The organism is Alteromonas sp. LMIT006, from assembly GCF_024300645.1.
In the GTDB taxonomy this organism is placed as follows: domain Bacteria; phylum Pseudomonadota; class Gammaproteobacteria; order Enterobacterales; family Alteromonadaceae; genus Opacimonas; species Opacimonas immobilis.
Genome location: NZ_CP101291.1, coordinates 1903160 through 1960830 on the forward strand (window position 1 = coordinate 1903160; position 57671 = coordinate 1960830).

47 protein-coding genes (2 of these 47 running past the window's edge) are annotated in these 57671 nt (G+C 43.2%); 16 read left to right on the forward strand and 31 right to left on the reverse strand.

Annotated features, from left to right (window positions below):
• The 23 genes from NLG07_RS08900 to NLG07_RS09010 form a co-directional block, all read right to left on the reverse strand.
• Positions 1-183, reverse strand: the 5' portion of a protein-coding gene (locus NLG07_RS08900; protein WP_254855110.1) for a glutaredoxin family protein. Its footprint begins 72 nt before the window's first position; 183 of the gene's 255 nt are visible here — the first part of the coding sequence; its start codon is at positions 181-183; its stop codon lies off the left edge, out of view.
• Positions 173-2317 carry a bifunctional 23S rRNA (guanine(2069)-N(7))-methyltransferase RlmK/23S rRNA (guanine(2445)-N(2))-methyltransferase RlmL gene (gene rlmKL / locus NLG07_RS08905; protein WP_254855111.1) on the reverse strand — a complete coding sequence of 715 codons (2145 nt, stop codon included), beginning with the start codon at positions 2315-2317 and terminating at the stop codon, positions 173-175. Before rlmKL ends, NLG07_RS08900 begins: the two co-directional genes overlap by 11 nt.
• The gene (gene pyrD, locus NLG07_RS08910; RefSeq protein ID WP_254856846.1) at positions 2317-3327 is read right to left on the reverse strand and encodes a quinone-dependent dihydroorotate dehydrogenase; all 1011 of its coding nucleotides are present in this window, start codon (positions 3325-3327) and stop codon (positions 2317-2319) included. The genes rlmKL and pyrD overlap by 1 nt, the downstream gene beginning before the upstream one ends.
• 80 nt (positions 3328-3407) lie before the next feature.
• A complete protein-coding gene (locus NLG07_RS08915; protein ID WP_254855112.1) occupies positions 3408-8258 on the reverse strand; it encodes an NAD-glutamate dehydrogenase in 4851 nt (1616 codons plus the stop codon).
• Positions 8259-8472: 214 nt separating this feature from the next.
• Positions 8473-10815, reverse strand: a complete 2343-nt coding sequence (locus NLG07_RS08920; protein WP_254855113.1) for an RND family transporter — start codon at positions 10813-10815, stop codon at positions 8473-8475.
• A 5-nt stretch (positions 10816-10820) separates the two neighbouring features.
• Complete coding sequence (locus NLG07_RS08925) at positions 10821-11825, reverse strand: YCF48-related protein (protein WP_254855114.1); 1005 nt, start codon at positions 11823-11825, stop codon at positions 10821-10823.
• Positions 11826-11874: 49 nt separating this feature from the next.
• Entirely contained in the window at positions 11875-13242 is a 1368-nt protein-coding gene (locus tag NLG07_RS08930) for a DUF1329 domain-containing protein (protein ID WP_254855115.1), read from the reverse strand.
• 12 nt (positions 13243-13254) lie between these two features.
• Positions 13255-15351 (reverse strand): DUF1302 domain-containing protein, encoded by a 2097-nt coding sequence (locus NLG07_RS08935; RefSeq protein ID WP_254855116.1) that lies wholly within the window; start codon positions 15349-15351, stop codon positions 13255-13257.
• Positions 15352-15636: 285 nt separating this feature from the next.
• Positions 15637-18243 carry an aminopeptidase N gene (gene pepN, locus NLG07_RS08940; RefSeq protein ID WP_254855117.1) on the reverse strand — a complete coding sequence of 869 codons (2607 nt, stop codon included), beginning with the start codon at positions 18241-18243 and terminating at the stop codon, positions 15637-15639.
• Between the two features lie 8 nt (positions 18244-18251).
• Positions 18252-19718 carry a Na+/H+ antiporter NhaC gene (gene nhaC / locus NLG07_RS08945; RefSeq protein ID WP_254855118.1) on the reverse strand — a complete coding sequence of 489 codons (1467 nt, stop codon included), beginning with the start codon at positions 19716-19718 and terminating at the stop codon, positions 18252-18254.
• Positions 19719-19731: 13 nt separating this feature from the next.
• Positions 19732-21066, reverse strand: a complete 1335-nt coding sequence (locus tag NLG07_RS08950) for a sodium-dependent transporter (protein ID WP_254855119.1) — start codon at positions 21064-21066, stop codon at positions 19732-19734.
• Positions 21067-21105: 39 nt separating this feature from the next.
• Positions 21106-23169 (reverse strand): carboxy terminal-processing peptidase, encoded by a 2064-nt coding sequence (prc, locus tag NLG07_RS08955; RefSeq protein WP_254855120.1) that lies wholly within the window; start codon positions 23167-23169, stop codon positions 21106-21108.
• 3 nt (positions 23170-23172) lie between these two features.
• Positions 23173-23790: an RNA chaperone ProQ gene (gene proQ, locus NLG07_RS08960; protein ID WP_254855121.1), complete on the reverse strand. Its 618-nt coding sequence runs from the start codon at positions 23788-23790 to the stop codon at positions 23173-23175.
• A 28-nt stretch (positions 23791-23818) separates the two neighbouring features.
• Positions 23819-24091 (reverse strand): hypothetical protein, encoded by a 273-nt coding sequence (locus NLG07_RS08965; RefSeq protein ID WP_254855122.1) that lies wholly within the window; start codon positions 24089-24091, stop codon positions 23819-23821.
• An 8-nt stretch (positions 24092-24099) separates the two neighbouring features.
• Positions 24100-24549: a GAF domain-containing protein gene (locus NLG07_RS08970; protein ID WP_254855123.1), complete on the reverse strand. Its 450-nt coding sequence runs from the start codon at positions 24547-24549 to the stop codon at positions 24100-24102.
• 130 nt (positions 24550-24679) lie between these two features.
• The gene (locus NLG07_RS08975) at positions 24680-25909 is read right to left on the reverse strand and encodes a nucleoside recognition domain-containing protein (protein WP_254855124.1); all 1230 of its coding nucleotides are present in this window, start codon (positions 25907-25909) and stop codon (positions 24680-24682) included.
• A gap of 117 nt (positions 25910-26026) precedes the next feature.
• Positions 26027-27148 carry an alanine--glyoxylate aminotransferase family protein gene (locus NLG07_RS08980; protein ID WP_254855125.1) on the reverse strand — a complete coding sequence of 374 codons (1122 nt, stop codon included), beginning with the start codon at positions 27146-27148 and terminating at the stop codon, positions 26027-26029.
• A gap of 89 nt (positions 27149-27237) precedes the next feature.
• Entirely contained in the window at positions 27238-28101 is an 864-nt protein-coding gene (locus NLG07_RS08985) for an acyl-CoA thioesterase II (protein ID WP_254855126.1), read from the reverse strand.
• A gap of 14 nt (positions 28102-28115) precedes the next feature.
• Positions 28116-29930, reverse strand: a complete 1815-nt coding sequence (locus NLG07_RS08990) for a phosphotransferase (protein WP_254855127.1) — start codon at positions 29928-29930, stop codon at positions 28116-28118.
• 12 nt (positions 29931-29942) lie between these two features.
• Positions 29943-30803 carry a 23S rRNA (adenine(2030)-N(6))-methyltransferase RlmJ gene (locus NLG07_RS08995; protein WP_254855128.1) on the reverse strand — a complete coding sequence of 287 codons (861 nt, stop codon included), beginning with the start codon at positions 30801-30803 and terminating at the stop codon, positions 29943-29945.
• Between the two features lie 30 nt (positions 30804-30833).
• Positions 30834-32102: a 2-oxo acid dehydrogenase subunit E2 gene (locus tag NLG07_RS09000; protein ID WP_254855129.1), complete on the reverse strand. Its 1269-nt coding sequence runs from the start codon at positions 32100-32102 to the stop codon at positions 30834-30836.
• Between the two features lie 11 nt (positions 32103-32113).
• The gene (locus NLG07_RS09005) at positions 32114-33091 is read right to left on the reverse strand and encodes an alpha-ketoacid dehydrogenase subunit beta (protein WP_254855130.1); all 978 of its coding nucleotides are present in this window, start codon (positions 33089-33091) and stop codon (positions 32114-32116) included.
• A gap of 11 nt (positions 33092-33102) precedes the next feature.
• Entirely contained in the window at positions 33103-34350 is a 1248-nt protein-coding gene (locus NLG07_RS09010; protein ID WP_254855131.1) for a thiamine pyrophosphate-dependent dehydrogenase E1 component subunit alpha, read from the reverse strand.
• A 154-nt stretch (positions 34351-34504) separates the two neighbouring features.
• On the opposite strand from NLG07_RS09010, the gene NLG07_RS09015 reads away from it, so the two are divergent.
• Positions 34505-35851, forward strand: coding sequence for an MATE family efflux transporter (locus tag NLG07_RS09015; RefSeq protein WP_254855132.1), 1347 nt, complete (start codon positions 34505-34507; stop codon positions 35849-35851).
• 103 nt (positions 35852-35954) lie between these two features.
• Entirely contained in the window at positions 35955-36581 is a 627-nt protein-coding gene (locus tag NLG07_RS09020) for an isoprenylcysteine carboxylmethyltransferase family protein (RefSeq protein ID WP_254855133.1), read from the forward strand.
• A 62-nt stretch (positions 36582-36643) separates the two neighbouring features.
• Here the strand turns inward: NLG07_RS09020 and purC are convergent, their stop codons facing one another.
• Genes purC through dapA form a run of 3 tightly spaced genes read right to left on the reverse strand, consistent with a single transcriptional unit; the run spans position 36644 to position 39386 of the window.
• The gene (gene purC / locus NLG07_RS09025) at positions 36644-37357 is read right to left on the reverse strand and encodes a phosphoribosylaminoimidazolesuccinocarboxamide synthase (RefSeq protein ID WP_254855134.1); all 714 of its coding nucleotides are present in this window, start codon (positions 37355-37357) and stop codon (positions 36644-36646) included.
• An 11-nt stretch (positions 37358-37368) separates the two neighbouring features.
• Positions 37369-38478: an outer membrane protein assembly factor BamC gene (bamC, locus tag NLG07_RS09030; RefSeq protein ID WP_254855135.1), complete on the reverse strand. Its 1110-nt coding sequence runs from the start codon at positions 38476-38478 to the stop codon at positions 37369-37371.
• Positions 38479-38504: 26 nt separating this feature from the next.
• Positions 38505-39386: a 4-hydroxy-tetrahydrodipicolinate synthase gene (gene dapA, locus NLG07_RS09035; protein WP_254855136.1), complete on the reverse strand. Its 882-nt coding sequence runs from the start codon at positions 39384-39386 to the stop codon at positions 38505-38507.
• Positions 39387-39524: 138 nt separating this feature from the next.
• Between dapA and bcp the strand changes: the two genes are divergently transcribed.
• Positions 39525-39989, forward strand: coding sequence for a thioredoxin-dependent thiol peroxidase (gene bcp, locus NLG07_RS09040; protein ID WP_254855137.1), 465 nt, complete (start codon positions 39525-39527; stop codon positions 39987-39989).
• On the opposite strand, the gene NLG07_RS09045 is transcribed toward bcp, so the two are convergent.
• Complete coding sequence (locus NLG07_RS09045; protein ID WP_254855138.1) at positions 39986-41080, reverse strand: AI-2E family transporter; 1095 nt, start codon at positions 41078-41080, stop codon at positions 39986-39988. The two genes, bcp and NLG07_RS09045, sit on opposite strands and share 4 nt — an antisense overlap.
• Before the next feature lie 132 nt (positions 41081-41212).
• Between NLG07_RS09045 and NLG07_RS09050 the strand changes: the two genes are divergently transcribed.
• Complete coding sequence (locus tag NLG07_RS09050; protein WP_254855139.1) at positions 41213-42694, forward strand: M48 family metalloprotease; 1482 nt, start codon at positions 41213-41215, stop codon at positions 42692-42694.
• A gap of 5 nt (positions 42695-42699) precedes the next feature.
• On the opposite strand, the gene NLG07_RS09055 is transcribed toward NLG07_RS09050, so the two are convergent.
• Positions 42700-43179, reverse strand: a complete 480-nt coding sequence (locus tag NLG07_RS09055) for a TlpA disulfide reductase family protein (protein ID WP_254855140.1) — start codon at positions 43177-43179, stop codon at positions 42700-42702.
• 57 nt (positions 43180-43236) lie between these two features.
• Between NLG07_RS09055 and arsC the strand changes: the two genes are divergently transcribed.
• From arsC to NLG07_RS09075, 4 genes are read left to right on the forward strand one after another with little or no spacing between them, the layout of a single operon-like run.
• Positions 43237-43590 (forward strand): arsenate reductase (glutaredoxin), encoded by a 354-nt coding sequence (gene arsC / locus NLG07_RS09060; RefSeq protein WP_254855141.1) that lies wholly within the window; start codon positions 43237-43239, stop codon positions 43588-43590.
• On the forward strand, positions 43587-44180 hold the full coding sequence (gene wrbA / locus NLG07_RS09065) for an NAD(P)H:quinone oxidoreductase (protein ID WP_254855142.1): 594 nt from the start codon (positions 43587-43589) through the stop codon (positions 44178-44180). Before arsC ends, wrbA begins: the two co-directional genes overlap by 4 nt.
• Positions 44180-44659 carry a DUF2069 domain-containing protein gene (locus tag NLG07_RS09070; RefSeq protein ID WP_368501246.1) on the forward strand — a complete coding sequence of 160 codons (480 nt, stop codon included), beginning with the start codon at positions 44180-44182 and terminating at the stop codon, positions 44657-44659. Before wrbA ends, NLG07_RS09070 begins: the two co-directional genes overlap by 1 nt.
• Positions 44637-46598, forward strand: coding sequence for a hypothetical protein (locus NLG07_RS09075; RefSeq protein ID WP_254855143.1), 1962 nt, complete (start codon positions 44637-44639; stop codon positions 46596-46598). The genes NLG07_RS09070 and NLG07_RS09075 overlap by 23 nt, the downstream gene beginning before the upstream one ends.
• Here NLG07_RS09075 and hda read toward each other — a convergent pair.
• Both hda and NLG07_RS09085 read right to left on the reverse strand, forming a co-directional pair.
• A complete protein-coding gene (gene hda, locus NLG07_RS09080) occupies positions 46579-47319 on the reverse strand; it encodes a DnaA regulatory inactivator Hda (protein WP_254855144.1) in 741 nt (246 codons plus the stop codon). The two genes, NLG07_RS09075 and hda, sit on opposite strands and share 20 nt — an antisense overlap.
• A complete protein-coding gene (locus tag NLG07_RS09085; protein WP_368501248.1) occupies positions 47319-48413 on the reverse strand; it encodes a DUF2066 domain-containing protein in 1095 nt (364 codons plus the stop codon). Before NLG07_RS09085 ends, hda begins: the two co-directional genes overlap by 1 nt.
• A 118-nt stretch (positions 48414-48531) precedes the next feature.
• On the opposite strand from NLG07_RS09085, the gene purM reads away from it, so the two are divergent.
• The 4 genes from purM (at position 48532) to fadE (ending at position 53602) form a co-directional block, all read left to right on the forward strand.
• Complete coding sequence (gene purM, locus NLG07_RS09090; protein WP_254855146.1) at positions 48532-49566, forward strand: phosphoribosylformylglycinamidine cyclo-ligase; 1035 nt, start codon at positions 48532-48534, stop codon at positions 49564-49566.
• Between the two features lies 1 nt (position 49567).
• A complete protein-coding gene (purN, locus tag NLG07_RS09095) occupies positions 49568-50218 on the forward strand; it encodes a phosphoribosylglycinamide formyltransferase (protein ID WP_254855147.1) in 651 nt (216 codons plus the stop codon).
• Positions 50205-50963, forward strand: coding sequence for a DUF3108 domain-containing protein (locus NLG07_RS09100; RefSeq protein ID WP_254855148.1), 759 nt, complete (start codon positions 50205-50207; stop codon positions 50961-50963). The genes purN and NLG07_RS09100 overlap by 14 nt, the downstream gene beginning before the upstream one ends.
• An 83-nt stretch (positions 50964-51046) precedes the next feature.
• Positions 51047-53602 carry an acyl-CoA dehydrogenase FadE gene (fadE, locus tag NLG07_RS09105; protein WP_254855149.1) on the forward strand — a complete coding sequence of 852 codons (2556 nt, stop codon included), beginning with the start codon at positions 51047-51049 and terminating at the stop codon, positions 53600-53602.
• A 61-nt stretch (positions 53603-53663) separates the two neighbouring features.
• Here fadE and NLG07_RS09110 read toward each other — a convergent pair whose 3' ends face one another.
• A complete protein-coding gene (locus NLG07_RS09110) occupies positions 53664-54305 on the reverse strand; it encodes a response regulator transcription factor (protein WP_254855150.1) in 642 nt (213 codons plus the stop codon).
• A gap of 101 nt (positions 54306-54406) precedes the next feature.
• Here NLG07_RS09110 and cmoA point away from each other — a divergent pair, with 101 nt between their 5' ends.
• The 4 genes from cmoA to NLG07_RS09130 form a co-directional block, all read left to right on the forward strand.
• On the forward strand, positions 54407-55135 hold the full coding sequence (cmoA, locus tag NLG07_RS09115) for a carboxy-S-adenosyl-L-methionine synthase CmoA (RefSeq protein WP_254855151.1): 729 nt from the start codon (positions 54407-54409) through the stop codon (positions 55133-55135).
• Between the two features lie 11 nt (positions 55136-55146).
• Positions 55147-56115, forward strand: coding sequence for a tRNA 5-methoxyuridine(34)/uridine 5-oxyacetic acid(34) synthase CmoB (cmoB, locus tag NLG07_RS09120; protein WP_254855152.1), 969 nt, complete (start codon positions 55147-55149; stop codon positions 56113-56115).
• 95 nt (positions 56116-56210) lie between these two features.
• Positions 56211-57062, forward strand: coding sequence for a kinase (locus tag NLG07_RS09125; RefSeq protein ID WP_254855153.1), 852 nt, complete (start codon positions 56211-56213; stop codon positions 57060-57062).
• A gap of 15 nt (positions 57063-57077) precedes the next feature.
• Positions 57078-57671 carry the 5' portion of a mannosyl-3-phosphoglycerate phosphatase gene (locus NLG07_RS09130; protein ID WP_254855154.1) on the forward strand. 225 nt of this gene lie beyond the right edge of the window, so only the first 594 of its 819 coding nucleotides appear in the window; the start codon lies at positions 57078-57080; its stop codon lies off the right edge, out of view.

The following is a 57671-nucleotide window of genomic DNA, read 5'->3' on the forward strand; positions in this document are numbered from 1 at the left end:
ATAAATGACTGGGATTTTGACTGCAAAATGATGATACAACTCCGTGCTGGATTTGACATCTACATACGCAATTTCATTCATAATATCTGCGGGTAAACTCGTTTCCAGCAACACTGAGGCATCATCGCATAAATGGCAGTCCTCCCCTCCTATCAACCAATATCGCTGTGAATTAAACTGCATACACTAATCGCCAACATTGGTGAATTTTGGGATTGCGAGCAAAGTCTTTAGGCAATGTTCGCTCAGAAATATTCTCTATGGTGTAACCGAGTTGCTCAAGCGCGTTATGGTCTAATTTAAATCCCCGCAAATTATTCGAAAAGTACACGACGCCTTTAGGAGCGAGACTCTGTGCAGCTGACGTCAGTAAGATCACATGGTCGCGCTGCACATCCCAAGTACCTTCCATGCGTTTGGAATTGGAAAACGATGGCGGATCAATGAACATCAGGTCAAATTGCTGCGAGTTGTCTTTGAGCCATGCTACGCAATCCCCTTGCACGAAACCATAGCCACCTTGCAGACGGTTGAGGCGAAAATTATCCTTCGCCCATTGCAAATAAGTGTTCGACATATCAACGGACATCACTGTTTGAGCGCCACCTTTGGCAGCGTGGACCGAGACAGAGCCTGTGTAACAAAACAAATTTAACACCCGCTTGCCCTTCGCTTCGGCTTTAAACAATTGCCTCGTCGTGCGATGGTCAAGGAATAACCCCACATCCAGATAATCCGTTGGATTGACATAAAACATGGCTTCGTGCTCATGTACAATAAATCGGTTATTGTGTGTCTCTAATCGCTCATATTGAGCTTTGCCCTTTTGTTGCTCTCTGACTTTTAGCGCAATCTTATCGGGTGTTACGCCGGTTGCAATGGGAAGTTGCATAATAATGTCGTGAAGACGTGCTTTGGCTTTTGCCTCGGGAATGTCTTTTGGCGCGGCATACTCTTGAACAATTAACCAGTCGCCATAGCGGTCGATTGCACAGTTGTATTCTGGTAAATCCGCATCGTACATGCGATAACAATCCGTCTGGTTCTGTTTGAGCCAGGGCTTGAGTTTTTTTAGGTTTTTTGCAATGCGATTGGCAAAAGCGTCTTGACCATCACGCTGGGCTTGATGAGCGCAGTTATTGGCATCCAATACGTAATTCACAATTTCACATTCAAGCTTACCATTCATGACCTTGTAGGATTTTTTGGCTCTCAAGCGCAGCTGGCGTAATATATCGCGATTACTGCTCAATAAACTGACTTGCCACCCGGCATATTCTTGCTTGAGGTGCGTTCCCCAACGTTGGAACAAGCCCAGTAGCTGAGGCAGTTCACCTAAACGCTCACCGTATGGCGGGTTGGCGATTAACCAGTGCGGCGTCAGTGCCAAGCCATCATCATCCAGTTCAGGTGATACAGGTGCTTTTAACGTGCTGGCATCTTGTTGAGAAAAACGAATATAGCGCATAACTTGAGCGTTGCCGGCATTGTCTTTGGCAATACGAATTGTATTTGCATCAACATCATTGGCATAAAACTGATGCGGGATTTCGTCTCGTTGCGCCTCAATAAAGGTTTGCACAATATCATTGAAGACCGATTGTTGATGCCCGAACCAGGCGTCAAAACCCCATTTGGTTCGAGTTAAACCTGGAGCAATGCGGCGGGCCATGTTAACAGCTTCAATGATGAGAGTTCCTGAGCCGCACATTGGATCTAATAAAACCAGCGGCGCATCTTTGGTTAAGACATCAGCAATCCCTGCTCGATGTAACATGGCTGCGGCTATGTGTTCTTTGACCGGTGCTTCGCCCGTTGCAACTCGGTAATCACGCTGGTGCAACGACCGACCTGACAAATCGATACACAAAGTTACTTCGTCTTTATGTAACCGAGCGTTGATGGTAATTTGCGGTTGTTGTTTTGCTACATCAGGACGTCTGAGACCGGCTTCAACAAAACTATCTACAATACCGTCTTTGACTTTTAGCGCACCAAATTGCGTGTTTTTGAGCCAGCGATTAGTGCCATTGAACTGCACCATAAAAGTCGATGACGAGGCAAATTGTTCAGGCCATTGCACGGTTTGAGTTAATTGATATAAGTCATCTTGATTTTTGACTACACCTGAGGTCAATACCGCTAACACACGGTTGGCTAGACGTGAACCCAAACAAATTCGATAGGCGTCAGCTAGTGTGCCATCAAGTAATACTCTTCCAGGGGCGAGTTTGAGTTGAGCATCAGTCAATAACTGGCGACATTCATCCATTAACAACTGGTCTAAACCACTGGATGTGGTAACGATAAACTGCATTAGCGCAGCCCTAATACAAGATCTTTGACCAACTGAGGCCCTTGATAAATCAACGCAGAATATACCTGCACCAAATCTGCTCCGGCATCAAGACGAGCTTGCGCAGCGGCTGGGCTATCAATACCTCCAACACTGATTAAAGGCATCGCCCCATCAAGGTATTTGACAAGATCTTGGGTGACCTCAAGGCTGCGCTCTGTCAGCACTGAGCCACTTAATCCTCCCATTTCATCGGCATGCGGTAGACCCTGTACGGCATCACGACTCAACGTTGTGTTCGTGGCAATGACCCCATCCATGTTGGCATTTACTAATGATTGAGCGATGCTTTGTAATTCTTCATCGCTCAAATCTGGTGCAATTTTGACGACGATTGGTGTATACACACCGTGTATGTCCGCTAATTCAGTTTGACGCTCTTTTAGGCCGGATAATAAATTATCAAGCGCCTCACCATATTGAAGATTGCGTAGACCTGGAGTATTGGGTGATGAAATATTCACCGTCACATAATCGGCATGCGCATATACTTTGTCTAAGCAAATCAAATAATCAGATAATGCCGCTTCTTCAGGTGTCGCTTTGTTTTTGCCAATATTGATCCCAGTAATCCCTCTATTATTGGCTTTGCTTACTTGTTCGAGTAAATAGTCCACCCCGTGATTGTTAAAGCCCATGCGGTTGATAATAGCGTGCTTTTGCGGGATGCGAAACAGTCTTGGCTTGGGGTTACCCGGCTGACCAACTGGGGTGACAGTACCAATTTCAACAAAACCAAACCCCATCGCGTGAAACGCATCAACGCATTCGCCGTTTTTGTCCAGACCTGCTGCTAAACCGACTGGGTTGGGAAACGTTTTGCCCCATACTGTTACTGGCTTGTGTGGTAAAGTTTGACGGTAAGTTGCCTCAAGAAAACCGCGCTGTGACCGCTTTAACCAACCTATAGTGAGGTCGTGAGCGGTTTCGGGTTCTAATTTGAGAAGTGCGCTTTGTGCTAGAGACATCATAAAATCTTTCGGAGCCATGTAATAAAAAACCGCTATATTATGCCATATAGCGGTTTCATCTGCCTATGTAATGTGCTTAATTAATGTTGGATTTTGTTACTCAACAATAAAAGCTCTCGTAAGGCGACGGAAAACTTAGCAAACTCGTGGTGTTTACTGGTTTTGAACTCACTCATCATGCCACACCAGCGACTGATCAAGTCGGTATTTTCAGCCATCCAATTGTCTAATAAAGCATCAGCATCTTGGCACGAAAGTAGTTTTTTGGAACGCTTAATAAGGCTCTGTGTAATAGCGCGTTGCTGATGATCTAACTCTTCTCGATAGGAAGAACGTGCCAGTGCTTGCCAATGATTATCCACCGCCTGACGATTGATTTGATTTAGGAACCAATGCAGTTGCAATTGAGATCCTAATTGGAAATATAGCCTCGCTGTGACTGCTTTTGGGGTTTGAGCATCTGCAACAATATGTGCTAAATCAAATGTACTGAATGCATTACTGAGCATGGCAAGTCGGTACGCAAGCTTAACTGGAACTCCCTGTGCTACTAATTCATCACGGGCTTTGAGTAATGAAGAAACTTCATCATCAACCAGGTAATCATTAATATTGTCCAGCAGATCCATATAGATAGGACGATAAAAATCAATTGCCTCCGCAATTGAGGTAAAAGATGTGGACTGACGCACAAACCATCTAGCGCCACGACGCAATGCTCTGCGAATTTGATCGAACAAAGATAATTGCACATCAGCACTGATTTGGTTGTCCAGTTGCTCAATCTCATCGCTCACATCATCCATACCAAAAACAGCTTTGACGATTGAGTAGGCTTTCGCAATCTCAGATACCGAACTACCCGTTTCTTCTTGCAAACGAAACACAAAATTAAAGCCCATATCATTGATCATAACATTGGCTAATTTGGTTGCAATGATCTCACTGCGTAGCGGGTGGCCTTGCATCTGGGATTGATATCGGTCCTGTAATTGCTTGGGAAACGCATTCACTAGCAACTGGTTGTAATGCTCAGCTTCTGTGATATCGGATACATTTAAATCATCTTTTAAGACCATTTTGCTATACGAGATCAACACAGATAATTCAGGACGAGTAAAGCCAATATTATCGACAATGCGCTCGTTTAATTCTTCATCACTTGGTAAAAATTCAAGCTCTCGATTGAGATCTCCGGCTTTTTCTAAACCGTGAATAAAGCGAATTTGTTCTTTTAGTGACTTGGCGCCGCCTAATTGTGAAATAGAAATTGATTGAGTTTGGCGATAACAATCATCTAACACCAAATCCGCCACATTATCAGTCATATCATATAACAATTCATTGCGCTGTTTCAGCGTGAGATCACCTGCTTTAACTAACGAATTGAGTAGAATTTTGATATTGACCTCATTATCAGAACAATCCACACCACCCACATTATCAATAAAGTCGGTATTGATGCGACCACCATGCTTGGCATATTCAATGCGACCAAGCTGAGTTGCCCCCAAGTTACCTCCTTCACCAACAATTTTAGCTTTGATTTGCTTGCCGTTTACTCTGACCTCATCATTGGCGCGGTCACCGACTTCAGCATGTGACTCATTTGTTGCTTTAATATAGGTGCCAATCCCACCATTCCACAGAAGATCCACAGGCATTTGAAGCAACTCATGAATGAGCTCATTTGGGGTCATGCTTGCACGTTTTGTATTGAGCATCTTTTTCATTTGCGCAGTCAAGGTAATACTCTTGGCTTTGCGGTCAAAAATCCCACCACCATCACTCATAAGGGAAGTATTATAGTTGGACCAATTTAAACTTGGATCAGCAAATAAACGTTCTCGTTCGCGATAACTCGCAGCAGCATCCGGATTCGGATCAATAAAAATATGCATATGGTTAAACGCTGCGACCAAACGAGTGTGTTGAGATAACAACATGCCATTACCAAACACATCTCCAGCCATATCACCGATACCGACACACGTAAAATCCGTAGTCTGACAATTAATCCCAATTTCTCTAAAGTGACGTTTAACTGACTCCCAAGCACCACGTGCTGTGATCCCCATCTTTTTGTGGTCATAACCCACAGAGCCACCTGAGGCAAAGGCATCACCTAACCAAAAATCAAATTCGGCAGAAATTTCATTAGCGATATCCGAGAAGGTCGCTGTACCTTTATCTGCCGCAACCACCAAATAAGGGTCGTCTTCATCGTGTCGTACCACTTGTCTTGGCGGCACAATAGCGCCATCGATAATATTGTCAGTCAAATCCAACAAACTGCGAATAAAGATCCGATAACACGCCTGACCTTCTGCGATAAAAGCATCTCGTCCTCCTTGCACAGGTTGCTTACAAACAAAACCACCTTTTGCGCCAACGGGCACAATTACGGTATTTTTCACTTGCTGTGCTTTGACTAGACCAAGTACTTCGGTGCGAAAATCTTCCTGTCGATCAGACCAACGCAACCCACCGCGAGCCACTTTACCACCGCGCAGATGCACCCCTTCTACTCGAGGTGAATACACAAATATTTCAAATTTAGGCAATGGCAAAGGCATGTCTGGGATCAGCTCAGGACGCAATTTAAAGGAAACGTAAGCTTTTTCAATGCCTTGTTGTGTAGGCTGGTAAAAATTAGTACGCACCGTCGCCAAAATCATGTCCAAATAGCGACGAATAATACGGTCATCATCTAAGTTGGAAACGGAATCTAATTTGCTAATAATTTCTTGTGCACGTTTATCTTGCTCTTTAGCTGTAAATTTTTTGTCGGGTGTAAAACGATACTCAAACAAATCGATTAACAATGCTGAAATATCAGGATATGCAGCCACCGTATTGGCAATGTAGTCAATACTAAACAAGCTACCAGTCTGACGCATATATTTGGCATATGCGCGTAAAATTGTGACTTTACGCCCACTAATATTGGCAGACAAAATCAATCGATTAAACGCATCATCTTCAAGGTGACGATCCCATACTTTGGCAAAGGCAGATTGAAATAGCTCTTGAGATAGGGCCATATCTGTCGGTGGGAAAGCATCATGCAGCATCGAAAAATCCATGACCCAATAGTTGCGAGACCCGCCGTCATGCGAGGCTTTAACTTGATACGGTGTTTCATCAATCACACGTAAACCAAAATTTTCCAACATGGGCAGAACATCGGATAGATGAATGGGTTCATCGCTATGGTATAATTTTAAGCGAACGGCTTTAGATTGTTTGTCGATCTCTTGTGGACGATAAAACAACATAGTTAAAGGCAAATCGTCACTTAACTCACAAATCTTGTTAATGTCGGCAAGCGCTGCAGAAGGCAAATGGTTATCCATATAAGACTGTGAAAAAGCATTACTAAATTGTTTGATGAGGCTAACGCTTTTTGCTTCACCAAAAGCTGACTTAATCGTACTAATTAAACGATCATCCCATGACTTGCTTAGCTCACTCACATTTTGTTCGATATCACTCACGGCAAAATCCACATTGTTGTCGGCTACGCGTACGATATAGTGGGTGCGCGCATACACAGATTCAGAAAAATACGTTGTAAATTCAACAGGTTGCTCACTATTAAACGCTTTTTGCAGGTACTGTTGTGTCGCAATCCGTAACGCGGTGTTGTAACGTTCGCGAGGTACGTATACCAAGCACGATATAAATCGCCCGTAGGCGTCTTTGCGAGTAAACATGCGCGAAAAACCACGCTCTTGCATCTGCAAAATACCTTTAACAATACGCGCTAGCTCTTTGCTTGACGAATGCAGAAGTTCTTCTCGTGGATAAGTCTCCAAAATATTAATCGTAGCTTTGAAAGCATGAGTACCCTGCTCAACATCCATCAACTGGCACACTTGCGCAATCTTTTGTTTTAGAACAGGAATATTAATAACAGACGAGTTATACAATGCCGCTGAGTACAAACCTAAGAAACGATGCTCCCCAACAACCTGCCCCTCAGTATTAAATTCCTTGATGCCGACGTAGTCTAAATACGTTGGGCGATGGACTCTGGCAACCGATGTTGTCTTAGTCAATATTAACGGGTGCTGGCTTAATGTGGCTTTTCGCGCGGAACTAGGTAAATTACTGATTCGGCGGTCGCGATTGCGAGTGGTATTAAGCATAATACCCAGGCTGGTTTCATCTTGAGGTTGCCAAATATAATCGCCTTCTTCAGGGCGTACTTTGTAATAACGATACCCCATTAAGGTGAAATTGTGCTTTGCTAGCCAATCTACAAACTCAATAGCTTCTTGTTGGGCATTAGGATCAATTGCAAATGGAATATCGGATAAAGATGCTCTAGCATTGACGAGTTTATCTTGCATTGGTGTCCAATCTGAAACGACTTGTTCTACCTCACTCAGTACTTGTTGTAACTCTTCTGTTAATTGAGCTAATGCTTTTGAATTGGTTTGACGGTCTATTTCTAGCAAAAACACAGTTTCTTTTATGCACGTTTCGCAAGTTGCTTTGTTTTTTGATACAAAATGCATAATTTCGTTTTGTGCATTGCGTTTAAGTGTAATTGGACTATTTAAAAACAAATGAGCTGTAATGTTTAAACGCGCTAAACACATGCGAATTGAATCCACCAAAAATGGTTTGTCTGGCACAATAATCTCAACAATGCTGTGTTCAGATTGCCAACCATCTTTGGTGATTTTGGGGTTAAACGCTTTGATAAAGGGAGTAGCGCCATCGTATTCACAAAAGTGCTGCCAAAGCGATAACATAGCACCATAGGTATCAGAATCCGAACGTCCTATGAGATCCTCATGCGCTATATTAGAAAATAGTTGTTCTCCAAATTCAGTAATAAGAGAAGCTCGAGTAGAGGGTATTTTTTCTTGTATGAGCTGAAATACTTTGTCGAGTAAGACTGAGTTGTGGGGCACAGTCATTGGTTTGTCCTTTTGTTATGTTCTATCGTTTGTATGATTGCATCTATGCTATCTATATCGACTATTTGAGACGATTTCTCACTATTTTGACCAATAATTTAGGTAGATTAAAGACATTTTTTTGATATTTTTTACGCTGTACATAAGTATGCAAATAAATAATAAAAAAGGGGCATAAAGCCCCTTTTTTATCGCATATTTTTGCCAAATTAATTTAGGCTGCGTCGCGTTGTTGAACACTGTTTTGCGTGTCTTTCCACCATAAAATACGCGCAAGCGCTGGTAACACAATGATCGCACCGAGCATGTTCACGACAAACATGAATGTCAGCAAGATGCCCATATCCATTTGAAATTTTAGACTCGAAAAGACCCAAGTGCTCACGCCGATTGCTAAGGTAATCCCGGTAAACAATACCGCATTACCGCGTTCTTTTAATGCGGTTAAATACGCTACATGTACGCTCTGTCCAGATTGAATACAGCGCATCATCGTTGACAAAATATAAATCCCGTAATCGACACCGATACCAACCCCAAGGGCAATAACTGGCAAGGTCGAAACCGTTAATCCGATTTGCAGATAAGTCATCAGAGCTTGCGCTAATACGGAGACAATATACAGAGGTAAAACCACTGAAATGGTCGCTCTCAAAGACCGGAAGCTCAATAAACACAAGATAATCACAGCGCCAAATACATAAATCAACATTGGCGTTTGCGACGCACTCACCGCTTCATTGGTAGCTGCCATCACCCCAACAGGTCCTGACGCTAAGACAAAACGCAAATCATCACCCTCGTATTCGGTGCGATATTCTTTTACTGCATCGACTATTCGGGTAATGGTTTCGGCTTTGTGATCGGTCATAAATAAAATCACAGGCATCACTGAGCAATTGCCGTTGAGTAAACCACTTGATGATGGAATACGCGCAATTGATTGCACTAAAGTCGGCTCAGTTCTAGGCAAGACATTCCACTTTGGATTGCCTTCGTTGTAACCTGCGTTAATCTTTTTGGCAACATGCGGCAAAGATACAGCAGATTGAACGCCTTCAACATTGCTCATACGCCACTGAAATTCATCTATGCGGTTCATCACATCATGTGAGGTGCAAGCCTGCTCTTCTGCTTCCACTAAGATTGAAATGTAATCGACAGTAATTTCATATTTATCGGTAATTAAAAACGTGTCTTGGTTGTATCGCGAATACTCATGCAAGGCAGGCGCGCCAGCATGTAAATCCCCTATTTTCATTTGTTTGGATTGAATGAACCCAAACGCAAAAAGTATAGCGGTTACTGCGACAATCACCAGTGCGATATTTTTGTCACAACACTTAGAGAAAATGAGCCAAATGCCTTCTGCCCCTGATTGTGCTTTAAACTTCTGCTGATATTGCGCAGAGAAACGAACATAACTCATTAGTACAGGCAATAAAATGAGATTGGTCAGAATAATTACCGCCACCCCCATTGATGCGGTAATTGCCAATTCTTTAATAATACCAATATCAATGACTAATAAGGTCAAGAAGCCCACAGTGTCAGAAAGCAAAGCAATACCACCAGGGATCAATAACGTCGTAAACGCGAGTTTGGATGCGTCTAACGCACTTAATCCTTCGACAACTTTTTTACCCACAGAATTGATCATCTGCACGCCATGGCTGACGCCGATGGCAAAGACCAAAAACGGTACTAATATCGACATCGGATCTAAGCCAAAACCAAATAACGTCAACAACCCTAACTGCCAGATGACCGCAATGATGGAGCAAGCAATCGGCAAAACGGTGAGCATCAAAGATTTGGAAAAGATAAATACCATCACTGTCGTAATTAATATGGCGATGCCAAAGAACATAACCACATCTTTTGCGCCATCAGCAACATCTGCGATCATTTTAGAAAAGCCAATAATGTGCAGGCTAATAGTGTCGTTTTCGTATTTACCGCGCAACTCAGATTCTAAAATGTTGCCGATATTGAGCATATCCACATCTTTACCCGTTTCTGGGTCGACCGATTGCAACTGAGCCGTCACCATGGCACAGCTGTAATCATTGGACACTTGACGCCCGACAATACCGGCTTTTTCGATATTTTGCGCAACTTGCTCTAGTGCTTTAGGATCCTTACTATTGAAGTCTGACGGAATGACTGGCCCACCAGCAAAGCCTCCCTCGACAATTTCGGTAAAACGAGTTGCTGGTGAAAACAAGGAAACAACCAGAGAGCGTTCAACACCATTAATAAAAAATACATCGTCATGAACATTTTTGAGTGTATCAAAAAACGCTGTGTTGAAAATATTACCGTTGCGATCACACACAGAGACTAAAATGTTGTTAGCACCATCAAAGTCTGCTCGGTGTTTGATGTAATTTTGCATATATTCGTGTTGCAATGGAATATTCTTCTCAAAGCCTGCGTCAAGCTTAAGCATGGACGCCATGTACAACAAAAATAGCGTCGCGAAAGCAAACAACGCCATAACGGCTTTGCGGTGATTAAAAATAAATGATTCGGAAAAAGAAATGAAAGAGTTCATAAACCTTACTGTATAGTAATCGATTGAAGACCGTTCGCGGTCACGGAAAGCAACGTTTTAGCATCAGCAATAGCACTGACCACTGAAACCTTCTCAGACGTCTGGAACGTATTAACGGAATCGTCATGACAAGATATATCACTGTTTATTTGGTCGATGAATAACTTGCTCACATAACCATTGTTAGCAACAGTGATCCAAGCATCATCGGTTTCAATGATGGAATTCACAGATGCGCTGTGGCACAAATCGATCGTTAACCATTGGTCGTCCGACAATAAAAACGTGTTTCCTCGCAAACCAGATACCAATAAACCATTGTCGGTGTTGGCTAAACTAAACAATGAGCCCTCGTAATCAATGGCTAGACGTTGCCACGTTTTGCCAAAGTCAAAACTTTGCGCAACCAAGCCGGTCTCACCAACCAGAGTCACTCTATCGCCTGTCACCTCAATTCGGTTAAGATGCGGTAAAATATTAGCAAGTTCTTCATTGTAGAATGCTTCACCATCAAGTTCGCGGATCTCTTCCAAATATTCGAAATCAAATGGATTTAATAAGCTAGCATGAAGTTCTTTTTGCCACGTCTGGCCAGCGTCAAGAGTGCGATAAAATGCCCCATACGCACCAATAGCTACACCGTGATCATCATCAAAAAAAACGATATCCAAGAACGGTTTGTCTGCATCAAAATCTTGCATTTGCAACTGCCACGATAGACCACCATCAACAGAATGCAGAATAGTGAGATCATGGCCTGCCGCCCATATTCGATCACCTGATACTGCAACGGAAGTCAACGTTGCTCGAGATGGCACGATGGCTTGCTGCAAAGAGTCAAACTCGTCACCAACCAATACATGACCTCTTTCACCTACAACGACATAGCCACCAGATAACGGTGCAATATCCAACAGTAAGGAATCCTTGACCAGAGGCACTAGCAAAGAATCATTTGCGTTTACCGTAAACACAAAAAAAGAAAACACAAAAAATAAAAAGTTTTTCATAGTCACTCAAAAAGAAACGGTTGACCTAGGCCAACCGTTGTTATCTAACTTAACGTTTGCCTGAACGTCTCAATGCTTGAGGCGTAAAGTCTCGGTCATTAAGACCTGGTGAGAAGTCATACATTGCATGCTCATTATCTAAACCCAATGCTAGATAACGACCAGAGTTCAGATCATGCAAGACCTCAAGAGTTGACCATGCAGTAGGAACTTCGTAGTAATTCAAGTTATGAGCAACACCGACGCGATATAAACCACCACGGTCGTCATAGAGATCAGCGACCAAAATCTGCCAGCTATCTTCATCGATATAGAAGACACGTTTAGAATACACATGACGGAATTCTGGTTTGATGTTCGCTTCAACTACCCATACGCGGTGCTTTTCATAACGTGTTAATTCTGGATTAATATGCCCCGGTGTTAAAATATCATCATAAGATACTTTATCCGAGTGCAAGTCATAGGAGTTGTAGGCAACGTACAATTCTTGTTTGCCTTTTAATTCCCATGTGTAGCGGTTTGGTGAACCGTTATACATATCAAAATCATCAGTGGTACGTAGGCCATCAGAACCCGTACCCGGAGTATCAAAAGCAACGTTTGGCGCACGACGAACACGACGTTGACCTGTGTTATAAGTCCATGCTTGACGCGGTGTGGCAATCTGGTCCACCGTTTCATGGACTAGTAACGCGGTTCCTGCAAGGCGCGAAGGTTCTGTCACTTCTTGTTTAAACTTGAACAAGATATTGTCTTCCATCACTTCTTGTGTCGTCACACCCGGCTCAGAATACTTGATCTTAAGTTGGTCATTAAAGCCAACATAGGTATAAGCACCTGACTCCGTCATGGCAACCTGACCACCCTCACGAGTGACCTCAGCGCCACGATAACGAAGAATGTGATTCCAGACTGCCTCCAGACCATTTTGAGGAATAGGGAATGGCATACCCATAATGGCGTTTTTAATGCCATTACCGTCGTTTAATAATTCTGCAGTGGTTGCATTAGCGATGGTGGCATCGTAAACAAAATCAGGAAACGATGCAGTTCTACGCGTCTGATAGACTGGCATCTTAAAAGTATCAGGATATTTCTCAAATAACGCCTGTTGACCAGGTGACAAGAACTCTGCGTATTGTTTGTAGTTACTGGCATCAATGGTGAACTGTACTTTATCATCAGGAAATGGGTTCTGATGATGATCTCCAACCTGATATCCTGCAGGCGGAGCAGTAATACCACCCGTCCACTCTGGTATAGAACCATCGGCATTGCCGGCACGGATAGCGCCCATTGGGGTCAATTCATTGCCAAGCTTGGCCGCTTCGGCTTCGGATACATTTGCGTGTAGGCCAACAGAGCCCAAAGAAAGGGCTAACGCTGCGGCTACTAGGCTTATTTTTTTAATCATAATGACACCTAATTAGAATGAATACTTAACGTTGAAAGAAACAAAGTCTCTATCGGCAAGGGCATTTGTCGTACCTACCCCACCCCAAAATGCATTGTATGATGCTGTCGCTGAAAGCTTGCTTAAATAATCAAACGTAAAAGCAACACTTGCAGACTTGCGGTCTTCTAAGAATAAAAATAATGGGTCTGGTGTCGTACCATCCACATCGTGCGCAAAAGTGGCACGTGTGCGGAGATTAACCCCATCAAACACATCGTTGAAATCTGCAACTGCGAGTAAACGATAGCCCCACGAGGTCTGGGTCGCAAACGGGTTGGTTTCAGGTCCGTCTGATAAACCAGTGTGAAGACCAGGTAATGGACGTGGTGTCGATTCTAAATAATTAAATACCGGACCAGAACGACCTGTACCAGGTGCGTTCAAACGAACGACGTCAGCATCTGGCATATCTTTGACATCTACGTAAGCGACTTCACCCAATAGGACTAAATTATCTGTACCGAGCGATGGGCCGAAAATATGAGAAACCGTGACCTGAGCTTGGAAGGTATCAGATAACACATAACCAGCTGCGTATTCACCTGGACCGGTGGTTAAACCAATATTATTGAGCTGTGAAATGCCCGCTAAATCTGGGCGTAATCCGGCGTTAGCTAATTGCTCAGGCATCGCCATGTACAATAATTCCACATCGTCAATTTGTAACGGCTCATCTTGTCGATAAGAGACTTCACCTGCTACCGCAGTTTCACCAATGTTGGTATTAAATGACACACCCCACAGTTTGATGTCTTCAGGATAAATAAACTGAGCTTTAGTAAAAGTCTGTAAATTTGTGACATTATCAGCGGTAATAGTATTTTGTGCCATGTAAGCTAAGTCGCTTAAAATAGCGCTGGTTCTAAAATCAGACGTAACACCAGAGACTAGTGGACGAGTGCTGTGGTAATTAATGTGATAAAAGCCAAATTCAGTTTCGTTGAAATCTTCGGCAAACCAACCTAGCTTAATACCATATTGACCAGAATCACTGGCATCAAAATGCGCTTTATCTCCTAAGTCGCGTACAGCAACCTTAGTTGGGTACGCAAGCATAGCTTGTGCTAATGGAGCAAGGCCAGCTGGATTACCGCCGCTCTGCGCAAGTGCACCAGCAGCCATACCGCCCAACGCATTCAACTCAGACAACAAAAAGTCTAAGTGAATGTCCGGATTACCAGAGAAACCAAGTTGGATAGTTGAATTTTGACCGCCCTCTCCGGCAAAGTCGTTCGTCGCAAAATAAGAGCCAGCTACTGGTAAGCGCGAACGCTCCCACTCGTACTGGTAATACATTGACAGGCTCACCGTATCAGTTAAGCCCAAATCAAGATAGACCATACCAACGGGAATAAATACTTCTTTTAACTCTGCGCCTGGTGAACGTGCACGAGTTACATCCACAGGGTTGGTCGTATTAATACCGTGTTGAATGAAAGTGGATTCACCCCAACTGACTACCTGGTCACCCACACGGAAAGATACAGGCGTGTTGCCCATGTAAAAATCCGCATAGAAAAATGCATCTAACAAACGAAAATCTTGACAAAGTTCTTCTTTGGATTTGTCCGTTGCACATAAATCGATTTTGTCCCCGCCAATTGGACGAGTCCAAGTGTCATTATCATCAGCAACAAACTCTTTGAAGTAGAACACACGACTAAAGAAACCCAAATCCATGTCAGAGTGATTGTATTTGATATCGATCTCATGAGAACCAGAGATCTGGGTAGAGAACGCATCACCAGGGTCATTCATTAGGTTGCCCAAATCACCATTGGTAGAATATGCAGCATCAGCTAATGCCCATACGTCAGCACTGGGATAGATAACATTGCCCAATGCAGTGTAACCTGTCCAATCAAAAACCGGTAGGTTCGGATGACCAATTAAATTCGTATCGCGATCTTCAACACGAATACTGGTTCCCACAGTAACTGTTGAGTCAATATTAACGGTAAAATTACCCACATCAAACTCTGCAGCGCTAGCTCCAGTTGTTGATAATAAGGCAGCTATACCGAGAGCGATGGGAGTTTTGACAAAAGAGGTAGGTCTGAGTTTCATCGTTTTTATTCTCCTGGATCACCTGAGGTCAAAGGTGATGATAGTTGACCAGATTTATTGTGATTAACAAAATCATTACATTATTTATTAGTCTATGCAAGGACTAATCGTACCAGTTTGATACTTTTTTACATTTTTGTTGCAAATTCGTTCAAATATTCGAATAACGCTATTTTAGTAATAAAAATAAAGCTATTGCTTTGAGTCACTGTGATGGCATTGATTTCGCTTCGGTACATGCGCATAGCCCAATCACGATTTTCTGAAATGCAAAATTGAAACATCTTATGTAAGACTTTCATATTGCAAAACACTTTTAGAAACTTTTTCGAAAACGTCTTTACTCAAATCTTTTTTATCTAAAACCCTTCTGCACTCATGGATCATTAATTCACGATATGGTGAACTAACCTGCTGCCACTGTGTTAATGGCGTGACCAACCGCGCAGCCACTTGAGCATTTACACTATCAAAGCGCATGATGAAATTAGCAAAATAGGCATATCCAGAGCCATTTGGATTGTGAAAATGACGATGATTGTAAAAGGCGAAATTACCGATTAAAGCTCGTACTTTATTTGGATTATTGAGCGCAAATAATGGATGTGTTTGCAGCAAATCAAGTTGAGACAAAATATCATCAGAATCCTGGGTAGCCTGTAGTGCAAACCATTTATCCATCACCACAGAGTCAGATTGATAACTATCATTAAAAATAGCTAATAAAGCATGAAACTCTTGCGAGTTAACTCGTTGTGCTGTACGCAAAACACTTAAACGCTCCGTCATGTTTGAAGTGCTTTGATACAAACTGAGCCAATCTAATTGATTTGCATCTGCTAGAGCCAAATAATAATGCAAGGTACTTTTTAGTTTTCTGTTCTGTACTGCTGCGGCGTCATATACATAATCTTCATCCACTTTAATCTCGGCCAGCATTGGTTGCATGAGTGGCCTTAAAGTTCTTGCCAAAGACACTTCAACATTATTTCGAGCCACTAGTAACACTTGTAAATCAACTTGGCCAATCACAGATAACATCGCTTCAATACTAGGGACGCATAATACTTCACTAATAAGCTCGGCGCTGGGCATTCGTTCAAGGAATTGATAAAACATGACAAAATAGTCATGCTTTAATTCACAAGTGGAATCAATCAATAACGCTTCATAATGGGATTGTATAATTTGTTGCAAATACACCTGGCTGGCTTCCCACACAGCATAAGGGCTACGGGTATTAATAAATAGTTGCTGCCAAGTTTCTAAAGAATAATCATTTTTGATTTTAACCGGTGCACTGAATCCCACATTAAACAGTACCTGAGTATCTTTAGGTACATTAACGAATGTTACCTCCATCTTAGAGTCGTTCAACACCACCAAATTATCTCGTGTATTTTGCTCTGCTTGATAGTGATTACATTGCTTGTCAACACATTCATATACCAAAGGAATGACTAATGAAAGTTTATCGACTTGGTCAGCAGTCTGAGGCGTGTGCTGTTCTAATGTAATGGTTAACGTTTTAGACACCTCATCGTAATGGCGCTGGGTCGTGACTACAGGGGTGCCTGACTGTGCATACCACCGTTTAAATAATGTCATGTCATACTGATTGGCATCTGCCATGGCATTGACAAAATCATCGCAAGTCACAGCTTGTCCATCATGTCTGTCGAAGTACAAAGCAAGACCTTTTTTAAATCCTTCTTCACCAAGTAGTATTTGCTGCATTCGAATGACTTCCGCACCCTTGTCATAAACCGTTAAGGTGTAGAAATTGTTCATTTCAATCACTTCATCAGGGCGAATCGGGTGAGCCATGGCAGATGCATCTTCAGCAAATTGCTGAGCGCGCATGAGATTAATTTGTTTGATGCGAGTCGTCAGTGGCGCCATGACATCCGCGCTAAATTGTTGATCGCGAAATACTGTGAGCCCTTCTTTTAGGCTAAGTTGGAACCAATCACGACAAGTCACCCGATTACCTGTCCAATTGTGGAAATATTCGTGAGCAATGACGCTTTCAATATTGTAGTAATCTTCATCAGTAGCCGTTTCAGCATCGGCTAACACAAACTTACTATTAAAAACGTTTAAGCCCTTATTTTCCATTGCTCCCATATTAAAAAAGTCGGTGGCCACAATCATGTAAATATCTAAGTCGTAACACAAACCATAGGTTTGCTCATCCCATTGCATGGACTTAACGAGAGAATCGAGCGCATGTTGTGCTTGGTGTTTACGTCCTTTTTCGACAAACATTTGCAGCACTACATCGCGACCTTCTTGTGTCGTAAACGTTCCTTCTAACAAATCAAAATCGCCAGCAACCAAGGCAAACAAATAACAAGGTTTCAAATGAGGATCGTGCCAAGAAACGGTATGAGTGCCGTCGTGATTGTCGATCGCTTGAGTTTTATTCCCGTTACTAAGTAAATAGGGAAACTCAGATTGGTTAGCAGTAATCGTTACTGAATATTCAGACATTACATCAGGACGATCTAGAAAATACGTAATGCGTCGAAAACCTTCCGCCTCACACTGAGTGCAATACGAGTCTGCCGCAAAATACAGCCCTTCAAGCTCCGTATTTGCTTGTGGATTACATTCAGTCTGAATGGTTAAAGTAAACGCGTCTTTTGTGACCGGTATGGATAAATTGTGTTCGGTCAGGGTGTAATCTGAAATCTGTTCGTCGTCTATTTTAACGCTGATGATAGTTAAACCAACACCGTCTAAATGAATAAATGATGTATCTTTCAAACGTTTCACTTGCATTGTGTTCGTTACTCGAGTTTGTTCCCGGTCGAGCACAAAATCTAAGTGAATTCGAGGTATCAAAAAATACGGAGGTATATAATCCTCACGACGTTTAGCAGTAACCATAAGCTTCCCTAGCGAGTTTCAATAACTGATTCTGGAGGGGTAAGGCGCAAAATCTTAATCCCGACATAAGCATATATAATTGCTAAGACAGGATTAATCAAATTAAAGAACGCATAAAAAATATAACTAAATGGATGCACTAGCAACACCGAATGCATATAGGCACCACAGGTATTCCATGGAATTAAAGGTGATGTTAAGGTGCCACCATCTTCTAAGCTACGCGACAAGTTGAGCTGGTGTAAGCCACGCTCTGCAAAAGCCTCTTTGTACATGCGACCCGGCATTACAATCGATATATATTGATCGGCTGTGATTAAGTTGGTCCCCAAACAAGTAAAAATAGTGCGTGTGATCATAGAACCAGCACTTTGCGCACCTTTGAGTAAGACACTCACGATACGTTTTAAAATGCCAACTTTCTCTAACACGGCTCCAAATGACATAGCACAGATAATTAGCCAAATTGTGTTGAGCATAGAAGACATGCCCCCACGACTGAGAAGACTGTTGAGGTTGTCGTCGACGGTTGAGAAACTTACACCATCGTATAACGCTGTCCAGACAACCATCAGTTTGGCTATTGCAGTACCCTGTTCGGTCATCGAAGCAACTACATCGCCTTGGCATAAGACCGCCCATAAACCACCAAACAAAGCGCCAATGGCTACCGCTGGAAACGCTGGCATTTTACGAATAGCAAGAGTTAACAATAAGATCAAAGGGACAAGGTTGATAATGGATAATGAAAAGGTAGCAGACAATACCGCTTGCATTTGTTCAATGCGTTCTAAAGAGCCAGCGGTATTTTCGCTAAACCCAAGTACAAGAAACAAAAATAAAGCAATGATAAAGCTTGGAATAGTGGTCCATAGCATGTAACGAATGTGAGCAAACAGTTCTGTTCCCGCAATGGCTGGTGCTAAATTTGTGGTTTCGGATAAGGGAGAAATTTTATCCCCAAAATACGCACCAGACACCACCGCACCGGCTGTAATAGCAAGGGACATATCCATGCCAGTTGCCACGCCAATCAGTGCTACACCGACCGTTGCTGCAGTGGTCCATGAACTACCAATACTCATGGCAACCACGGCACAAATCAGACAAGCAGCGGCATAAAAAAAGCTTGGGTTTAATAACTCCAAACCATAATAAATCAATGTGGGTACCGTCCCAGCAAGCATCCATGTACCAATCAAAGAGCCGACTGCCAATAGGATAAGACACGCTCCCAATGACATGCTGATCCCTTTGACGATACCTTGCTCAATTTCGGCCCAAGTATGGCCGTTTTTAAGTCCAATAAGGCTTGCGACACCAACGCCGATCAGCAAGGCAATTTGATTGGGCCCGTAGGAAGAAGAATCGCCATACAAATATACAGCCCCGCCCATCATAATAACCAGCAGAACGAGTGGAATTAAAGCGTCCGTGAAACTCGGCTCACGAGGAGTTGAAGAAGCACAAGTCATATCTTTATCTCCATTACATTACTGAGCGATAGAACATTACGGCGATGATAAGTGGGCAAATAAATTTGACGTACCATGGCCATATTTTCCAAAACACAGAATGTTCTGCCCCGGTAAAGCCCGATTTTACCTCTTCTAACACTTTATCTCGATGCCAAACCCAGCCGACAAACAAGCACATCAATAAGCCCAAAAGCGGTTGTGAATATTCCGTTGTAAACGCAATAACATTGCCGAACAACGCATCAAAATTAAATATGATTAGGCTACTACACACCAGTATAAGCAAAGTCATTAACCATACCGCTCTAGTACGAGGTAATTTGCGATTCTCCACCAAATAAGAAACTGGCACTTCAAGCATTGAAATAGACGAAGTCACCGCGGCAATAGACATAAGCACGAAAAAAACCAAGGCTAAGACGATTCCAATAATACCAATAGAATTGAATAAGCCAGGTAACACTTGAAAAATTAAATCACCACCAGAAATCAGACTGCCATCATCAGCAAAAATAGTTACCCCTGCCAATTGAGCGACATACATAGCAGGGATAATTAGCATCCCTGCAATGACGGCAACGCCAATATCGACTAGTGCAACTGATGCGCCTAAACTAGGTAGGTGCTCTTTTTTGGCTATGTATGAACCATAGACCAACATGGTGCCAACACCCAACGACATCGAAAAGAATGCTTGTCCCATTGCACTGATTAATACTTCGGGTTCCGTTATTAAAGTAAAATCAGGAACAAGGTAAGCCCGCCAACCATCAGCAGCGCCCTCTTGAAACGACACATAAATGATTAATGCAACAATCAACAACACCAGAGTCGGCATCAAACGAACAGACCATTTTTCAATACCTTGTTTGACACCACCGGTCACAATTAGGCCAGTAAATACAAGAAAAATAGTACAAAACAACCAGTTTCTGGGGATTGAAAACTCCGTTAACCAGGTTAGTTCTTCGCTATCTAAAAATAGGTTTAACAACGCCTCTACCGCAAAGGCAATCATCCAACCGGCGACAATGGCATAAAAAGATAGGATCAAGGAAGCGGTCACGGCTCCCCATATACCAACTGCTTTACCGAACACTGAACCAGAAACGCGTTCAAGCGCATCCACAACGTTAGATCGAGTGGCACGGCCAATGACTAATTCCGCCATCAACACTGGATACGCAAGTAAAAAGGCCAAAAAAAGATAAACTAAAACGAAAGCTGCTCCGCCATTTTGAGCAACCTGTGATGGAAATCCCCAAATGTTTCCAAGACCAACAGCCGAACCAGCTGCTGCTAAAATAAATCCGAGACGAGAGGAAAATTCTCCACGTACTGCCATATCCTGCCCTCTTATATTATTGTTATAAGGATATTGTGTTTAATTCGAGTTGTTACTTTGCTCAATACGCTGTGCGACCTTATCCAAACGAATGTAGTCGTTGGTAATGTTGGCGGCCTCATCCAAAAATGGGTCGATATCAAGCAAGTCATCAGGTAAATCATCTAGCTCGCTTAACGCTTGAACTGGATTTTTACCTAGCCGCTGCAGTCGAGCATTAGCACGTTCAAGACGTTTAGCTTTATTGGCTTCATCCTCAGCCTTGCGTTCAGACAGCACTAGACTGATAAATTTGTCGTCTTGCTTGCGTTGATATTCACTAATATCATCAAGAATGTAAGCGAATTCAGGATCTTGCATGATGCGCTTGTTGTGTTTTGCTGCGAGTAAGTCAATGACATTACCACGATTCCCTAATGCAACGTAATTAGCGCGATTTATCTCATCATAAGGTAAGGCGTTCTCCTCTCGAGACTCCCCCCACTCTGCAGGATCAATAGCACTCGGGAATAAAATATCAGGGATCACACCACGATGCTGAGTGGAGCCTCCACTAATGCGATAAAACTTGGAGGTTGTATATTGAATACTGCCTAGCTGAGTATCTTGGACATCATAAAAACGCCCAAGCCCCTTGTGACGCTGTACGGTACCTTTACCAAAGGTTTGTTCGCCTAAAACAATACCGCGCTGGTAATCCTGGATGGCTGCGGCAAATATTTCGGACGCTGACGCACTGAAGCGGTCAACCAGTACCGTTAACGGACCATCGTACAAAGTGATACCATCCACATCTCGCTCAACATCGATCTGACCATTGGACGAGCGCACCTGCACCACGGGCCCTGAATCGATAAACAAACCCGTAAGGGTACGTGATTCGTTTAATGAACCACCGCCATTGCCGCGCAAATCAACAATGATTCCTGCGACCTCTTGCTCTTTTAGCTCAGTAATTAATTTGCGAACGTGTTGCGTTAAACCATTATAAAATGATGGGATTTCAATCACACCTATCGGTAAACCCGACGCCACACCTTCATCCGGCACAACCACTTTTGATTGAGCTTGACGATCTTCTAGTTTGACTTTATCTCGAACTAAAGAGATTACTTCTCTAGACTTACTGTCCGCACTGCCTTTGATGATCTCAAGACGAACGGTAGTGCCTTTGGGGCCTTTAATAAGTTCAACCACGTCATCTAGACGCCAGCCGACCACATCCACCATTTCGTCTTTGTCTTGAGCGACACCAACTATTTTGTCTTCTGGCTTCAACTTACCTGACGCATCCGCGGGTCCCCCGGGAATGATGGCACGAATAACCGTGTAATCGTCTTCGACTTGTAAAGATGCACCAATCCCCTCAAAAGACAAATTCATTTGCATTTGGAAGCGCTCAGCATTACGCGGAGACAAATAACTGGTGTGGGCTTCGATGGAACGGGAAAACGCATTCATAAACGCCTGAAACACGTCTTCTGATTTTGTCTGAGACAAGCGTTTCTGACTGCGCTCGTACCGCTTTTTCAAAAGGGCCTTGGCTTCTTCCACGGACTTGTCAGCAAGGATTAAATTAGATAAGTCGTATTTAACTCGTTGACGCCAAATCTCATTGAGTTCGGCTGTGTTTGCGGCCCATTGGGCATCTTCACGATCGTAAAAAAACTTATCGCCTGCCTTGGTGAAATCAAATTCATTGTTTAGAAGGGATAACGCATAATCTAAGCGTTCATGACGACGCTGCAAATTGATTGCGTAAATGTCATATGCGATTTGAACATTACTGGTCATCAAAGCTTCATCAAACAATTTTGACATGTTCGCAAATGACTCAATGTCTGATGCCAAGAAAAAGTTCTTGTTGTAATCAAGGTTGCGCAAATAGCGTTCGAATATTTTCTGCGATAAGTCATCATCTAGAGAAAATTTTACATAATGATTACGAGCATAGGTGCTAACTAATCTCTTAGCCGCTTTGGCATGGTGAACTTCAGGAACAAGTTGAGGCAATTCACTCGATTCTTTCGCATATAAGGTGGTGACTGATAAGGATAAACCGACTAGTATGGCGCTGACTGAACGAGTGAATTGTTTTGGCATAGGTTACTTCCGTCTGGTATCTAAACGCAATTGCTCGGCTTGAACTTTGACCGCCATCCCTGAATCTAGTTGGACCTGGATACCGTCTTTCTCAACTGCTGTAATTTTGGCTGACATAGGTGCTTTACCTAACTTTACCGTCACTGCAGTGCCTGCAACAAGTTGGTCATCATTTAATTTTGGCGGAGGTGGACGCTTACTAAATGTTGATTTATTGTTAACTTTAGCTTTGAACGCTGGTTTTTTAAAGTTTTTGTTTGGTTTTTTTGGTGAGTTTGCACGTTTTTCAGCCGCTTTTGCTTTGCTCGTGGCCAGCTGCTCAGCTGCGTAATCAGCATGTTCCTGATTTATCTCTTCACCTTCATTACCATCAAGGTCGACTCGCTTAGCACCCGCTGTGACCGATTCAAGATAGCGCCAAGAATTAGTATAGTGGCGCAAGGTTGAGCGCAACGTTGTTTTGGAAACTCGATCGTCATCTGCAAGCCGTTCAGCGAGGTCATTAAAAATCCCTACTTTAAGGGGCTTTGCTGGACCTTTATCGGAAAAACATTGAGGGAAAAGCTCGGCTAATAGAGAAATAACAGCCTTGCTATCGGTAATTTTTTGGTTTGATTCCATTAGAAAAATTCTTTATCTGCAATAATAATTACGCATCTTGCCAAGATGCGAGTATGTGTTCGACGACTTGATGCAGTTCATCATCTGTAAAATCGACAAGTTGCTGATCTTGAGACCAATGCTCCCAACAATAGTGCAAACATTGCTCAACAGCCTCTACAGATTCGTCCTCTGATATCGCATCATACACCATGTGAAGCAAGGTGTTAAAGGCTTCACACGCCTCATCAGGGTCATCATGATGGTCTATCATATCGTCATATGTGGCTAAAATCACATGAATATCGACAAATTCTTTCATTTTTTGTCTCAAATAACGTAACTTTCAATTAACTGGACGATTTTGGACAAGCCAACAACGTCACTTTCATCGAACCGCGAAAAACGTGGTGAGTCGATGTCTAACACCCCGTACACCTTATTATCGTCCATAATTGGCAGCACTATCTCAGAATTAGACGCACTATCACATGCAATATGCCCAGGAAAAGCATGCACGTCTTCAATACATTGGATAGATTTTAGTGCAACAGCAGTACCACAGACGCCTTTGCCTATAGGAATACGAACACACGCTGGTTTTCCTTGAAATGGACCCAGAACCAGTTGGTCTTCTTTTACAATGTAAAATCCCACCCAATTGATGTCTTGCAGACCATCCATTAACAATGCCGAAATATTCGCCAGGTTTGCTATCACATCAGGCTCATCCGCAATAAGCGCTGCGGTTTGTTGTTCTAAAAGAGCGTAGTCTGTCATAAGTAATACTTAAACCTTATCTGAGCAAGATGCGCAATATAACTCAGCACAATTTTTTTGCAATGGAAAAAAGCACATTGACTTGCGCTTGAGTGTATCCCACGAAACTGAATTTCGCTTAAATATCTTCTCAAGCAAAAAACCAATAGCTGACGAGAATGGCTGTAAATATTCCAGCACCATCTGCCGCTAGGCAACAAGCAACGGCATTGCGAGTATGTCTCACACCCACTGCGCCGCAATATACTGCGAGTACATAAAACGTCGTTTCAGTCGAACCTTGTAAAACAGATGCCAGGCGCCCCGCAAATGAATCGGCACCGTGATGCTGCATGGTTTCAATCATTAACGCGCGTGCGCCACTGCCACTTAACGGTTTCATTAATGCCGTTGGTATAGCATCAATAAAGCGCGTGTCCATTCCTAGGGCAGCAACGAGCGTTGCCACGCCACCCGTCACGGCATCCATCACCCCACTGGCACGTAACGCACCAATGGCAAACAGCATAGCCACAAGGTAAGGAATGATCGTAATGGCCACATCAAACCCCTTTTTGGCGCCCTCTACAAATAACTCATAAGTATTAAGTTTTTTGCGCCAACCGGTGAGCAGCACGATAACAATAAAGCTAAATAAGAGAAAATTTGCAATCAAAGATGATTCAGACGCCAACACATCTGCAGATAAAGTCGCAAAATAGGCAATCACTGCTGCCAATAAACTAAAAATTGCCACCAAATACAACACAATGACACGCTGAAATAAATTCGTTCCTTGCACAATACAAGTCACAAATAACCCGACTAAAGTGGACGCACTCGTGGCAAATAAAATAGGAATAAAGACATCCGTCGGCGTCCCTGCTCCTTGTTCAGCACGATATAAGAACACGGCTATTGGGAATAGCGTAACTGATGATGTATTGAGAACCAAAAACAAAATTTGTGCATTGGATAAGGTTGTCTCATCCTTGCTAAGACTTTGCATATCTTGCATCGCCTTGATGCCAAATGGCGTAGCAGCATTATCCAAGCCTAATACATTGGCCGACATATTCATGGTAATACTGCCAAGCGCTGGGTGGCCTTGTGGGATCTCGGGCATCACTCGGATAAGAAAAGGCTCCAACACTTTGGCCAGTAATGCAATTAAACCAGAACGCTCTGCAACCTGAAAAATGCCTAGCCAAAATGCCAATAAGCCCACCAGACCAATAGCAATTTCAACGGATAATTTGGCCATCGCCATCATGGCATCCATGACGTCCGAAAACGCCCCGAGATTTCCGAGAATAAATACCTGATATAACGATGCGAGGAAGGCACTGACAATAAAAATCAGCCAAAGAATATGTAACATAACTTATGCATTCATCCATAACGTCTTAATTATTATTATGAATGTGAGAGTAGCATTGAAGTGTTTTCAATGCTACCCGAGGGATGCTGGTAATTGGGTTAATCCCAAGAGAGTAGATTAACGCAGGACCTTTTTGAGACTAGAGACGCAAAAATCAATATTTTTGTCATTGGCTGCATAACCCATCAAGCCAATACGCCACACTTTGCCAGCTAACGCCCCCAAACCGGCACCAATTTCTAAATTAAATTCATTGAGCAACTGTGAGCGCACTGCTGCATCATCCACGCCTTCAGGAATGACCACTGTATTTAGTTGTGGCAGACGAATGGCTTCATCAACTAATAACGACAACCCTAGGTCATCTAGACCTGCTTTGAGTTTTTCATGCATGGTCGCATGTCTTGCCCAAGCATTTTCCAAACCTTCTTCATGTACCAAACGCAGTGATTCATGCAAGGCATATAAGCTATTCACCGGTGCAGTATGGTGATAAGCGCGTTTGGCGCCTTTGCCCCAGTATCCGACAATCAGATTCATGTCTAAGAACCAGCTTTGTACTGCGTGTGTGCGATTTTGAATCCGATGCACGGCTTTGTCAGAAAAAGATACTGGCGATAAACCAGGCACACAGGATAAACATTTTTGGGAACCTGAATAAATTGCATCGATTCCCCAATCATCCACACGTAATTCAGAACCGGCCAAAGACGTTACCGCATCAACAATGGTCAAACAATCGTATTGTTGTGCTAGGGCACATATCGCTTTGGCATCATTGCGCACGCCTGTTGATGTTTCTGCATGAACAAAGGCGACAACGCTTGCTTCAGGATGGGCTTTTAACACATCTTCTATAGCATTCAGACAGTTAGCTTCACCCCACTCTGCCGTCACCATCACCGCTGTGGCACCTATGCGCTCGACATTTTCTTTCATGCGGCCGCCAAATACACCATTTTGACAGACGATCACCGTATCACCCGGCGCCACCAAATTCACAAAACACGCTTCCATACCCGCCGAACCCGGTGCAGAAATAGGCATAGTCAAAGCGTTTTCAGTTTGAAAAACGTACTGTAACAATTCTTTGGTTTCGTCCATTAAGGCAACAAATTGGGGGTCCAAGTGCCCTAAGGTTGGGCGAGATAGCGCGTTCAGGACTTGTGGTGAAACATCTGAAGGGCCCGGGCCCATCAAGGTACGGTTAGCAGGTAAAAAAGTTGAAAACTGGGTCATAGGGTATTTCTTCTCAATAACAAATTTTCAGGATAGTCTAGCGGATTTGTCAAGCCCTGCCCATGCACCATTAGTACTGATTTTCTGAACTATTGTTCACGAAGGCGGATCATGCCCTCTTGCGTGGTACTGGCAATCAGTTTGCCATTTCTATCAATGAATTCACCTTTTACAAAGGCTCGTGCATTGCCTGAAAATGGACTGTGCGTGGCATAGGTGTGCCATTGATTAAAATCTCCCGCTTGATGAAACCACATCGCGTGGTCAATGGTGGCCATACGCAAGCGCTTATCATTTGAGTATATATCATGTGCTTGTAACGCTGTGCTTAAAAAATGATAGTCACTGGCATACGCCATCGCGGCTTGATGCAACGCAATGTCTCCACGCAACTCGCTGTGTGATTTCATCCAGATATGACGTTGAGGGGCAATGATTGGTTTGCCAAACGCTTGAGCCACATTCACGGTGCGCACATCAATCGGCTTGTGGTAGCGTAAAGTGCGTAACTGCTCATCAGATAAAGGCTGGTATTTTTGCGCAAACACATCCACATCGCGAGGCAAACTCTCAGGCTGGGGCAAATCATCCGGTAAAGAGGTATCTTGATGTGAAATGTGCGGTTGGGCATATTGGAATGACGCAGTGGCATAAAAAATGGTCTTGCCATTTTGAATCGCTTTGACCCGACGCGTAGCAAAACTACGGCCATCACGTACGGTTTCGACATCATACAAAACCGGCTGTTTTACATCTCCAGGCAACAGAAAATAAGAATGAAAAGAATGAGCTATTTGTTCCGGTGCCACTGTCTGATAGGCAGCAAAAAGTGCTTGGCCTAATACTTGGCCACCAAATATGGCAGGGAACCCTAGATCCCAGCTCTTGCCACGGAACAAATGTTGTTCAAGGCTTTCAAGTTGAAATAAATCCGTCAATGCAGGTGTGGTCATATTGGGTAAATACCTTAAATATTTTTTACATTACGTGGATAAAACGCATCCGGAGCATACGCTTTGTGAGCAAAGCTACGGGTATCTTTGTACGGTAGCTTCATAAAGCCAGAGATACCAAGGTCGTCGATTAAGGGTAAGCTTCGCATTAACCCCTCTAAATATGAAGTAAATAGTGGGGCTTTTTCGGTTTCAAACAAGGTGAGATTACTATGAATTTTAAGATGCTCTTCATGCACTTCAAAAATGAGGCATCCAGCATGGTGAATGTCATTCATTTTTTCAATGGTTTGGCGGATGATTTTAGGTAATTTTAGTTGCTCATCTGGGTCGTCGCCGTCTTCAAAATACGAATGTTGCTGCGAACTTTTATCCAAGCCTTCAAGGGCTTTGGTCACAAAAGGAATATATTGATTTGACTGCCCTACAAAAACACCGGAAGTATCTCGAGCGATATGTAATGTATCTTTGGCATCAAACAAACAGGCTTTAAAAATACCTTCTCGATGAATCGCTCGAGCTAAGGTGATCATGTTGTTGAGTGCCTGCTCAAACGCTTTCAATTGAAAGGGTTGATGTAACGTCAAATGCGAGTCGACAAAAATCCCATTGGCTTGCCAACGAATCGCTAATCCACCTACTACGGGATACTTGGCCAAGCGACTGACTGCGGCGATAAACGCTTTTTCAGGATTGCCCATGCCTTGGAGATAGTGTTTGTAATACCTTGCAAACTGCGCATCATCGCCCATGGCACTGTGTTCAATAGAACCATCTTGTTCTCGCAAAAAAGATTTGCGCGAGCTGTACACTACCGACTCAATATCGCGCTGACTGTCTTCAAGATAACAAGGGATCATCGCTTGATGAGTATCTTGAAGGCGCTGACTAAATACTAAATTTTGCAAATAATGTGTGTTGTTTTGTAAATACAACGCCCCACCCAATCGATGTTCAGACGCGTCATGAAATAACGCGTTGAGTAAATCTGCGCACATTTTGGGCAAACCGAGTGAATTTGGTGTAATCACTTGAAAGCCAAATCTTGCCCCTTGCGCTGAACATAAAGCATATACGGTACTGGCAAGTCCTTGATAATCAAACGCAGGGCTGGATAACCCACCATTAAGTTGCTCATCACCGATAAAATACACATCGCCTAAACGTGCATTGGATGTGTGTGGGTCATGCGTCATAACAGATAACGCATCATCTGTGGTCGGTTCGCCATGCAAATCAGTCTGTGCAAACACACTGCTCCCCCAATCAATCAGCGACAAGTGCTTAGTTGCCTCATCCCACATCAAATTAGACGGTTTAATATCTCCGTGGATCATGGCACGTCGTTCTGGATTACTGTGATGCAAATGCCTAAAAATATCGAGTAATTGCAGCATGATGGATACGGCCATGTCTGGCGAAATACGGCCATAGCGAATTGAGTATTGCTCCAGATCCATTCCCGGCGCGCGTTCCATCACCAGGATCGATTGCTTATTTACTTGCTCAAAGGCAATGCATTTGGGCACATTCGGATGCGCGACTTGACTGAGCATATACGCTTCTTCGGCCAATCGGTCGTGAATCGACTGAGGTAAATCAATACGGGTGAATTTAAACACCAATGCTTGACCTTGCGTGTCAGTCCCAGCAAAAGCAAACCCATATGCGCCTTTGCCGATGAGTTCGATATCGCGATAACCAAGTCGTTGTAACTCTCGTTCACAAAGCTGAAGCCAGTTTTTGATTTTTTGCGCATCCTGAGAGGCCAATAAATAGATTGATTGGTCCTCGGGAATGTAAAAATGCTGGATCTGATTGGGCTTCATCTAGTGAATAATTTATTCCGGTGGTTTGTGCCAACAAGTCTGTATTGGTTTATCATCAGACGAGATATTCGCTATTTCAGCGACTTCTCGCATAGCATGAGAGACCGCCTCATCGACCTGATATGGACAATTAAGTAACAGCATGCCACTGCCATACATACCGACATTGTGTTCATTGGGATGCGCACGAAATTCAATCGACCAGGCATTTTTGACCGGTAATCGCGCAAGTTCATCGCGCATTTGCTCACTTAATCCCGCTTTATCGCCTGCCCGTTCTGATAACAATGGATACCAGATGGCATAGCATGCGGTCGCCCATTTATTGTTTGCATTACTGACCGCTTGTATGACTTGGTCATACTCGTATTTATCTTCATAGGGGGGATCAATTAACACCAGACCGCGTTTATGAATGGGGGGCACCAACGCCTTGAGTTGAGCAAAGCAATCTACTTGATAGGCATGAGCATTGGCTTTAAAAAGCGTATGAGACAATTCTGTAAACGCACGAGGGTGTAATTCGCTGGCGTGTAGTTGATCCTGTTCACGTAACCAGTGATGCATCATAGCGACTGAACCGGCATAAAATCCTTGCTGATGATGAGCATAAACTTGCTCTAAATACGCTAACAGCAATGGATCGGATACATTGTCACGATGCGCCAATAAACGCGCTACGCCCTCTTGATATTCAGGATTGTTGGACAGTTCTGGCGCATTGAGTGCATAGTGGCCCGAGCCTGCATGGGTGTCAATCAGCGTCGCAGGTTTGGCTTTTTTGGCCAAAAAATTCAAAATGGCCAAAAGCGATATGTGCTTGAGCACGTCAGCATGATTGCCAGCGTGATAAATATGTTGATAACTTAACACAAAGATTCCGTAAAGAAGTTTTGCAGTAGTTTATCGCAATTCGCTTAACATCAATACAGGTTGCATCAAATATCGCATCCACGCATTATTGAATTGCACCATGGTAGCGCCATCAATCACTCGATGATCAGCCGACCAATTTACGGTCATTATGTGCTGCGCTTCCACTTCGTCCAGCTCATTAAATCTGGGTATTTTTTGGATCTTACCTAACGCCACAATGGCCACTTCCGGATGATTGATCACCGGTGTGGCGGTTAGGCCACCAATAGGACCGATGTTGCTGATGGTAATGGTGCCACCGGTGAACGCGTCAGGTGGCAAACGATTGTCCTTGGCTTGATGAATGAGCGTGTTCAGTTCCGTTGCGATGGCAAAAATCGACTTATCGTGCACCCCTTTGATGTTGGGCACAACCAAACCATTCGGTGTGGCGATGGCAATGCCAATATTGTGCTCAGATAGGTATTCAATTTGAGTTTCATCGGCACTGACTCGACTGTTTAAAATGGGATATTCTTTCAGTGCCAACGATAACGCTTTACAATAAAATGGTAACAACGACCATTTAATATTGCGCCTGGTAAATTCTGGAGTTAAAACGGCTTTGAGTTGCAGCATAGCATCCATTCGGCACTCATCAGAAACACTAAAATGCGGAATGGTTCGCACTGAGTGATTCATTTGTTTGAGCATAGCAGCTCTGATACCTTTGAGAGGTTCACTATACGTTGCCGACGACTCAGGGTGTGCAAGGGGGGAAGAAGTAGTGGATGGTTTTAAATCTTCTTTGAGCACCCGTCCTTTTTTCCCACTGCCTTGTATTGAGGCCAAATCAATGCCCATTTCTCTTGCGATACGACGCACGGCTGGACTAGCAATGGCTTTGCCAGATGTTCTTGGCCCTGAATTTTTAGGACCAGAATCTTTAGACACAGTGTCTTTTGAAACATCATTATGCCCTAAAGTGCCATGAGTTGTGCTCTGTGGAGCTAGCTGTTCTGATTGGTGCGATAATTCAGCCAATTGCATCGAAAATAATGGTGCGTGTACTTTGGCAATTTCTCCTGCCTGATAATACAGTTTCTTGACTTTTCCCGAATACATCGCTGGAATTTGCACCGTGGCTTTATCGGTCATGACCTCGGCAACGGGCTGGTCTTCAACGATATCCTCACCTTCTGCAACCAGCCATGTCAATAGTTCGCATTCAATAATGCCTTCACCAATATCCGGTAAAATAAACTCTTTCGTGATAGCCGATGTCTGCGTTTCAGATACGTTTTGTGTGGTTTGCATTTTTATTCTCCTTAAAAATGCACAGCGTGCATAATGGCCTCAAACGTTTTGAGTGCATCAGGCATATATTCTTTTTCGTGTGCCAACGGATAAGGGGTATCTAACCCGCAAACCCTTGCAATTGGCGCTTCGAGGTGCAAAAAGCATTCGCTTTGCACCACAGCAGCAATTTCACTGGCAAAGCCGCCGGTTAATGGCGCTTCGTGATTAATCAAGCAACGACCTGTTTTGATCACGGATTGGCATACCGTTTCGCGATCCCATGGCAAGATGGATCGTAAATCAATAATTTCGCACGACACGCCATGAGACAGTGCTTTTTGCGCCGCTTGCTGAACGACTTCAACTTGCGCCCCCCACGCCACCAACGTAATGTCACTACCCTCTTGTACCAGGTCCGCATGACCTAATGGCAATTCATAATCCATCTCAGGCACCTCTCCAACACTGGCTCGATACAGTCGTTTGGGCTCCATAAATAACACTGGATCATTTGCGCGAATACTGGACAACAAAAGACCTTTGGCTTGATACGGATTACGCGGGATCACAACTTTGATCCCAGGTACGTGCGCAAAAAACGCTTCAGGCGATTGAGAGTGATAATGACCTCCCGCGATACCCCCACCGTAAGGCGTGCGAATGGTAAGCCCACCCACCGTAAATTGACCGCCCGAACGATAGCGAAACTTTGCCGTTTCATTCACAATTTGATCAAAGGCGGGATAGATATAATCGGCAAATTGTATTTCGGCAACGGGTTTGGCACCTTGTGCCGCTAAACCATTGGCAAATCCCAATATGCCTTGTTCAACTAGTGGCGTATTAAAACAGCGTGCTTTACCAAAAGTGCTTTGCAAATTGGAGGTTGCTCTAAATACACCGCCAAAATGTCCCACATCTTCGCCCATCACCATCACTCTTTCATCGGCCTTCATTGCAGTGTGCAGAGCTTGATTCACGGCTTGTAATAAATTGAGCTGTGCCATTATTGAACTCCTTATCCTGGTTCATCAGAGGTGGTTTGCTGCGATGTTTTTGGGTAGGCTTCAGGGTATTTGTTGACATGCATTTGTAAGGCATCAAGTTGGTCTTGTAAATGAGGTTCAACCTGGGCATAAACATCGGTTACGATCTCAGCTAATGGTGCAATCGCTTGCTTTTCAGCAAATTTCACCGCAGCCAATAAGTCAGAACGCGTTTGAGTAATAAATCCATCTAAGGCTTTCTCATCTAGCCAACCGACGTGTTGCAAATATCGATGCATGCGCATGATGGGATCTTTTTCTCGCCACAGGGCTTCTTCATCGCGAGAGCGATAACCACTTGGATCATCAGAGGTAGAATGCGCAGCAAGGCGATATGTCATCGCTTCGATTAACACCGGACAATTATGTTTTAAAGCATAAGTACGAGCCTCTTTAGATGCGACAAACATAGCGAGTGCATCATTGCCATCGACTCGTATTGTGTGAACACCATATCCAATGCCCCTTGAGGCAATGCCATCGCCTTTAAATTGCTCATCCGCTGGAGTAGAAATGGCATATCCGTTGTTGCGACACAAAAAGATGCAAGGGCATTCTAATACTGCCGCCATATTAAGCCCAGCATGAAAGTCTCCTTCAGAGGCAGCCCCTTCACCAAAGAAACACAAGGTAATTGCGTCTTCGCCGGACATTTTTTGACCGTAGGCATAGCCTGCCGCTTGTGGGATTTGCGTACCGAGAGGAGACGATACGGTCATAAAATTAAGCGCTTTGTCGCCATAATGAATGGGCATTTGACGTCCTTTGTTGGGATCGAGTGCGTTAGAGAACATTTGATTCATAAACTGAATGGCAGTATAGCCACGATACGCTAAGGCACCTTGTTCGCGATATTGCGTCATGATCATATCGCGCATTTCAACACCAGCAGTTGCCCCGACAATGGCGGCCTCTTCGCCAGTACACGCCAAATAAAAACTGATCCGCCCTTGCCGCTGAGCCCCCACCATTCTCTCGTCAAGGATGCGGGTAAAATGCATGGCATAAAACAGCTTCATGGCAGTATCTTTATCCCAAGCATCGCGATATTGCACGTTGAGAATGTCGCCATTTGAATTTAATAATTGCAACATGGGCATGGGCGCAGATTGCTTATTGATAAGATTCACTGCTTGAGTTGCTGAGATTTGTGCCATATGATCGCGTTTGGAAACGGGATCCAAGGAATTTTTGGCTGTGCTTTGTGTGATTTCTGACATATCTGCAACGCCTCTTTGTAACAAATATGTTAATAATATAGTCAAATTTCGTTAAGGTTTTATTCCATATTTTGCCCAGCTAGAAGACATAAATAGGATGTTTATTCTACTTTTTGGTTGTAACTGATAATATCCATCATTTAAGAGCATTCTTTTGACCGACACTCGCACACCTGCATCGCACTTATTGCATCTGGCATGGCCATTGTTCATTGCGCTGATTACGCAAATGCTCATGGGCGTCGCCGATACGATAATGGCTGGACAATACAGCGCAGATGATATGGCTGCAATAGCTGTCGGTGTGTCCTTGATCAACCCGTTACAATTTTTTTTACAAGGCGTAGCCCTTGCCCTTGTGCCTCTTGTCGGGCATGCCGTTGGATCAGGGCAACCATACAAAATCCCAATATACGTTAGACACATGTTGCTGGTGGTCTTGACATTAAGTGTATTGGGAGCGAGTTTGCATTGGTATTTACCCAACATTCTCGGCTGGTTCAGTGTGCCAGATAATATGTACCCAATGACGTATGAATACGCACAATGGATGTTGTGGGGATTGCCTGGCTTTGCATTGTATCAAGTGGTTCGGCAAACTTGTGAAGGATTGGGTATTACCAAACCCACCATGTTAATTATGATCATAGGTTTGTGTTTGAACATTCCATTAAATGCGGTATTTGTCTATGGCTTGGGCCCAATTCCTGCCTTCGGCGGCCCCGGTTGTGGTATTGCCAGCTTCATTGTGTATTGGCTCATGGCAATGATGACGGTTGCCTATACAAAATATGCGCAATTCATGAAACCTTATCACATATGGCAATTTGGCCAAATTAACCTTTCACAACTGGCTTTGGTGTTAAAACTGGGATTGCCTATTTCGTTTACCTTACTGGCTGAAGTCACGCTTTTTGCTGCAGTGGCATTATTGGTTGCCCCCTTAGGCACCGTCCAAGTGGCAGCACATCAAATTGCGATTAATTTCTCATCTTTGGTCTTTATGTTACCGCTCAGTATTGGCATGGCAACCGCTATTCGACTGGGACATCTGCACGGTGAAAATAACTCAGTTCAATGTCGACAGACGTTTTTTTCAGCCGTTAAATTAACAACGTCCATGTCACTGATTACCGCTGCTCTTACTGTCCTTACGGCTAGTACCATCGTTCAAATCTATACTTCTGATAGCAATATCTGGCCACTTGCGACCCAAGTGTTATTTTTGGGTGCCCTATTTCAAATCTCTGATGCCATTCAGGTGGTGTCTGGTAATGCACTGCGCGGATACAAAGATACTAAATGGCTGTTTGGAATTTCGTTTACAAGTTATTGGGTGATTGGATTACCTCTAGGATACTGTTTAAGTTTGACTGACTTGCTATTGCCAGCACTGGGAGTAAGAGGATTTTGGATAGCGATTATTATTGGATTGACCTTTGCCGCAGTAGCCTACTCTGCTCGTATTCGATATTTTCACACACATTATTTACATGTATAAGATAGAGATTAAATAGATCAATACCAAAGTATAAATTTAAAAAAAACAATGTAGTGGTATGTTTGAACTATAATTAAATAATGATGACGACCTTTTGATATTCATGAACACCGTTTCAATTGACATAATCAACCCTTTTATCGTCTATTTTTTAGCGGCGTTCTACACTATTGTTGCGTTATTTTACACCGTTATTATCAAACTCAAAAAAAGCACTAGTTGCAGCAATACTTTAGTCAATATGGGGAAAACCCACTCGTTACATTGGTATAATCATGTCACATTTCGCGTATTTCGTATTGCTATATGGACTGCGTGTGTTGTGCAAGTGTTCCTACCGGAAATAAATTATTATCTAGGGCTTTTTGATGAATTGTTAAACCCTGTCGTGCAAACTATTGGGGTCAGTTTGATGATGATGGGTTTCAGTTTAGCGATTTACTGTAATTTAGTACTTGATAAATCATGGCGTTCGGGCATTGATCAAGATTCTAAACCTGGTTTGGTTACTCATTTGATCTATGCACGTTCACGTAACCCCTCCTATCTTGGGGTAGCCACATCACAATTCGGATTTTTCATGGCATGGCCGACTGTGTTTAGTTTAGTGTGTTTGCTCGTAGGATTGATTGCTTTGCGAATACAAATTCACTTGGAAGAACAATTCTTGCTCGATTTATACAAAGACGAATATAAGATGTATATAGAGAATGTACCTAGGTATATTTAATGCATTTCAATGAGATATAAAAAAAGCATCTAAAAGATGCTTTTTTCTTATCCTTAAACCGCTTAGAGAGCCAGACCTAAACGCTTAGCAACTTCAATATAGGTTTCCACAACCGAACCTAGACCTTGGCGGAAGCGGTCTTTATCCATCTTATTACGCGTCTCTTTATCCCATAAACGACATCCATCTGGACTGAATTCGTCGCCTAAAACAATATTTCCTTGACTATCCACACCAAACTCAAGTTTATAATCCACTAGCAACATATCACCTGAATCAAATAATTGGGTTAGCACATCATTGACTTTAAAGGTTAAGGCTTTCATCTTATCAATTTGGTCTTGAGTTGCCCATTCAAACGCAATGATGTGATAATCATTGACCATAGGATCGTGCAACGCATCGTTCTTTAAGAAAAATTCAAACGTTGGCGGAGTCAGTGCAATCCCTTCCTCAACGCCTAAACGACGACATAAAGAACCCGCTGCGAAATTGCGTACCACGCACTCAACTGGGATCATATCGAGTTTTTTGACCACACATTCAGTGTCTGAAAGCAATGATTCCACTTGCGTAGGTACACCAGCCGCTTCAAGCTTTTGCATAATAAAGTGATTGAATTTGTTATTCACCTCACCTTTGCGCTCAAGCTGCTCAATTTTTTCACCATCGAACGCAGAAGTATCATTGCGGAATTCCAAAATTAAGTGGTCAGGACTGTCAGTATAAAAAACAGTTTTTGCTTTACCACGGTATAGTTCATCAAGTTTTTGCATGGGTTGCTCGATTAAATATCTAAATTATCAAGGGCAAAGTTTTCCGCTATAATAGGGAAAATCTCTGACGTTTTTGCCGCACTAAACGGCTGACTTGTTTCATCCTTGAATGTAATACTGGTTTTATTGGCACTGAGTGCTTTGACGGTTATCCGATAATCATCTTCAGTCAATGGTAATTGCTCGTTCGAGCCAAACCAACCACTGAACCAAGAACTTTCACTAGGCTGATAATTAACGAAGACAAGACCGTTTGATTTGTCTAAATCTTTCACATTAAAGCCTAACTTACGTAACACCAACTGAAATTTTGGCCAAACAATATCGTACTCTGAATCCAAAACAATCGCACCGTTGCCATCCGCATCAAAACCGAGTTCAGCCATGATCCCTGAACGAATTTGAGCAAGGCGTTGCTGACTTTCTATTTTTTGCTCTAGAGAATACTGACGAATAATGCCGTTGAGCAACTCAGCCTCTAATTCACGTTTCAGGAACGGATCGATATTATCAACTAGGTCAGCCCCATCAGCTACCACCAAATCAGTTAATGTAACAGATAACCGAGCGGTTCGACCATGTGAGGCTGGCTCAATGTTAAGTGAAAAACGCTTACCAACTTCTTGGCTTTCATCGCCAAAATCATACCAAGCCTTGTCACCTGATTCATTGGTCAAAATCCAATCAGTAGTTATGACATTACCTGCTTGGCTCGGAATACTGAATCCGATAGATTCATTTTGCAGGTGAGTGAATACTCGACGAAGCACTAAATCACGGATGTCGGACTCGTCATCTAACTTATCAAACACTGCTGAAGTCAGCGTTTGGGCTTCTTCAAGATAAGTCCCTTGTGCAGTAGCCAACACCAGCGCCGGTGCAACAACAGGTAGGTCTTCGCCATAGAGGTGATTTACTTGGTTGCTGATAGGAGGGATCTGATAATCGGTATTGACAACTGGTTTGTCTAACCCATCTGGAATAAGTAATGGCTTAGGCGCAGGTGTCTCAAGGTAAGCTTTGCTACCAGACGCCGTACGACGCTCATCAACGCTTGAACAAGCAAACAATGCACATGAAACACATAAACCAAGCAACGCTCGCTGTGTGGGTTGTCGCATAATGACCCTTTATTATTGTATTAATTTTATGAAATTAAGTGATAGTCACGTAATGTGCTTTCGATTGTACTCTGACTAGAAAGTTCCGGCAACACTAGAGGTAAGCGCAATGTGGGTGATGCGATTTTGCCCATTTTGAATAAACACCATTTGGGCATCACTGGATTGGCCTCTATAAACAAATCACTGTGCAATCGTTCAATTTGTGCATCGATTGCTAATGCTTCGTCTATATTACCTGATAATGCCGCTTCACACATTAATTTCATTTGCTTAGGCACAATATTGGCACTGACAGAAATGACACCATCACCGCCTTGCGTCATAAAGGCAGCCCCTGTGCTATCGTCGCCACTTAAAATCAAAAAGTCATCTGGACAAAGATTGCGCAAATTTTGTAAGCGATTCAAATCGCCCGTAGCATCTTTTACCCCAACAATCATTGGGTGTTGGGCAAGCTCAGCCACTACCTCATCAGACATGTCAACGACCGTTCGCGACGGTACGTTGTACAATAAAATAGGCAATTTGGCAGCATTGGCAAGCGCGGTAAAATGCGCTAACAATCCCGCTTGTTGAGGTTTGTTATAATACGGCACAACGCTCAAATATCCATCAATTCCAAGATTAGCCATTTGATCTTGTAAATAAATAGCTTCTTCGGTTGAGTTAGCACCGCTACCGGCAATACACATACAACGCCCCGCAATGGCTTTTACCGTCGCCTTGATGACGGCGATATGCTGTGCAAAAGGTAAAGTAGCTGATTCGCCTGTCGTTCCAACCGAAACAATGCCGTGCGTACCTTGTTCGATATGCCACTCAACTAACGTATTGAGTGCATCAAAATCGACATCACCAGATTCTGTCATCGGAGTGACCAAGGCCACAAAACTACCTTTAAACATATTGAGCTCCAAAAAATCAAGGCGACGAGTTTACCGATTCCAAGCACTCTAAGCAATAGGACAAAAGTCAAAATGAACTGATCTCACTGATGTTTTTCAGTGTAAACTAGACAACATACAACAATCTGGAGTGAAACTATGAAATTTCTTGCAGCCGGCAACCCTGCCCCGCAATTTGAGTTACCCGATCAAGATGACAACATCGTAAAATTAAGTGATTACGCAGGCAAAAAAGTCCTTGTGTATTTTTATCCGAAAGCCATGACGCCAGGATGTACCGTGCAAGCTCAAAATTTGCGCGACGTCAAAGCAGAATTAGAAGCACTTAATGTGGTGGTCTTTGGCATTAGCCCTGACCCGGTCAAACGCTTACCAAAATTTATTGAAAAAGAATCTTTAAATTTCACACTACTAAGTGACGAAGATCATCAAATTGCCGAAGCATTTGGTGTGTGGGGACCCAAAAAGTTTATGGGGAAAGAATACGATGGGATTCATCGGATTTCGTTTTTGATTGATGAAGAAGGCAAAATTGAGAAGGTCTTTGATAAATTCAAAACCAAAGACCATCACGAAGTCGTATTAGATTATTTAAACGCCTAAGCGTTTTCGACAACCTTACTCGATGGATCTTCTGCCGGTCTCAAGACCGGCGTTGACCACGCATTCAATACAGCCTTGACCAATGTGGCTAAAGGAATGGCAAAGAACACACCCCAAAATCCCCATAAACCACCAAAAAACAATACAGCGATGATAATGTAGAGCGGATGCAGACTCACTGCTTCTGAGAATAAGATTGGCACCAATAGGTTCCCATCTAGGGCTTGAATAATAAAGTATGCCAACATCAAGTAACCAAATTCGGCGCCAAAACCCCATTGAATGAACGCCACAAGCACCACTGGAATGGTCACTACCGCTGCGCCTATATAAGGAATAACCACAGATAACCCAACGAGCACGCCAAGTAACATGGCATAGCGCAAATCCATTAGGGCAAAGGTGACGCATGAGACAGCACCAACAATGAGGATCTCAATAACCTTGCCGCGAATATAATTGCCAATCTGAACGTTCATTTCGCTGCTCACTTGGCGAATCAGGCGACGCTCATTAGGTAACAATGTGCCAATATTGTCCATCAACACCTGTTTATCTTTAAGCATGAAGAACATCATTAATGGTACCAAAATCATATACACTAGCATGGCACCAATACCAACCAACGAAGCAAACGACATACTGATTAAAGCTTGTGATGCTCCGACGACTTTTTGATTGATTTCGCTATTAATTGAACGGATCTGCTCAGCTTGCACTAATTCGGGGTAAGAATCAGGCAATGTCAGCATCCAAGCTTGCAATTGTTGCCACAAACTCGGTACTTCTTCGATAAAGTTGACAGTTTGTTGACTAATGGTTGGTAGAAGGCTGATTAGACTGATGAGCATAAATCCAATAAATCCCAACATCACCGCACAGGTGGCCAATAAACGAGAGGATACGGATTGCTCGACTCGCTGCACAGCCCCTTCGAGTAAATACGCTAAGGCAATGGCCACCAATACTGGCATCAAGTAACCGCCAAGTAACACTAATACGGCACTGACAACAATAATCAGAATCAGAAGCATAAGAGCGTCGGGGTCTGAAAATGTTTTTTCGTACCATTTGCCAATGAGTGAAAGCATTGTATGAAGAATCCTTTTGACTTAACTTACATTAGTGTAAAGTTTCTTTGTTCGACACACTAGTATCAAATTGATATTTATTGAACTATTTTTACGTTGCATAGTCTTTAGGTTGAACGTTAGGAGAACCCCTTGCTCGATAAAAATATACGTTTTTTGTTCTATTTAACCCTTACTTTAGCACTGACATTGACGATCAGCTTTGTGGCCATGAACCCTGCCATCGCGCAAGCCAACAATAAAAATATCCTTCCTGAAATTGGTGTGGTTGCTGCCAATACTCTTTCTTTACAAGATGAGGTCGAGATTGGTGGCGTGTATTTTTCTCAATTACGAGGACAAGGTGCGGTGCTTCAAGACCCGGTTGTCCAGCAATACATTCAAAGTCTTGGCAATGAATTAGTAATTCATGCCGATAATACCAAATTCCCGTTTACCTTCTTTGTGGTAAATAACCAAAGCATCAATGCGTTTGCTTTTTTTGGTGGGCATGTAGGGATCCATACTGGATTATTTTATCACGCGGATGATGAAGCTGAGTTGGCCGCAGTACTCGCTCACGAAATCGCTCACGTGACCCAACGGCATATTGTGCGTCGCATGGCTGCTCAAGAAAAAGCCTCTCCACTGCAAGTTGCTTCGATGATTGGTGGGGCAATTTTGATGATGGCTTCCCCTCAAGCTGGTATGGCAGCGATTTATGCTGGTCAAGGAGCATCGATTCAACAATCCATCAATTACACCCGTGGCAATGAAAAAGAAGCCGACCGAATTGGTATTAGAATCTTAGCCGAAAGCGGTTTTGACCCATACGCAGCAGCCAGATTCTTTGACAAAATGACCGAACAAACGCGCTGGGGATCAAAGCCTCCTGCCTTTTTGTTAACCCACCCTGTATCTACTACCCGTTCTGCGGAAGCTCGAAATCGAGCGGCTAATTTGCCATCACAGAAAAGACCTTCAAGCTTAGCATTCCACTTGGTGAAAGCACGCATCGTTGCACGTTACTTTCACACTGCAAACCACAATATCACATGGTTTGAGGAGCAATTAAACAAACAAACTCTGCTGCCTGAGGCTGCTGAGTACGGACTAGCAATTGCGCATATGCGCAAAGATGAATACGCTCAAGCGTTGGCGTACTTGTTGCCTTTATGGCGAAAAGATCCAGAGAATTACGCTTATGTAGACGCGTTAACTGACATCTACATTGGGCTTGGGAAATTCAGTGACGCCCAAGCTCTCCTTGAGCCCCTCAATGATGCAATGCCTAATAATCCTGTGATTGTGCTCAATTATGCCAATCAATATATCGAAGCAAAGCAATCACAAGCAGCAGTGGATTTGTTAAAAGACTTTGTGATGGTGCACCCTGAGAACACTCTAGGTTGGCGTTTATTGTCTAATGCACATGCCAGTCTGCAATCTCCTATGTTGATGCATCAAGCCAATGCTGAGTGGTATTACCTTTTGGGGGCCTATCGCAGAGCGATAGAAGAACTGCAATTTGCGTTGAATTACGCTGAATCGCATTTGGTGAAGCAACGCATGCGAGCAAGGATGGATCAGTTCAGAGTCAGTGAAGAAAGAATGAAAACATTAGTAAATACTTAAACGACTTAGTCAGCTAGTATCGCTTGGTTTATTGCACTTTTGAGTGTCTCAAATGTTTGTTCGCCGAGCAATGGACCATGCACTGTGCTATTTTTGATCATAAAGGTAGCGGGTAAATAATTAGGTTTCGCAATCGGAAAATTTTGTCCAACATCGGCGATCAAGGCAAACTGCATATTGTATTTACGACGTATCTCGTCAAGTTCAGCTGCGCTTAACGGATCATAACTTACCGCAATAAAGGTCATGTTAGGTTGTTGTTTCACCCACTCATCCAATGCGTTGAGTTCAGGTATTTCTTTGATGCACGGGGCACACCATTCGGCAAAATAGTTCACAATGACTGTTTCTTGATTAAGTTGTGACCAGCGATAGGCTTTTTCATCAATGTCATAAAAATCTGCTTGCTGGTGTTGATAAACCAATACCCCACAGGACATGGCAAGCAAAGCCACCACAAAAATAATCAAATTCGACTTGTTCATTGTTGTTCTTTTCTTCGTAGTTTATATTGTGTGTAGATTTTAATATGAACAAAAATTATGAACAATACAATCATTTATCACAATCCTCGCTGTTCTAAATCGCGTCAAACGCTCGCCTTATTAGATGAAAAACAGGTGGCGTACGAAGTGGTAGAATATCTAAATCATCCGTTAGACATTGCCACAATCAAACACCTCCAAAACTGCTTGGGTTTAGACAGTGTCCTTCACATGATGCGTCCAAAAGAAGCTGAGTTTAAAGAAGCAGGGTTGTCGAAGGAAAGTAATAATGACACCCTCATCGCAGCCATTGCGCAATACCCTAAACTTCTAGAACGGCCGATTGTCGTACATGGTGATCGAGCCAAAATCGGTCGACCTCCTGAGAATGTATTAGCGTTATTTTTATGAATCCTATACTTATTGCTTATTATTCAGTACACGGCAGCACCGCACATTTGGCCCAAGCGATTGCCAAAGGGGTTGAATCAATGGATATTGAAGCCAAGCTTCGACAAATTCCTCGCGTGTCAGATAATGTAGACGTCCAAGCCGAAGCGATACCGCAATCTGGACCACCTTACGTCAGTCTTGACGATTTGGCCGAGTGCAGTGGGTTCGCACTGGGCTCCCCAACCCGCTTTGGTAATATGGCTGCGCCCGTCAAGTACTTCTTAGATCAGACCTCAAAGCAATGGCTCAGTGGCACTCTCATTAACAAGCCAGCTTGTGTATTTTGTTCGAGCAGTTCGATGCATGGCGGTCAAGAGAGTACACTCCTCTCAATGCAACTTCCACTGATGCATCACGGTATGGTGATATGTGGAATACCCTATTCTGAGCCAGCGTTGCACACCACCATAAGCGGTGGTACCCCTTATGGCGCGACACATGTTGCCACTGACCATAACACCCAGCTAAGTGTCGCTGAAACGGAGCTGGCCATTGCCCAAGGAAAGCGTTTAGCAACGTTAGCGAAAGCACTAAAAGAGATAGCATAATGAAATCAAGCCACATACCATCCAACGTACACATTCCTATGGCTCGCAATACCTCGCTGGCGAGAGCACTCGCCCTGTTTGGTTTTTTTGGACTATTGCTCTGGGTGATGCTCTGGCATCTTGTATTGCTGGAACCACGCACCTACTCTGTTACGTTTATATTAATCGTGTATGTATTACCTTTATTAATGCCCGCAAAAGGGATCATACAAGGTAAGCCTTACACGCACGCTTGGGCAAGCTTTATTGTCTTGTTGTACCTAATGCATGGGATCACTGTGTGGTACTCAATACCAGAGCAATGGCTTTATGCATTGATTGAAATCATGTTGTGCTTAATGATGTTTGTAGGAAGTAGCTACTTTGCTCGCTTGCGTGGAAAAGAGTTAGGACAAACATTACCGAAACTAAAGACGGTCATGGAAGAAGAAAAACAACGATTCGAGGGTCCCAATAATGAAAAAGATTCTTCCGCTTAGCATATTATTAACACTCTCTGCCTGTGGTGGTGGCTCAGGCGATTCCGGTCCTACGCCAACGCCTCAGCCTCCGCCTGTCAGTGGCCAAGCGTTCGCGAGTATTGGTCAAGATAACGGGATAACGTTCTTTGGCGATCGCGAGGGGGCTGCCGGAGATCAAGTGGCGCTGGTAGCCATACCGACGAATGCGGTGAAGCTTGTGGATATTCAGTGGGAACAAATATCTGGTCCAAGTATTGAATCGACAGCGATGCATACCAATACACTCGCCTTTGCAGTGCCGCAATCTGGCACATACGAATTTGCAATCACGGCCAGAACCTGCTCTAACGAAAGAGATTCGAGCTGCACCAATCAATCCGTTACCGCAAATATATCATTTGACACCATCAGTACAGGCCAACAAGCAAAATTGCGACTTGACCACGCAGCGGTAGAAGGCGGTCGGGTATCTTTACGTGTTGACCCAACAGCAGGTAAAACCATCAGCGATGTTATATGGGATATGGAAGGTCAAACTCTACCTGATTCAAGCGCTGTGGAAGAGCAAGACAATCGACTCTTTTTTACCGCTCCACGAGTTGAACAAGACTCAGTAATTCGAGTCGAGGCACAAGTGCGTTATAGCGATGGTACCACTGGGACAGATTACGCTTATATTGCTGTGCGGAAAAGTGAGATTGATTTAGATGACGGGTATTTTCCGCGCTATGCTGACAATATCGTAACTGAAAACATGTTTGCATATCGCCCAAGCTCTCCTTATGCCACGGCTATCGAGAGATGTGTATACACCAATCAGATTGCCAGCGCGTGTCGCTTCAGTGAACTTCCTCTCATTGGTATGGAGACAATGACCCCTGATATTGATGATATCTTGAACCGAACACTTGTATCGCATCAATGGATGGGTGAGCGCTTTGAGCAATACCTGCGCGATTCGGTCGTGGGGCAAGATATGTTAAATCTACTGCGTGGTGTCACCGCCGTAGTCATTTCTTATGAAGTCAGACCTTCTTTTTACTGGGCGGTCACTGGTGCTATTTATTTGGATGCGGATAATTTTTGGGTCACGCCTCTAGAGCGCGATACGCTCAATGAAGCGCCTGATTATCGTGCCGGGTTTGGTGCTGAATTGCAGTTTATTATGCCTTGGCGCTATGTGAAAAATAATGAATACTACCCAGCTGGCAGTTATCCTATTGCTGAGCGAAGAAGCCGAAGCTTTGTCGATCTTGAAGGCGATATTTCATGGTTGATGTACCACGAATTAGGGCATGCGAATGATTTCTTTGCGCCTTCCACCTGGGCCTCTTTAAATGGGAGTGAGACACCACTTTCCGTCATTAACGGTGAGCGCGACCCAGATTCTGATGCTTTGGACAATACACTACCATTGCGTTCAAGCCAAATGAGGGCATTGGCACAAGTCAATTTTGGTGGAGAAGATGCCACTCAAGCACAGCGCAATACCACGGCAAATGATGTGGCAGCAGAATTTATCACAGATGGTGCGACAGGTTTTTATAACTACTACACCACGCGTGAAGATTATGCGAGTTTGTTCGAAAAATTCATGATGAAGTATCGCCTGGGTGCCGACTCGGACATCGCGGTAACCGCTTCGCGAGATATCGATCCAGACCTGAGTGTGGTATGGGGTGAGCGCAATCGCTTTAACGCGGCTGAAGTACAACCAAGAGTGGCGTTTACGGTTGAACGGATTTATCCAGAATTGGATCCAAGAGCGATTCAAGATACCTTACCACAGCCTCAAGCGATGATTGTTGGAAGAAGTTGGTGGGACAATTTGGATCTGAGCACTCCCCGCAGTGCCAAAAACAATGCATTCAGTCCGTTGATGGATAAAGATGCTCGATTGCAACGGGACTTAACGAGAAGACACGGTAAGGAACTACCTATTCCTCATTCTCACTAAGGTATTGCTTGATTAAAGGGATCGTTATCCCTTTTTGTTCAATAAGTGAAAGCTCATCGAGATCATCGATGAGCTTTTGCAGTGAATGCATATCACGCGGAACGTGCTTGAGTAAATACGACAATGCATTATCACTGTATTTGATGCCACGCGCATTCACCATCTCCGAAAGCACCTGAAACGTATCTTCATCTGATAATGGAAATAATTGATATACCTGCCCCCAACACAATCGAGAACGCAGATCAGGTAATTGAATCAATTCTGATTGTGGTGGTTCGGTACTAGTCAGGACGAGTCGACGATTTTGTTCGAGTAAGCGATTAATTAAATCAAATAATGCCTCTTCCCAAATCGGTTGAGCCCAAAGTGTGTTGACGTTATCTAAGACAACAAGTTCGTATTGTTCCAAACCCAAAAACATGTCACTGAGCATATCCAGTTCGGTTTGCCCGACAATCGCATGCACTAATTCCTGACAATCTAAGACAAATACCCCAACGTTTGCAGCATCGCCAGCTTGTGCAATACCATGTGCCAAATGGGTTTTACCAACACCAGCCCTACCCCATAAGAATACAAATTGGGCCGACTGCATGGATTCTGAAGGAGTCGTTTGCAGTAACTGTTGCACTGCTAATAATGCCATTTGGTTTTGTCCTGGGATAAATGATTCCAGGGACAGACTCGGATGAAGTTGTAACGATAAAGGTAACTGCATTAAGGTTGCCACTGATAATTGCTATTATCAGGCTCTAACACTTGAGAACCATTAGTTGATAACTTTGGAATAAGACGACCTCCTTGTTTAAACGTCGCTTGCAAGCGTTCTTGTGTAGCAAGAAGGTTTAGCTCGAATATTGCCGTATTGCCATGTTGAGAGACATGCCTAAAATCATCAACTATACTCAAATTTTCTAAAAAACGCTGTACCTCAGCTAAGATCTCGATGTTAGATACGCCTGAAATGTTAATTGAATAATTGATGCGTTGGTCATTGGCAAATTGTTTTGTGTCGATTGCAAAACGCTCAGCCGTAAATTCGGTATAAAAATCCACAAACTTATTGATTAACGTTTGGGTATCCACCGCAGTGAAAGAGACTAAACGCAATAAATCCCCTTCTTTAACAAAACCATCCAGTTGCCAAAGGAATTCTGCGTTTGGATAGATCCTAGCCGCTAACGTCGAATTAACTTGATATCGCTCACTGGCATCATAAAGCGTGTCAACGAATTGTCCCCAAATGTCAATTGGTGCGACAGCGGCAACATCTTGTAGGTCATAAATTGGCAGACTTATTGGTATAGCACGACGCTGTGTTGCTTGTTCAAGTTCTATTTTTAAAACGTGTTCGCTTGCAGCGTGAATGATTTCTCTTTCGTCATTAAGTGGGTCTTGATAGATCAACCATAACAAAGCGTGTGGTCTTTGCTCACCCCACAGTGGCAATTGTTGGTCTTTTAGCCATTGTTCTAAACGTGTTTGATCGAATTCCACTTCTAATCCGACATAAGGCTGAGCAATAAAACGCGATGCCTCTACATAGTTTTGTGCATTATTTAACAAAGATTTCATTGCACTGTCTGACAGTACAGATTGTGTTCCTGATAGCTTCACTAAGACTTGCTGCAAGGCTTCTTTTGTCGCATTAGCCCTAGCAGAACTGGTTTGTTCTAACATAGGGGCTTGTCCTATATTCAGTGAAAACTCGGCGTTCGCAGAAGATGCACAAAAACAAGGAAAGAAAAACAAAACTAAAACTAAACTGGTTCGCGTGATAGCCAATCCCAAAAACCCACAAAAAAATGTCAAAACTTATAGTGATATTGTTATGTATTTCAAAGTATAATGCACGTAAATAAACGGATTTTTTCTAGTACGCATTGGAGTATGCGATTTTCAAATTACAACTATTTCGTGAGACCGTCCTGTGAGCAAATCCCCACAATCCCTAAGCTATAAAGACTCTGGTGTCGACATTGACGCTGGTAATGAACTCGTCGAGCGCATTAAATCTGTAACCAAAAAAACTCATCGTCCGGAAGTTCGAGGCGGTTTAGGCGGATTTGGGGCGTTATGTGCATTACCAGAAAAGTACAAAAACCCTTTATTAGTATCAGGGACTGATGGCGTTGGTACAAAACTGCGCTTAGCAATGGATTGTCATGAGCACTCAGGTATAGGTATTGATTTGGTAGCAATGTGTGTGAACGATTTGATTGTTCAAGGTGCTGAACCATTATTTTTTTTGGACTACTACGCAACAGGTAAGTTAGATGTTGATGTTGCAGTAGAAGTAGTGAGTGGCATTGGTGCAGGTTGTGAGCTATCTGGTTGTGCTCTGATTGGTGGCGAAACAGCAGAAATGCCTGGGATGTATCATGGCTCAGATTATGACGTTGCTGGTTTTTGTGTCGGTGTTGTAGAAGCTGATGATGTGATTGACGGTAGCAAAGTCAGCGATGGTGATGCATTAATTGCGCTGGCATCATCAGGTCCGCACTCTAATGGTTTTTCACTCATTCGCAAGATCATCGACGTATCACAAGCCGATATCAGTACAGATTTAGCTGGCAGATCAATTCAGTCCCAACTGCTTGAACCTACTCGCATCTATGTCAAATCCGTTCTGACTCTTCTTGAAAATACTCCAGTACATGCCATTTCACACATTACCGGCGGTGGTTTTTGGGAAAATATACCACGTGTACTTCCTGACACGATGCAAGCCAATATCGACACCAGTAGCTGGGAGTGGCCTGCCATCTTTACTTGGCTGCAACAACAAGGCAATGTCACAACACACGAAATGTATCGGACATTTAACTGTGGTGTCGGGTTGATCATTGCGCTCCCACAAGAAGCTGTAGCCGAGGCTTTAACTGTGTTAAACGCACAGGGAGAAACAGCATGGCAAATTGGTACTATTAGTACCAAAACAGGTGACGCTTCGGTAGTCATGTAAAATGAGTCATGCTAAACGCATTGTCGTACTGATTTCAGGAAGCGGCAGTAATTTACAGTCGATTATTGAAGCCTGTCAGTCAGGCTTCATTAATGGTCAAATCGTTGGTGTCATATCTAATAAACCAGGTGCATATGGCTTAACTCGAGCATCTAATGAAGCAATTCCGACTCGAGTAGTTGATCCCAAAGTGATTGGTGGTATCCGCGATGAGTACGACACAGTGCTTCGCGAAGAAATAGATAAATTTGCTCCTGATTTAGTGGTATTGGCTGGCTTTATGCGGATTTTATCTGCCCCTTTCGTTGCCCATTACGAAGGCCGTTTGCTGAATATTCATCCTTCTTTGTTACCAAAATACAAAGGATTACACACCCATCAACGAGCATTGGATGCGAAAGACACTGAACATGGAGTATCAGTGCATTTTGTGACAGCTGAGTTGGACGGTGGTCCAGTTGTACTGCAAGCCAAAGTGCCTATATTTGAAGATGACGATGCAGATATTCTCGCCTCTAGGGTCCAACAGCAAGAGCATCAAATTTATCCTTTAGTCGTCAAGTGGTTTGCCGACGACAGATTAACAATGAAAAATGGCAGAGCCATACTGGATAATACCCCATTAGCAGAGGCTGGTTATGCAGCTGATTAAATGGCTTGCCAATTTATTACTTCTGCTCGGTTTAACAGCAGTCTCTTTACAAGCGGCTGAAAATCAAAGTCGACCAAGTGATTTTGGATTATTTGCATTTCAGGCAAAATACCAAATAACAAGAAATGATAGTAAAATTGGCAATGCCTCCATCACCTTAGCGCTTACTGACTCACAGGCCATATTTGATTACTATTCCAAAGTCAGTCGTTTTTTTTTGACGGACGAGCGCAGCGAAAGAACTGTCTATCGGTTGCTGGACAACACAAAACTAATCATTCCGATATCTCCCAACACTTACGAATATATTCGCACTGGTACAGGTCCTGACGACCAACTTTTCATAGATTTTGAACGACAAACCATACAAAGCGATGATGGGATCATCTCATTTGACACCGAACACAATGACAACCAATTTTTTCGGTTAGATATTCCCTTTCGTTTGCAAAAAGGTCTCCCTATACCTTCCCAATATGAGTTTTATAACTACCGTGGTGAAGCAAGAAGCTATATTGTGGAACAGCGTGAGAACCAAATATTGAATTTACCTATTGGTCAAGTTGAGGCCGAGTATTTTGTCATAACTCGACCCAATTCAACACGACGTATCACACACGCTTGGTTTGCGGCAGAATATCAGTATCAACTGATCCGCTTGAATCAATTCAAAGATGGAAAGGAACAGGCAGATATGCGTCTAAAAAGCTTTACTCTTATTCCATCAAAAACCGCTTCAAAATAACAATTCATTTACAAGCTTACTTGATCTCTTAACAATATATCGCTACCATTTAACTGGTCAGACCTTAATTGTTTGGAGAAAATATGTCAGAGGTTATTTGGATTGTACTTGCGATTGCTACAATCGGTTTTTGTAGTTATAAGCGCTTGTCTTTAATGGTTACTTTATTGGCTGTTGGAGCTGTCCTGGCTTTAGCCAGTGCAAGTGGTGCTAGCTTTACACTACCTTGGGTGTTATTAGCCCTAACTTTTATTTTATTCGGCCTGCCTAGTGTCAGACAAACACTCTTAAGCAAACATTTGTTGTCATTCTTTCGCAAAGTCATGCCTGAAATGTCTCAGACAGAGCAAGAGGCCATTGATGCTGGTACGGTATGGTGGGATGGCGAACTTTTTTCAGGTAAACCAAATTGGCAAAAACTCCACGCCATTAACGCCCCAGTGTTAACCGCAGAAGAAAAAGCATTTCTTGAGGGGCCAGTTGAAACCGTCTGCGCCATGGTGGATGAATGGCAAATCAACCACAAAGATGCTGATTTACCGCCTGAGATTTGGCAGTTTCTAGGCGAGCAAAAGTTCTTTGCGATGATTATCAAAAAAGAGTACGGTGGTCTTGAATTTTCAGCCTATGCACAATCTCGTGTGTTACAAAAGTTATCAGCAGTTTCTGCCGTCTTATCTACTACTGTAGGCGTACCTAACTCTCTTGGTCCAGGTGAACTTCTGCAACACTATGGAACAAAGGCTCAACAAGACTACTATCTCCCAAGACTCGCTGTGGGTAAAGAAATTCCCTGTTTCGCACTAACTAGCCCAGAGGCTGGGTCTGATGCTGGATCTATTCCTGATCGTGGCGTTGTGTGTAAAGGGGAATGGGAAGGTGAAGAAGTTATCGGTATGCGACTGACGTTTGATAAGCGCTACATTACCCTTGCTCCTGTAGCAACCGTTATTGGTTTAGCTTTTAAACTCTATGACCCCGACGGTTTACTTGGTGATAATGAAGAGTTGGGGATAACCTGTGCCCTGCTCCCTCGTGATACCAAGGGGCTCAACATTGGCAATCGTCACTTCCCTTTGAACGTGCCATTTCACAATGGCCCTCTTAGTGGTGAAAATATTTTTGTCCCACTGGACTACATCATCGGTGGTCAAACTATGGCCGGTAAAGGTTGGCGTATGCTAATGGAATGTCTCTCGGTTGGTCGTTGCATCACCTTGCCTTCTTCCTCTGCCGGAGCTGCCAAGTCGATTGCACTTGCTACTGGCGCTTACTCTCGTATTCGCCGACAATTTAGAATGCCTATCGGCCAAATGGAAGGCGTAGAAGAAATGCTCGCACGTATTGGTGCAAGCGCGTATATGATGGATGCGGTGACTTCGTTCTCTACCACTGGTATTGATAACGGAGAGAAACCATCGGTTATTTCTGCGATTTCCAAGTATCACCTCACAGAGCGTATGCGAACGGTTATTAACGATGCAATGGATGTGCATGGTGGTAAAGGGATTTGTTTAGGACCTAATAATTATCTTGGTCGAGGCTATCAAGGAATGCCAATTTCTATTACGGTCGAAGGTGCAAATATCTTAACCCGTAATATGATGATCTTCGGACAAGGCGCGTTTCGTTGTCACCCTTATGTGTTATCAGAAATACAAGCCGCAGCGATCAAAGATACAGCCAAAGCAACAGAACGTTTTGATCAAGCGGTATTCGGACATATTGGTTTTAGTATCAGTAACTTCTTTGGTAGCTTATGGTTTACTTTGACAAGAGGCTTTTTCAACTCAACTCCATACCATGATGAAACGGCCCAATACTACAAACGTCTTTCAGGTTATAGTGCAAATTTAGCGTTTATGACAGACTTAGCTATGGGTGTACTTGGCGGTAGCTTAAAACGACGCGAACGTTTATCCGCTCGCTTAGGTGATGTATTAAGCCACCTTTACTTGGCTTCCGCAACGTTGAAACGTTTTGATGACCAAGGACGGATCAAAGACGATTTGCCAATGGTGCATTGGAACTTGCAAGATTCTATGGCTGCCATAGAGTATGCGATTGATGAATACATTCGCAACTTCCCTGTCACACCTGTACGCTGGTTAATGCGCCTCGTTGTTCAGCCATTTGGTCAACTCCAGGCGAAACCAAATGATGTCATTGAACACCAAATTGCACACATGTTGCAAACGCCTAACCCGACTCGTACACGCTTAGGTGAAGGTCAGTTTACTGCCCGGGTACAAGGCAATTTGTTGGGTGAGCTTGAGCAAACCCTTGACGATGTCGTCGCTGCCGAACCTATATTTGCGAAAGTGTGCAAATCCATTGGTGAAAAACGTCAATTTACCAAACTAGATGAGTTAGCAAAGATTGCACTTGAGAAAAAAATCATTACTGATGAAGAAGCAGCTCTATTAGTTAGCGCTGAGCAAGGACGACTAAAAACCATCAACGTGGATGATTTTGCTCCAGAAGAGCTTAAACTAGGCGCCGCACCGAAGCGGAAATCGTCGACTCGAAGCGCTGCAAAACGCCCCGTTGCCGCCAAAAAGTCGACCTCTACCAAAAAATCGGCTGCTCAGAAAGACTCAGATACAAAAGCATCTGAAGATGGAAAAGACGCAGCTTAAGTATAGCATGAAACAAAAAGCCCATATTAAATATGGGCTTTTTTATATATTGAACTAGGTATTACATCTCAGCTGAATCTATCGCTTCGACTAATAACACAACTTGAGTACGCGACGTGACATTAAATTTTTTAAAAATTGCACTCACATGTGCTTTCACTGTCGCTTCTGTTACAAACAATTTATCTGCAATTTCGCGGTTTGATAGACCTTCTTTAAGACACTCTAAAACGCGAAGTTGCTTTGGTGTCAGATCCTTTACTCGTTGAATTGACGTCAACAAATCAGGTGTTTGCTCTTCTACAGTATCAATGAATTTTTCAGGTATGAAACGACCACCTTGTAAGACAGACATAATACCATGAGCAATTTTACGCGAATTAAAAGACTTTAAGATATAGCCTTTGGCGCCGTAGTGCATGGCTATGCTAACCGCTTTGTCCGTTTCATTCGCAGAAATAACGACAACGGGGGTATCTGGTGCGCATTCCATGACAGAGGTTAATCCGTAAAAGTTATCCGAACCAGGCATATTCAAATCAAGTAATATCAAATCTATGTCTGGGTGGGCCTTTATCACTTTTAATGTGGACGGTACGGAGTCGGCATGGACTATTTTTAGATCATTAAAAAAAGGGCTGATTGAACATTCAAGCGCTTCTCTGAATAATGGATGGTCATCAGCAATCAAAAACGTACTCATACAATACCTGTATTTAGCAACAATAAGAACAGTCTAGGCTAGTTTACAAACAACAACTAGAGTAAAATATTAGACTTACATCTATATTTTAGACTAGCAAAGTGAAAAGTGATAATTTATTTTCTGTTCCATTTCAACGAGTAGCAGATTTCAGCTTTGATGCAAAGGTTGCTCAAGTATTCCCAGACATGATCAATCGTTCGATTCCTGGGTATACCATTATGATCCAAAACCTCGGTGAGATTGCCAATCGCTTTGCGTCTGATGGCTCAGTTATTTATGACCTGGGCTGTGCAACTGGGATAAGTACACTAAGTATTGCTCGCTCAATCACAGCAACAAATTGTCGAGTTCTCGGGGTCGATAACTCTGGTGCAATGCTAGAACAATGTGAGCGTTTTATCCAAGCTTACCAACACTCTTCGCCAATAGAATTGATCGAGGCTGACATCCTTGATTTAGAGTTAGAGCCCTGCTCTGTTGTCGTCATGAACTTTACCTTGCAATTTTTGCCTCCCGCTTCGCGAGAAGCAGTAATAAAACGTATTTATGATGCCCTGGAACCTGGAGGGGTTTTGTTGCTTTCCGAAAAAGTAAAAGGCGAACATAGCCAACATGATGAACTGTTGATTCACCTCCACCACAATTTTAAACGAGACAATGGCTATAGTGACTTAGAAATAAGTCAGAAACGAACTGCCCTCGAAAACGTCATGTTACTCGATACCCAATCACAACATTTTGAGCGTTTTGAGGCTGCTGGGTTTGCTTCTTATACCGAGTGGTACCGCTGTTTCAATTTTACGTCAATGCTTGCGTTTAAAGCTTAAGAGAATGATTCATGCAAACACACTTCAGCCATTTTTATAGAGCCATACTCAATACTCCGCTTGAACGCCTAATTGAATCCTTGCCACTGACACTTGCCCAATGGGAAGCATCCAATAAACACGGGCATTGGACAAAATGGCAAAAACTCCTTCAAGAGCTGCCTTCACCTGACCACCCTCAATGGCATATAGAAGATGGGGCAATTGTATTGTGCAAGGATGTCTTTTCAGAAGCCGAAAACAAACGAATAAATGGCTTATTAAAACAATTCAAACCGTGGCGCAAAGGGCCTTATCAAATCGATACCACCTTTATCGATACCGAGTGGCGCAGTGATTACAAATGGGACAGACTGCTACCGCACATCTCTCCGCTCACCGATAGACGCGTACTTGACGTAGGTTGTGGTAGTGGCTATCACATGTGGCGCATGTTGGAAGCAAATGCTAAACACGTTGTAGGGATAGATCCGACGGTTTTATTTTTTATGCAATTCTTAATTGTGAAACAATTTGCAGGCGATCATCCTGTCCATTTTTTACCTTTAGGGATTGAAGTAATGCCCCCCTCGCATGGTTTTGATACCGTATTTTGCATGGGGGTGTTTTATCATCGGAAGGATCCGTTTGCGTTCTTGCAGCAACTTAAAGAACAGCTCATTAAGGGTGGTGAACTCGTCCTTGAAACGCTGATTGTTCCAGGGGATGAACAAACGGTATTGATGCCAACAGACCGCTATGCACAAATGAGTAACGTATGGTTTATACCCAGTGCTAAAGCAATGATTTTATGGCTTGAACGCGCTGGGTTTAAACATGTTAAGGTTGTCGACTCTGCACTGACATCGATAGCCGAACAACGGAAAACAGAATGGATTGATGGCCATTCGCTCGCCGATTTTTTACACCCTAATGATCCGGCTTTAACCATTGAAGGTTACCCAGCTCCGACTCGAGCCGTATTTATTGCCAATAGATAATTTTCGCTTTGGCATAATCTTTGAACTACTCTTTATCAAATTGATGTCACTCATAATGATAAATGAGGTTAAAGTTGGATTACGATGCATTTTTAATGGCACACCGTCTGCCCAAGTCTTATATTGAGCTTGCACAAAGATGGTTCATTCCCGTATTAAACCGATTTGATTCGCACAAAAAAGGTGCAAAACCGCACATTGTCGGTATCAATGGTTGTCAAGGCTCTGGTAAAAGTACTCTGGCGGACTTTGCCGCTGATTTTTTATCTACGCGTTTCGGATTATCTGTTGTCATACTGTCGCTTGATGACTTTTATTTACCTCATGCTGAACGTCAAGAACTGGCTCGAACACGGCACCCATTATTTGCAACTCGAGGAGTACCTGGCACCCATGACCTTGCTCTCGCCCATGATGTATTCCATAAATTAATTTCAGGTAAACCCGTTTTAATTCCCCGCTTTGACAAAGCCAATGACGACCGTTTGCCACAATCTCAGTGGTCGATACAGGAGTCAGCTGTAGATGTGATCATTTTTGAAGGGTGGTGTGTTGGCCTAAAACCTCAATCTCCTAATGAATTATTAAATCCAGTAAATACCTTAGAGGCAACAGAAGACACACAGATGATCTGGCGAAATGCGGTTAACTCTGCTTTACTCAGCTATGCTGATTGGTTTGCTTACATTGACGAATTATGGTGGTTAAAGGCACCTAATTTTGCTTGTGTACTGAATTGGCGTACTGAACAAGAACGCAAACTCGCTCAGTTTAAAACAGGTAACGCCATAATGGATCCCCCTGCTCTCTTGCGTTTTGTTCAACATTATCAACGCCTGACCGAACATGGTTTGCAAACTTTGCATGGCGATTCGGATGTTTGTTGGGAACTCGATCAAAACAGACAAATTATTTCGCTGAATGACAAATTCAGTCCAAACCACTGAGGTGAACTTGTCATAATGACCAAATATCTTGTATTTACTGATTTAGATGGCACTTTACTCGACCATCATACATATTCATACGATGCAGCCATGCCAGCCCTCACTGCCTTAAAAAATAGCGGGTCTCATATCATCTTTAACACCAGCAAGACCTATGTGGAATCTCGAAATTTGCAACTGGAACTTGGCTTAGAGTTGCCATTAATTGTCGAAAATGGCGCTGCGGTGTTTTTACCCAAATCCATTTTCGGTGTAGCACCAGCAAATACTATCGAACACCCAGAATATTGGCTTAAAACCTTTACTCAAGAGCGACAGCATTGGTTAGTAATATTAGATAAGCTGAAACCAGCTTGGGGGCATTTATTTACGCATTTTGAGATGCTGAGCATCCAGGAGATCATGGATTATACAGGATTGAGCCTTGAACAATGCCAATACGCAAAAACTCGCTTATTTGGTGAGCCTATTCTTTGGCGTGGCAGTGAAGAACAAAAATTAGCATTCATTTCTGAACTCAAATCTTTTGGTGCTGAACCACTTCAAGGTGGTCGCTTTTTGCATTTATGTGGTCATTGCAACAAAGGAAAAGCGATGCAATGGCTGTGT

Coding starts and splice junctions, on each gene's coding strand:
- NLG07_RS09010 (WP_254855131.1), bottom strand. CDS start 34,350: ATGTCAGAAATCACACAAAGCACAGCCAAAAATTCCTTGGATCCCGTT.
- NLG07_RS09110 (WP_254855150.1), bottom strand. CDS start 54,305: ATGAGTACGTTTTTGATTGCTGATGACCATCCATTATTCAGAGAAGCG.
- cmoB (WP_254855152.1), top strand. CDS start 55,147: ATGCAAACACACTTCAGCCATTTTTATAGAGCCATACTCAATACTCCG.
- prc (WP_254855120.1), bottom strand. CDS start 23,169: ATGCCAAAACAATTCACTCGTTCAGTCAGCGCCATACTAGTCGGTTTA.
- NLG07_RS09070 (WP_368501246.1), top strand. CDS start 44,180: ATGAAATCAAGCCACATACCATCCAACGTACACATTCCTATGGCTCGC.
- NLG07_RS08920 (WP_254855113.1), bottom strand. CDS start 10,815: ATGAACTCTTTCATTTCTTTTTCCGAATCATTTATTTTTAATCACCGC.
- NLG07_RS09075 (WP_254855143.1), top strand. CDS start 44,637: ATGAAAAAGATTCTTCCGCTTAGCATATTATTAACACTCTCTGCCTGT.
- proQ (WP_254855121.1), bottom strand. CDS start 23,790: ATGGAATCAAACCAAAAAATTACCGATAGCAAGGCTGTTATTTCTCTA.
- bamC (WP_254855135.1), bottom strand. CDS start 38,478: ATGCGACAACCCACACAGCGAGCGTTGCTTGGTTTATGTGTTTCATGT.
- NLG07_RS08990 (WP_254855127.1), bottom strand. CDS start 29,930: ATGAAGCCCAATCAGATCCAGCATTTTTACATTCCCGAGGACCAATCA.
- NLG07_RS09005 (WP_254855130.1), bottom strand. CDS start 33,091: ATGGCACAGCTCAATTTATTACAAGCCGTGAATCAAGCTCTGCACACT.
- purN (WP_254855147.1), top strand. CDS start 49,568: ATGAGTCATGCTAAACGCATTGTCGTACTGATTTCAGGAAGCGGCAGT.
- pyrD (WP_254856846.1), bottom strand. CDS start 3,327: ATGATGTCTCTAGCACAAAGCGCACTTCTCAAATTAGAACCCGAAACC.
- dapA (WP_254855136.1), bottom strand. CDS start 39,386: ATGTTTAAAGGTAGTTTTGTGGCCTTGGTCACTCCGATGACAGAATCT.
- NLG07_RS08930 (WP_254855115.1), bottom strand. CDS start 13,242: ATGATTAAAAAAATAAGCCTAGTAGCCGCAGCGTTAGCCCTTTCTTTG.
- nhaC (WP_254855118.1), bottom strand. CDS start 19,718: ATGACTTGTGCTTCTTCAACTCCTCGTGAGCCGAGTTTCACGGACGCT.
- NLG07_RS09045 (WP_254855138.1), bottom strand. CDS start 41,080: ATGCTTTCACTCATTGGCAAATGGTACGAAAAAACATTTTCAGACCCC.
- hda (WP_254855144.1), bottom strand. CDS start 47,319: ATGCAGTTACCTTTATCGTTACAACTTCATCCGAGTCTGTCCCTGGAA.
- NLG07_RS08985 (WP_254855126.1), bottom strand. CDS start 28,101: ATGACCACACCTGCATTGACGGATTTATTTCAACTTGAAAGCCTTGAA.
- pepN (WP_254855117.1), bottom strand. CDS start 18,243: ATGGTTACTGCTAAACGTCGTGAGGATTATATACCTCCGTATTTTTTG.
- NLG07_RS09020 (WP_254855133.1), top strand. CDS start 35,955: ATGAACACCGTTTCAATTGACATAATCAACCCTTTTATCGTCTATTTT.
- NLG07_RS08950 (WP_254855119.1), bottom strand. CDS start 21,066: ATGGCAGTACGTGGAGAATTTTCCTCTCGTCTCGGATTTATTTTAGCA.
- NLG07_RS09100 (WP_254855148.1), top strand. CDS start 50,205: ATGCAGCTGATTAAATGGCTTGCCAATTTATTACTTCTGCTCGGTTTA.
- rlmKL (WP_254855111.1), bottom strand. CDS start 2,317: ATGCAGTTTATCGTTACCACATCCAGTGGTTTAGACCAGTTGTTAATG.
- NLG07_RS09000 (WP_254855129.1), bottom strand. CDS start 32,102: ATGCAAACCACACAAAACGTATCTGAAACGCAGACATCGGCTATCACG.
- NLG07_RS08970 (WP_254855123.1), bottom strand. CDS start 24,549: ATGACAGACTACGCTCTTTTAGAACAACAAACCGCAGCGCTTATTGCG.
- NLG07_RS09055 (WP_254855140.1), bottom strand. CDS start 43,179: ATGAACAAGTCGAATTTGATTATTTTTGTGGTGGCTTTGCTTGCCATG.
- wrbA (WP_254855142.1), top strand. CDS start 43,587: ATGAATCCTATACTTATTGCTTATTATTCAGTACACGGCAGCACCGCA.
- NLG07_RS08975 (WP_254855124.1), bottom strand. CDS start 25,909: ATGTTACATATTCTTTGGCTGATTTTTATTGTCAGTGCCTTCCTCGCA.
- NLG07_RS09125 (WP_254855153.1), top strand. CDS start 56,211: ATGGCACACCGTCTGCCCAAGTCTTATATTGAGCTTGCACAAAGATGG.
- bcp (WP_254855137.1), top strand. CDS start 39,525: ATGAAATTTCTTGCAGCCGGCAACCCTGCCCCGCAATTTGAGTTACCC.
- NLG07_RS08915 (WP_254855112.1), bottom strand. CDS start 8,258: ATGACTGTGCCCCACAACTCAGTCTTACTCGACAAAGTATTTCAGCTC.
- fadE (WP_254855149.1), top strand. CDS start 51,047: ATGTCAGAGGTTATTTGGATTGTACTTGCGATTGCTACAATCGGTTTT.
- arsC (WP_254855141.1), top strand. CDS start 43,237: ATGAACAATACAATCATTTATCACAATCCTCGCTGTTCTAAATCGCGT.
- NLG07_RS08925 (WP_254855114.1), bottom strand. CDS start 11,825: ATGAAAAACTTTTTATTTTTTGTGTTTTCTTTTTTTGTGTTTACGGTA.
- NLG07_RS08935 (WP_254855116.1), bottom strand. CDS start 15,351: ATGAAACTCAGACCTACCTCTTTTGTCAAAACTCCCATCGCTCTCGGT.
- purC (WP_254855134.1), bottom strand. CDS start 37,357: ATGCAAAAACTTGATGAACTATACCGTGGTAAAGCAAAAACTGTTTTT.
- NLG07_RS08980 (WP_254855125.1), bottom strand. CDS start 27,148: ATGACCCAGTTTTCAACTTTTTTACCTGCTAACCGTACCTTGATGGGC.
- NLG07_RS08965 (WP_254855122.1), bottom strand. CDS start 24,091: ATGAAAGAATTTGTCGATATTCATGTGATTTTAGCCACATATGACGAT.